Source organism: Rothia amarae (genome assembly GCF_042677725.1).
Taxonomy (GTDB): Bacteria; Actinomycetota; Actinomycetes; order Actinomycetales; family Micrococcaceae; genus Rothia; species Rothia amarae.
On record NZ_JBHUCN010000014.1, the window covers coordinates 1 to 57,671 of the forward strand.

51 protein-coding genes, 2 tRNA genes and 1 riboswitch (1 of these 54 running past the window's edge) are annotated in these 57,671 nt (G+C 52.1%); of the genes, 36 read left to right on the forward strand and 17 right to left on the reverse strand.

The window, feature by feature from the left end; all coding sequences use genetic code 11:
* Positions 1-118: 118 nt before the first annotated feature.
* Complete coding sequence (locus tag ACFR81_RS08975; protein ID WP_145177667.1) at positions 119-1,114, reverse strand: putative sulfate exporter family transporter; 996 nt, start codon at positions 1,112-1,114, stop codon at positions 119-121.
* Between the two features lie 138 nt (positions 1,115-1,252).
* Between ACFR81_RS08975 and ACFR81_RS08980 the strand changes: the two genes are divergently transcribed.
* Positions 1,253-2,029: a transposase family protein gene (locus ACFR81_RS08980; RefSeq protein ID WP_343875760.1), complete on the forward strand. Its 777-nt coding sequence runs from the start codon at positions 1,253-1,255 to the stop codon at positions 2,027-2,029.
* Between the two features lie 468 nt (positions 2,030-2,497).
* A complete protein-coding gene (locus ACFR81_RS08985; RefSeq protein WP_068171563.1) occupies positions 2,498-3,901 on the forward strand; it encodes a dicarboxylate/amino acid:cation symporter in 1,404 nt (467 codons plus the stop codon).
* A gap of 97 nt (positions 3,902-3,998) precedes the next feature.
* Here ACFR81_RS08985 and ACFR81_RS08990 read toward each other — a convergent pair whose 3' ends face one another.
* From ACFR81_RS08990 to ACFR81_RS09010, 5 genes are all read right to left on the reverse strand, one after another.
* Entirely contained in the window at positions 3,999-5,036 is a 1,038-nt protein-coding gene (locus tag ACFR81_RS08990; protein WP_190616920.1) for a Gfo/Idh/MocA family protein, read from the reverse strand.
* 75 nt (positions 5,037-5,111) lie between these two features.
* On the reverse strand, positions 5,112-6,842 hold the full coding sequence (locus tag ACFR81_RS08995; protein ID WP_145174712.1) for a DUF885 family protein: 1,731 nt from the start codon (positions 6,840-6,842) through the stop codon (positions 5,112-5,114).
* A gap of 50 nt (positions 6,843-6,892) precedes the next feature.
* Positions 6,893-7,300, reverse strand: a complete 408-nt coding sequence (locus tag ACFR81_RS09000) for an acyl-CoA carboxylase subunit epsilon (protein ID WP_318275044.1) — start codon at positions 7,298-7,300, stop codon at positions 6,893-6,895.
* 48 nt (positions 7,301-7,348) lie between these two features.
* On the reverse strand, positions 7,349-8,962 hold the full coding sequence (locus ACFR81_RS09005; protein WP_343875772.1) for an acyl-CoA carboxylase subunit beta: 1,614 nt from the start codon (positions 8,960-8,962) through the stop codon (positions 7,349-7,351).
* A 207-nt stretch (positions 8,963-9,169) separates the two neighbouring features.
* On the reverse strand, positions 9,170-9,460 hold the full coding sequence (locus ACFR81_RS09010; protein WP_343875754.1) for a YciI family protein: 291 nt from the start codon (positions 9,458-9,460) through the stop codon (positions 9,170-9,172).
* 135 nt (positions 9,461-9,595) lie between these two features.
* Here ACFR81_RS09010 and ACFR81_RS09015 point away from each other — a divergent pair, with 135 nt between their 5' ends.
* From ACFR81_RS09015 to gatB, 9 genes are all read left to right on the forward strand, one after another.
* Positions 9,596-10,462, forward strand: coding sequence for a biotin--[acetyl-CoA-carboxylase] ligase (locus ACFR81_RS09015; RefSeq protein WP_343875752.1), 867 nt, complete (start codon positions 9,596-9,598; stop codon positions 10,460-10,462).
* Positions 10,463-10,494: 32 nt separating this feature from the next.
* Positions 10,495-10,989, forward strand: a complete 495-nt coding sequence (locus ACFR81_RS09020) for a PH domain-containing protein (protein WP_343875750.1) — start codon at positions 10,495-10,497, stop codon at positions 10,987-10,989.
* Positions 10,990-11,020: 31 nt separating this feature from the next.
* The gene (locus ACFR81_RS09025) at positions 11,021-12,235 is read left to right on the forward strand and encodes an adenylate/guanylate cyclase domain-containing protein (RefSeq protein WP_318275047.1); all 1,215 of its coding nucleotides are present in this window, start codon (positions 11,021-11,023) and stop codon (positions 12,233-12,235) included.
* Positions 12,232-13,314 carry a PP2C family protein-serine/threonine phosphatase gene (locus tag ACFR81_RS09030; RefSeq protein WP_343875747.1) on the forward strand — a complete coding sequence of 361 codons (1,083 nt, stop codon included), beginning with the start codon at positions 12,232-12,234 and terminating at the stop codon, positions 13,312-13,314. The genes ACFR81_RS09025 and ACFR81_RS09030 overlap by 4 nt, the downstream gene beginning before the upstream one ends.
* Positions 13,315-13,404: 90 nt before the next feature.
* On the forward strand, positions 13,405-15,597 hold the full coding sequence (ligA, locus tag ACFR81_RS09035) for an NAD-dependent DNA ligase LigA (protein WP_377148794.1): 2,193 nt from the start codon (positions 13,405-13,407) through the stop codon (positions 15,595-15,597).
* Between the two features lie 648 nt (positions 15,598-16,245).
* Positions 16,246-16,986 carry a transglycosylase family protein gene (locus ACFR81_RS09040; RefSeq protein ID WP_343875743.1) on the forward strand — a complete coding sequence of 247 codons (741 nt, stop codon included), beginning with the start codon at positions 16,246-16,248 and terminating at the stop codon, positions 16,984-16,986.
* A gap of 187 nt (positions 16,987-17,173) precedes the next feature.
* A complete protein-coding gene (gatC, locus tag ACFR81_RS09045; protein ID WP_190616911.1) occupies positions 17,174-17,470 on the forward strand; it encodes an Asp-tRNA(Asn)/Glu-tRNA(Gln) amidotransferase subunit GatC in 297 nt (98 codons plus the stop codon).
* 11 nt (positions 17,471-17,481) lie between these two features.
* Positions 17,482-19,071, forward strand: coding sequence for an Asp-tRNA(Asn)/Glu-tRNA(Gln) amidotransferase subunit GatA (gene gatA, locus ACFR81_RS09050; protein ID WP_145174728.1), 1,590 nt, complete (start codon positions 17,482-17,484; stop codon positions 19,069-19,071).
* A complete protein-coding gene (gene gatB, locus ACFR81_RS09055; RefSeq protein WP_145174731.1) occupies positions 19,071-20,576 on the forward strand; it encodes an Asp-tRNA(Asn)/Glu-tRNA(Gln) amidotransferase subunit GatB in 1,506 nt (501 codons plus the stop codon). The genes gatA and gatB overlap by 1 nt, the downstream gene beginning before the upstream one ends.
* Positions 20,577-20,962: 386 nt before the next feature.
* Here gatB and ACFR81_RS09060 read toward each other — a convergent pair whose 3' ends face one another.
* The 3 genes from ACFR81_RS09060 to ACFR81_RS09070 are packed head-to-tail and all read right to left on the reverse strand — an operon-like array spanning position 20,963 to position 25,127.
* Entirely contained in the window at positions 20,963-21,907 is a 945-nt protein-coding gene (locus ACFR81_RS09060) for a hypothetical protein (protein WP_190616907.1), read from the reverse strand.
* Between the two features lie 3 nt (positions 21,908-21,910).
* Entirely contained in the window at positions 21,911-22,945 is a 1,035-nt protein-coding gene (locus ACFR81_RS09065; RefSeq protein WP_190616905.1) for a hypothetical protein, read from the reverse strand.
* Positions 22,932-25,127: a S9 family peptidase gene (locus tag ACFR81_RS09070; protein ID WP_343875737.1), complete on the reverse strand. Its 2,196-nt coding sequence runs from the start codon at positions 25,125-25,127 to the stop codon at positions 22,932-22,934. The genes ACFR81_RS09065 and ACFR81_RS09070 overlap by 14 nt, the downstream gene beginning before the upstream one ends.
* Positions 25,128-25,374: 247 nt before the next feature.
* Positions 25,375-25,490: riboswitch (SAM riboswitch) on the forward strand.
* A gap of 115 nt (positions 25,491-25,605) precedes the next feature.
* Between ACFR81_RS09070 and ACFR81_RS09075 the strand changes: the two genes are divergently transcribed.
* From ACFR81_RS09075 to ACFR81_RS09085, 3 genes are read left to right on the forward strand one after another with little or no spacing between them, the layout of a single operon-like run.
* Entirely contained in the window at positions 25,606-26,955 is a 1,350-nt protein-coding gene (locus ACFR81_RS09075; protein WP_343875735.1) for an O-acetylhomoserine aminocarboxypropyltransferase/cysteine synthase family protein, read from the forward strand.
* Positions 26,956-27,015: 60 nt separating this feature from the next.
* Positions 27,016-28,179, forward strand: coding sequence for a homoserine O-acetyltransferase MetX (gene metX, locus ACFR81_RS09080; RefSeq protein ID WP_343875733.1), 1,164 nt, complete (start codon positions 27,016-27,018; stop codon positions 28,177-28,179).
* Between the two features lie 15 nt (positions 28,180-28,194).
* On the forward strand, positions 28,195-28,866 hold the full coding sequence (locus tag ACFR81_RS09085) for an alpha/beta hydrolase (RefSeq protein WP_343875731.1): 672 nt from the start codon (positions 28,195-28,197) through the stop codon (positions 28,864-28,866).
* 53 nt (positions 28,867-28,919) lie between these two features.
* On the opposite strand, the gene ACFR81_RS09090 is transcribed toward ACFR81_RS09085, so the two are convergent.
* Entirely contained in the window at positions 28,920-29,144 is a 225-nt protein-coding gene (locus tag ACFR81_RS09090) for an RNA-binding S4 domain-containing protein (RefSeq protein WP_186303172.1), read from the reverse strand.
* A 117-nt stretch (positions 29,145-29,261) separates the two neighbouring features.
* Between ACFR81_RS09090 and ACFR81_RS09095 the strand changes: the two genes are divergently transcribed.
* A complete protein-coding gene (locus ACFR81_RS09095; RefSeq protein ID WP_068171508.1) occupies positions 29,262-30,644 on the forward strand; it encodes a glycine--tRNA ligase in 1,383 nt (460 codons plus the stop codon).
* Between the two features lie 85 nt (positions 30,645-30,729).
* Here the strand turns inward: ACFR81_RS09095 and ACFR81_RS09100 are convergent, their stop codons facing one another.
* Positions 30,730-31,356: a GNAT family N-acetyltransferase gene (locus ACFR81_RS09100; RefSeq protein ID WP_343875728.1), complete on the reverse strand. Its 627-nt coding sequence runs from the start codon at positions 31,354-31,356 to the stop codon at positions 30,730-30,732.
* A gap of 188 nt (positions 31,357-31,544) precedes the next feature.
* Between ACFR81_RS09100 and ACFR81_RS09105 the strand changes: the two genes are divergently transcribed.
* The 3 genes from ACFR81_RS09105 (at position 31,545) to ACFR81_RS09115 (ending at position 34,647) form a co-directional block, all read left to right on the forward strand.
* The gene (locus ACFR81_RS09105; RefSeq protein ID WP_343875726.1) at positions 31,545-32,510 is read left to right on the forward strand and encodes a GNAT family N-acetyltransferase; all 966 of its coding nucleotides are present in this window, start codon (positions 31,545-31,547) and stop codon (positions 32,508-32,510) included.
* A gap of 256 nt (positions 32,511-32,766) precedes the next feature.
* Positions 32,767-33,636, forward strand: coding sequence for a DUF2382 domain-containing protein (locus ACFR81_RS09110; protein ID WP_068171499.1), 870 nt, complete (start codon positions 32,767-32,769; stop codon positions 33,634-33,636).
* A gap of 126 nt (positions 33,637-33,762) precedes the next feature.
* Positions 33,763-34,647: an SDR family oxidoreductase gene (locus tag ACFR81_RS09115; protein WP_145174756.1), complete on the forward strand. Its 885-nt coding sequence runs from the start codon at positions 33,763-33,765 to the stop codon at positions 34,645-34,647.
* 6 nt (positions 34,648-34,653) lie between these two features.
* Here the strand turns inward: ACFR81_RS09115 and ACFR81_RS09120 are convergent, their stop codons facing one another.
* Both ACFR81_RS09120 and ACFR81_RS09125 read right to left on the reverse strand, forming a co-directional pair.
* Positions 34,654-34,986, reverse strand: coding sequence for an MGMT family protein (locus ACFR81_RS09120; protein WP_068167877.1), 333 nt, complete (start codon positions 34,984-34,986; stop codon positions 34,654-34,656).
* A 349-nt stretch (positions 34,987-35,335) separates the two neighbouring features.
* Positions 35,336-35,881 (reverse strand): hypothetical protein, encoded by a 546-nt coding sequence (locus tag ACFR81_RS09125; protein ID WP_343875720.1) that lies wholly within the window; start codon positions 35,879-35,881, stop codon positions 35,336-35,338.
* 84 nt (positions 35,882-35,965) lie between these two features.
* On the opposite strand from ACFR81_RS09125, the gene dusB reads away from it, so the two are divergent.
* The 8 genes from dusB to ACFR81_RS09165 all read left to right on the forward strand — a co-directional run bounded on the left by dusB (position 35,966) and on the right by ACFR81_RS09165 (position 43,683).
* Complete coding sequence (gene dusB / locus ACFR81_RS09130) at positions 35,966-37,234, forward strand: tRNA dihydrouridine synthase DusB (RefSeq protein WP_145174766.1); 1,269 nt, start codon at positions 35,966-35,968, stop codon at positions 37,232-37,234.
* Positions 37,235-37,331: 97 nt separating this feature from the next.
* Entirely contained in the window at positions 37,332-38,657 is a 1,326-nt protein-coding gene (locus ACFR81_RS09135) for a deoxyguanosinetriphosphate triphosphohydrolase (protein ID WP_377148848.1), read from the forward strand.
* Positions 38,658-38,668: 11 nt separating this feature from the next.
* Positions 38,669-38,875 (forward strand): hypothetical protein, encoded by a 207-nt coding sequence (locus ACFR81_RS09140; protein ID WP_145174772.1) that lies wholly within the window; start codon positions 38,669-38,671, stop codon positions 38,873-38,875.
* Positions 38,876-38,944: 69 nt separating this feature from the next.
* Positions 38,945-40,843, forward strand: coding sequence for a DNA primase (dnaG, locus tag ACFR81_RS09145; protein ID WP_343875717.1), 1,899 nt, complete (start codon positions 38,945-38,947; stop codon positions 40,841-40,843).
* Between the two features lie 103 nt (positions 40,844-40,946).
* Positions 40,947-41,019 (forward strand) — tRNA-Asn (locus tag ACFR81_RS09150).
* A 158-nt stretch (positions 41,020-41,177) separates the two neighbouring features.
* Positions 41,178-42,110 (forward strand): phage holin family protein, encoded by a 933-nt coding sequence (locus ACFR81_RS09155; RefSeq protein ID WP_083147076.1) that lies wholly within the window; start codon positions 41,178-41,180, stop codon positions 42,108-42,110.
* Positions 42,111-42,312: 202 nt separating this feature from the next.
* Positions 42,313-43,524 (forward strand): glycosyltransferase, encoded by a 1,212-nt coding sequence (locus ACFR81_RS09160; protein ID WP_145174778.1) that lies wholly within the window; start codon positions 42,313-42,315, stop codon positions 43,522-43,524.
* Between the two features lie 85 nt (positions 43,525-43,609).
* Positions 43,610-43,683, forward strand: a tRNA-Ile gene (locus tag ACFR81_RS09165).
* Between the two features lie 186 nt (positions 43,684-43,869).
* Here the strand turns inward: ACFR81_RS09165 and ACFR81_RS09170 are convergent.
* Positions 43,870-44,427 (reverse strand): M23 family metallopeptidase, encoded by a 558-nt coding sequence (locus ACFR81_RS09170; protein WP_145174781.1) that lies wholly within the window; start codon positions 44,425-44,427, stop codon positions 43,870-43,872.
* Positions 44,428-45,010: 583 nt separating this feature from the next.
* On the opposite strand from ACFR81_RS09170, the gene rpsB reads away from it, so the two are divergent.
* The 10 genes from rpsB to dxr all read left to right on the forward strand — a co-directional run bounded on the left by rpsB (position 45,011) and on the right by dxr (position 54,489).
* Entirely contained in the window at positions 45,011-45,841 is an 831-nt protein-coding gene (gene rpsB, locus ACFR81_RS09175; RefSeq protein WP_068167890.1) for a 30S ribosomal protein S2, read from the forward strand.
* Between the two features lie 120 nt (positions 45,842-45,961).
* Positions 45,962-46,792: a translation elongation factor Ts gene (gene tsf / locus ACFR81_RS09180; RefSeq protein ID WP_068167893.1), complete on the forward strand. Its 831-nt coding sequence runs from the start codon at positions 45,962-45,964 to the stop codon at positions 46,790-46,792.
* Between the two features lie 192 nt (positions 46,793-46,984).
* Positions 46,985-47,728, forward strand: coding sequence for a UMP kinase (pyrH, locus tag ACFR81_RS09185; RefSeq protein WP_145174784.1), 744 nt, complete (start codon positions 46,985-46,987; stop codon positions 47,726-47,728).
* A 90-nt stretch (positions 47,729-47,818) separates the two neighbouring features.
* Positions 47,819-48,436 carry a maltokinase N-terminal cap-like domain-containing protein gene (locus ACFR81_RS09190; protein WP_068167898.1) on the forward strand — a complete coding sequence of 206 codons (618 nt, stop codon included), beginning with the start codon at positions 47,819-47,821 and terminating at the stop codon, positions 48,434-48,436.
* A gap of 114 nt (positions 48,437-48,550) precedes the next feature.
* Positions 48,551-49,108 carry a ribosome recycling factor gene (frr, locus tag ACFR81_RS09195; protein WP_145174787.1) on the forward strand — a complete coding sequence of 186 codons (558 nt, stop codon included), beginning with the start codon at positions 48,551-48,553 and terminating at the stop codon, positions 49,106-49,108.
* Positions 49,109-49,111: 3 nt separating this feature from the next.
* On the forward strand, positions 49,112-49,960 hold the full coding sequence (locus ACFR81_RS09200) for a phosphatidate cytidylyltransferase (protein WP_068167900.1): 849 nt from the start codon (positions 49,112-49,114) through the stop codon (positions 49,958-49,960).
* 90 nt (positions 49,961-50,050) lie between these two features.
* Positions 50,051-50,641 (forward strand): DivIVA domain-containing protein, encoded by a 591-nt coding sequence (locus ACFR81_RS09205; RefSeq protein WP_343875710.1) that lies wholly within the window; start codon positions 50,051-50,053, stop codon positions 50,639-50,641.
* Between the two features lie 250 nt (positions 50,642-50,891).
* Positions 50,892-51,155, forward strand: a complete 264-nt coding sequence (locus ACFR81_RS09210) for a GlsB/YeaQ/YmgE family stress response membrane protein (RefSeq protein WP_145174794.1) — start codon at positions 50,892-50,894, stop codon at positions 51,153-51,155.
* A gap of 127 nt (positions 51,156-51,282) precedes the next feature.
* Positions 51,283-53,100: an ABC transporter ATP-binding protein gene (locus tag ACFR81_RS09215; RefSeq protein ID WP_068167903.1), complete on the forward strand. Its 1,818-nt coding sequence runs from the start codon at positions 51,283-51,285 to the stop codon at positions 53,098-53,100.
* A gap of 84 nt (positions 53,101-53,184) precedes the next feature.
* Positions 53,185-54,489, forward strand: a complete 1,305-nt coding sequence (dxr, locus tag ACFR81_RS09220) for a 1-deoxy-D-xylulose-5-phosphate reductoisomerase (protein ID WP_343875707.1) — start codon at positions 53,185-53,187, stop codon at positions 54,487-54,489.
* A 120-nt stretch (positions 54,490-54,609) separates the two neighbouring features.
* Here dxr and pflA read toward each other — a convergent pair whose 3' ends face one another.
* The 3 genes from pflA to ACFR81_RS09235 form a co-directional block, all read right to left on the reverse strand.
* Positions 54,610-55,494, reverse strand: coding sequence for a pyruvate formate-lyase-activating protein (pflA, locus tag ACFR81_RS09225; RefSeq protein ID WP_145174803.1), 885 nt, complete (start codon positions 55,492-55,494; stop codon positions 54,610-54,612).
* Positions 55,495-55,522: 28 nt separating this feature from the next.
* Positions 55,523-55,777 (reverse strand): autonomous glycyl radical cofactor GrcA2, encoded by a 255-nt coding sequence (gene grcA2, locus ACFR81_RS09230; protein WP_068167909.1) that lies wholly within the window; start codon positions 55,775-55,777, stop codon positions 55,523-55,525.
* 74 nt (positions 55,778-55,851) lie between these two features.
* Positions 55,852-57,671, reverse strand: partial view of a pyruvate formate lyase family protein gene (locus tag ACFR81_RS09235; RefSeq protein ID WP_068167911.1) — the 3' portion only. The gene runs 301 nt beyond the window's last position; the window shows 1,820 of its 2,121 coding nt (coding positions 302-2,121); its start codon lies off the right edge, out of view — the gene reads right to left on this strand; its stop codon occupies positions 55,852-55,854.

Consider the following 57,671-nt stretch of genomic DNA (forward strand, 5'->3'; position numbering starts at 1 on the left):
CGGCCGCTCGGTGTTTATTTGCGGGTGTTTTCTTCTGGTGCGGGCGCTGATTTTCTTTGCGGCTTCGGACACCTTATGAATAAGCCTCTCTATATCAATTTTTTATTATACTTATATTCTAACCATAAAAGGACTTAGCAACAATAAATGTCACAGTTGATAAACAAATAGATACAATAATGACAACTATTAATGGTTTGAAAGCACGATCTTTTAAGTCTTTAAATGAAACATTTAACCCTAATGCAACCATTGCCATTAATAAGCATATAGTAGTGATGTTATCTATAATTTGCATAACCATGTGTGGCAAGGATACATAAGTATGGAATAGTGCCATTATGACAAAACCAAGTAAAAAGTAAGGTACATCAATACGTTTTTTTTCAGTCTCACTATGCGATTTTTTTCTCATAATTAAGATTAAAATAATACTCAGAGGTATTAATAAAAACACACGTCCCAGTTTTCCTAACAGTCCCATACTCAAAGCCTCTTGACCTGAGAAGCCCGAAGCAAGAATTACATGTGCAATTTCATGTAAACTTGTACCTGACCAGACCCCAAATACTTCAGGAGATATTGTAAAAACAGAATATATTACAGTATATGCGAGCGAAAATATAGTGCCAATAAGTGCGACAATACCAATACTAATCGCAGAATCTTTTTCTCTAGATTTTAATATTGGAGATACTGCTGCAATAGCTGCCGCGCCACACACCCCAGTGCCAATACCTAATAATAGGATGAGGTTTTTATCTCCTTTAATATATTTATTTAGTAATAACATTAATCCGATACTAAAAAGGATGACTCCAATATCGATTAATAATAAATCGCTACCTTTTCCAATTACATCATAAATATTTAGCTTTAATCCATATAATATAATAGCTAATTTCAGTAAACGTTTAGACGAAAATGCGATTCCTGAACGATATGCTTCAGGGTAACCCTTAAAATGTCTATATAGAATCGCAATCAGTATAGCAATTGTTAAAGCACCTATCTTATCTAAAAATGGTAACTTTGAGCCTAATAAACTTATAACTGCGATGATAAATGTGAATAATAAACCATAAATAAAGGCTTTGCTTTTTAAGGGCTTCACTTTTTAACTCCTCCTTTGAGGATTATTCATAAGGGGGTACACACCCCAACCCCCACCAACTAGACAACGGCCCCACCATAGCGGCAACCTTGAGGATAAATAACCACAAATATTCTCAAACCGCACCAGGAAGAACCGTTGCACCACCAGCGTACAACCGGCCTTACCGCCACGCAATTTGCCGCTCTACTGACAGCCCTGACCAACCAACTCATCTGGGGTAAACCAGGAGGAAGACCACCAGCCCTCACTCCAGCTCAGGCACTCAAAACCACTCTGCTCTACCACCGACACAATCTCACCGAAGAGCTACTTGCTGAAATCTTCACCGTCTCGCAACCTACTATCTCACGGACCATCAACACTATCGAAAAGGCGCTTGCAAAGGTCTTCAAACCTCTAGAACAGCCTTTGAAAATGAGCCTGGATGTACCAGGTTCTTTGGTTGTCGATGGAACTCTTGTACCCACCTGGAACTGGCGTTCACTAGGAAAAACAAATTTTTCGGGCAAACATAAACGAACCGGTTTCAACCACCAAGTCATCTGCACCCTCGATGGCAGGCTCCTAGTCATCACTGACCCGCTACCCGGGGCAAGGCATGATGCTCATGCTTTCAGAGCTCACGGGCTAGATCAGCTACTGGAATCCTCGACTCTGGCCGATAAGGGCTATATAGGCCTGGGGCTAGCAACCCCGACCAGGCGTAAGCCTGGTGTGAAAGTGCCTCAGGGTGTCAAGGATAATAATCGCATTATCAATAGATTACGGGCTGTGGTGGAGCGGGTTATCGCTCAAGTGAAGACCTGGCGGGTTCTTTATTCGGGGTTTAGGCGGCCGTTGAGTTTGTATCGGCAGGTGTTTTCGGTGGTGCGGGGTCTGGTGTTTTATGCGGCTGGGAGGACTTTTGAATAAGCCTCAATGATGCTCGCTTTTATTTTTCTAAGCGGTTTATTTGAGTGTAAAAAGACCTGTCTGACACGGCTGTTTCCTAATGGATGATGGGTTGTTGGGTTTCACCCTTATATATAAGCCTGATAGAGCGAGTAATCCTGGCATCGTTCATCGCTATAACCTACTGAATACAACGCGATAAGAGCAGTTCAATATTAACTGTGTTAGATTTCAATAACCAGAATAATTTATGCTTCATAATGTAGGTTATCTACTAATAACTGGGTAGGGGGGCGCTGGTTTTTGAATGGGTAACAGGTTTCGTTGTTACTGCTCATGGCCGCAGAGGGTTAGACATCTTCAAGCTCGATGCAAAAAACATTACCGCACCCCACCCCTCTGTTTGTGCCCCAAAATACTTTCACTCGTAAAGTAATATTTTGTCATGAAAGCTACCGTGCCGCAGTCATCAAGGCGTACCTTGTAGACATGTCTACTCCCCGAACTCACACTCCACGTTTTCCTGCTTGGATGACCTCCTTCGGCAATCAAATCATTGCCGCGCTCGTCGTCGGCGTCGTCCTCGGTCTCATTGCCACCTGGATGGGCGGCGACGCCCAAGAGAACCCCAACTGGCTCATGACCACCCTGGACACCATCGGTTCCAGCTACGTCACCCTCCTCAAAGCAGCCATCGTTCCGCTCATCTTCACCGCGGTGGTCAGCTCCATTGCCAACCTCTCCAAAGTCACCAACGCCGCCCGGCTCGCAACCCAAACCCTGCTTTGGTTTGCGATCACCGCATTTATCGCCGTACTTATCGGCATTGCGCTCGGAATCATTGTGCAACCCGGCGCAAACACCGGACTAGCCACTCCGCCTAGCTACGAAGGCAAGCAGGGGAGTTGGCTCGCCTTCCTTACCGGCCTTATTCCCGTGAATTTCCTCGGATTGGGCGTAAACATTAGCGAATCAGACTCCGGTGCGCTCACCGGCTCGGCAACCTTCAACGTTCTGCAAATGCTGGTCATCTCCGGTGTCGTGGGTGTTGCCGCGCTCAAGGTTGGCCCCGCCGCCCAGCCCTTCCTCACCGTGGTGAATTCTGTGCTGGAAATTGTCCAGAAAATTCTTTGGTGGATTATCCGCTTGGCGCCCCTGGGCACCGTCGGCTTGATTGGACGCGCGGTCTACGCCTACGGCTGGACGTCCATGGGCGCACTCGCCAAATTCGTGGTGGCGCTCTACGTGGGGCTACTGCTGGTCATGTTCGTGGTCTACCCGATTCTCATCAAGGTGAATGGTCTATCGGTCAAGCAGTACCTCACCGGCGCTTGGCCCGCCATCCAAATGGGCTTTGTGTCACGCTCGTCTATGGGTACGATGCCGCTGACCCAGTCCATCACCGAACGGAACCTCGGTGTGCCCCGCTCCTATGCCTCGTTCGTCATCCCGCTGGGAGCTACCTCAAAAATGGACGGTTGCGCTTCGGTCTACCCGGCGCTGGCGGCTATTTTCGTGGCGCAGTTCTACGGGGTTGACCTTAACTTCACGCACTACCTGCTCATTATGATGGTGTCCGTTCTCGGCTCTGCGGCTACCGCTGGAACTACCGGTGCAACCGTCATGCTCACCCTGACCCTCTCCACCTTGGGCTTGCCACTGGACGGCGTCGGTCTGCTCCTAGCGATTGACCCGATTATCGACATGGGTCGCACCGCGCTCAACGTAGCTGGGCAGGCTCTGGTTGCTGCTATCGTTGCTAAGCGAGAGGGCATCATGGACGAATCCATCTACAACGCGCCCCGCACCAATGACGGGTTTACCGAAACTGGCGATTCATTCGGTGATGAGACAGCAAACTCAACCAAGCTCATCGGAAGCAAAGTTGCGTAGCTGATTGAGCTGAATCCCTCATAAGGTAAAAAGGCATCAGGCACCTTAAAACAGTAAAGGACACTCAAATGAGTGTCCTTTACTGCTTCGTGGAACATTAACCAGAAATCTCCAACGTCTCGTTCTCAAAGAAAATACCCGCGGTATAGCGTGCATTCGTGCAGACCTCATTCACAGAGCGGGAAAGCAACGTGAGCGAGCGGTAGCGGTTTACTCGAGCCTCATCGAAGTTTCCCTCAAGATGTGCCTGAATCATGTCGCAGAAAAACTCTGCCTCAAAACGCATCAGCTCCGAGAGCGGGCGGGAACCTGGGGTAGCCTTCGAATCAAAAAGGACCTGCTCATCTCCGGCAGTATATTCGGTCACCAGGTCGATTCCCTGGACGGAAGAAAGTCGCAGAGTTTCCCGACCCAGCAGAATTTCCGACGGCGCATCTGAATGAGCATTCTTAGCGATAGTAATAATGACGTTGAAGTCCTTGTAGACCAACACCAAAGTTCCCGCGCCGTCTACCCCTGTAGGTGCTAGAGCTGGAAAGTAGCGGACGCCGTCGGGTTCACCAAACCAGTAGATAGCGTCGTAGATAGGGTAAACACCCAGGTCAACGAGTGCGCCACCGCCCGTTTTCAGCGAGAAAATGTTGGGCTCTTCACCGGCTTCAACGGCATCCCAACGGGAAGAATACTGCGAAAAATTCAGGCGAACCGTTTTAGGTTTCTTGCCTACCAGGTAGTCGCGAACAATTTTCTGGGCAGGTTCATAGATATGGCGAGCCGCCTCAAAAACTAGAACCTTATGCTTTTCGGCTGCTCCCCAGACCTGATCCCACTGAGCCGGATTCCACACCGCAGGCTTCTCAATCACAACGTGCTTGCCCGCCTGGATAGCTACCAGCGCATGCGAGAGATGCAATGAGTTGGGGGATGCAATATAGACGGCGTCGACGTCGTTGCTTGCGCAGAGCGCTTCCACCGAATCGAACGCGGTTGCCTGCAACTGCTGCTGGTCAATAAAAGCCTGGGCGGACTCAGCGTTCCTACTAAAAACGGCGGAAATATCAGCCCCATCAGTGAACTTGATAGCTTGAGAAAACTCCGCACTGATGGGGCCTGTTGAAATAATTCCGAAATGCATACTCCTATCTAAACCCGGGCGGGGACAAGGAGGCAACTATCTCGGTATCGATTCTTTCGATGGCACAGCAAATTCTTAGTTTGCGCCTGGCGCATCCATGGAGAGTGCCCTGCGGAGCGAATCCAATCCCATCGAACCCAATTTCAGCGCGCGAGTATGAAAATCACGGTCGTCTTCCCCCGCGGTGCCGGCAGCTCTAGCCTCATCGCGCAGTTGCTCCCATATCCGCTGACCGATCTTGTACGACGGCGCTTGACCGGGCCAGCCGAGGTAGCGCAGGAACTCAAAACGTAGCTGCCCCGGCGAAAGATCAAGGTTTGCCTTCAAGAAAGCAAAGCCCGAATCGGCGTCCCAAATCCCCGGTTCAAGCCCCAGCTCTTCAACCCAGCGGGAGGGAATTTCTTTGCCGCAGTGCAGCCCAATATCAAAGACGACTCGTGCCGCACGCATGCGCTGAGCATCTAGCATGCCCATGCGGTCGCCGGCATCGGAGAGGAACCCGAGTTCTTCCATCAGACGTTCGGCATACAGCGCCCATCCTTCACCATGACCGGATACCCACACTGCGTTCGCACGCCACTGGTTCATGGTCTCAGCCATAGCGGCTGCGACTGCCGATTGCAGATGATGCCCGGGCACGCCTTCGTGATACACGGTGGAGGTTTCCCGCCAGGTACCAAAGGTATCTTCACCCTCAGGAACAGACCACCACATACGCCCGGGACGTTCAAAATCAGGGGAGGGTGCGGTGTAGTAGATGCCGCCTTCTTGGGTAGGGGCAATCATGCACTCCAGCTCGCGCATGGCTCCTTCAATCACAAAGTACTTTCTGCCCAGGGCTTCAACGGCGCTATCGGAGAGAGTCTGCATCCACTGGCGCAGAGCGTCGGTACCGTGCAATGTACGTTCGGGGTCAGCGTCGAGAATTTTCTTCGCCTCTTCGATAGTTGCACCCGGCTTGATTTCCTCTGCCGTCGCCTTCTGCTCGGCAATGATTCGGTCGAGCTCTTCAACGCCCCAGCGGTATGTTTCATCGAGGTCAACCACCGAACCTAGGAACTGGCGAGAATAGAGCGAATAACGTTTTTCACCCACGGCGTCTTGCTCACCAGCTTGCGGGTACAACGTATCTTTCAAGTAGGTGCTGAGTTCTTCATAGCCAGCTTTGGCACGGGTGGCGCCTTCTGTGGCAAAATCCGCGTGTTCGGGAGCGGCTGCTGCAACTTCAGCGGCTACCTCATCAAAGAACCCGCCCTCAGTGGTGTAAGCAGAAATCTGTTCGAGCACAATATCAATCTGCCGGCGAGGGGAAATATTTCCCTTCTCTCGTGCAGCATCAAGGGACTGAATAAAACCGGCTGTTGCACCATCGACGTTGTGCAAGCGCGCTGCGATATTCTTCCAATCCTCGGGAGTCTCCCGCTTCATCTGATCAAATATCGCGCGAATATTTTGGACGGGCGACTCGATATTATTGAGTTCCCAATCGCCCAGACCCGCCTCAAAGAGTTCTACCTCAAGCCCCAGGCGTTCGTTCATGGCATCGAGAGTCACTCGATCGACGTCGTCTACCGGCGCTGCATGGCGCAATTTTTCCAGCGTCTGGCGAATCAAAGTGATGCGCTGTAGGCGACCCGCCGGTGAATAATCACCGTATTCGGATTCCCTACCGGTTCGTCCGGCAAGGGTTGCCCACTCAGGGTCAAGTTCTAATTGCTTTTCATAGAATTCGTTGGCGATAGCATCAATAGCCGTTGAGGTTCGTTCTTCACGGTAGATGGCAGGCAGAGTTGAAAATTTTGTCATAGCTATTATTCTATGACTCGCACCACACCTCATTCAAAAGGGGCTTGCCCCTACATCGGACGAGCGCGCCGCCAGGAGCCAGGGCCAGGACGCAACAGATCGCCCAGACGTTGACCGCGGTTGAGCTGGCGTTGCCACAGGGCTAATGCTGAATATTCATCGTGAGTATTCTGCGCAGCCATTGCAGAAACAACGGCGGTGAGCGCCGCTATTTCTTCATCGGTCGGATTCCCCTGGAGCACGGTAATAAAAGGCTGCTGGTTGTCCTGAGCAGTGTTAGAAGGGCGGCTTTCATCAATGCCCGAAAAAGCCACTTCACTAGTATCAACACTAGTCTTCCTGTCTGAAATGCCCTGCTGGGGCTCACCCTTGTGCCGCGGCGCCCCACTGAGTTTTTCAGCTTTCGTGCGCTCGCGATTGCCAAACGGCAGGTAGGGGAAAGACCTTGAATTAGCCACAGATAAACTCCAACAGAAGATTCAAAAAAGAAAGGGACGAGGCGTCGCTTAAAGGGGGATGTTGCCGTGCTTCTTGGCGGGGCTGGCAGCGCGCTTATCCCGCAGCGCTCTGAGCGACTGAATAATGCGAAGACGGGTCTCACTGGGGGCGATAACCTCATCAATGTAGCCCAGCTCTGCAGCCTGGTAGGGGTTTAAGAGCTCCTCTTCGTATTTCTGTACCAGTTCGGCGCGCTTAGCTTCGACGTCCTCGCCAGCTTCTTCTGCCGTAGCGAGGTCACGGCGGTAGAGAATGTTGACGGCACCCTGGGCACCCATCACGCCAATTTGAGCGGTAGGCCATGCCAGGTTGATATCTGCACCCAGCTTCTTGGAACCCATCACAATGTACGCCCCGCCGTATGCCTTGCGGGTAATCACGGTGACCAGCGGAACAGTTGCCTCAGCATAAGCGTAGAGCAACTTAGCACCTCGGCGGATAATGCCGTTAAACTCCTGATCGGTGCCGGGCAAAAAGCCGGGAACATCTACAAAAGTCAGAACGGGGATATTGAACGCATCGCAGTTGCGCACAAAGCGTGCTGCTTTTTCCGATGCATTAATATCGAGCGTTCCTGCGAACTGCATGGGCTGGTTCGCTACAATGCCAACCGTGCGTCCTTCAACGCGGGCGTAACCTACCATCACGTTGGGAGCGTAGAGCGCCTGCATTTCAAGGAAGTGCCCTTCATCCACAACGGATTCGATGACCGTGCGCATGTCGTAGGGCTGATTAGCAGAATCAGGAATGAGCTGATCTAACTCTAGGTCATCCACGTTGATGTCGCCCTCTTGGTCATGCTCCAGCGGGAACGACTCACTGAGATTATTCGAAGGCAAAAACTCGATGAGTTCGCGCACGAAATCGAACGCGTCTTCTTCATCTTCTGCCAGGTAGGCGGAAGTGCCGGTCACCGCATTATGCTGATGGGCTCCACCGAGGGTTTCCATATCGACTTCTTCACCGGTTACGGTCTTAATGACGTCTGGGCCGGTAATAAACATGTGCGAGGTCTTATCGACCATGATGATGTAGTCGGTTAGAGCCGGTGAATATGCTGCACCGCCAGCGCAAGGGCCCATAATGACCGAAATCTGCGGAACGACGCCGGACGCGCGCACGTTCATGCGGAAGATATCGGCAAACATCGCCAAAGACGCCACGCCTTCTTGGATACGAGCACCACCGCCGTCGTTAATACCGATGACGGGGCAGCCGTTCTGTAGGGCGAACTTTTGCACTTTGACAATCTTTTCGCCGTTGACCTGCGAAAGTGAACCGCCGTAGACGGTGAAATCTTGGGAATATACTGCAACCAGGCGTCCGTCGATGGTGCCATATCCAGACACCAGACCGTCGCCTACCGGGCGTTTCTTGTCCATACCGAAAGCGCTGGTGCGGTGTTTGGCAAGCGCATCGAATTCTACAAAGGAATCTTCATCGAGAAGCATCTCGATACGCTCTCGGGCAGTGTGTTTGCCGCGTGCGTGCTGACGGTCAATGGGTGCCTGACCGGTAGGAGCTAAAGTAGCCTCCCTGCGCGCATAAAAGTCTGCAATTTTGCCCGCTGTGGTGCTGACATCGAATTCTTCAGAGGCTGTGGCAGATGAACTGTTGTTGATTTCGGACACTTCAATTCCTTGCAGATTGGCTCGGGAGGCGCTGTAATCGAGCGTGTATAACTCCACAACTATAGTGCGTTCGGGGCGCCGGCGGTCAAAGAGAACACCGAAATCAGAGGGGTTTTTCACGTTTATCGGCTATTAGCACCAGCTATTTGGAGTGACCGGTCAGTAACACCACCTGTGATTTCGGATGGCCGGCTGAACTTAGTTCTGAGGTCCTACGCTACCCATCACGGGGTTCCACTCACGTACGGTATAAGACAGTACGGCGCCGCCCTGGTGCATAGGGTCTTGGGCAATTAATTCTTCAACTTCTTCGGTGCTTTGACCTATGAACAACAGCAAAGCCCCCGGATCGTCCTCACTTACAAAGGGGCCCGAAGCTGCTAGCTTGCCAGCCTCCACTAGCTCGCCTAAATAAGCGCGATGCGCGGGGCGGAATTTTGCCTGCTCTTCCGCCGGGCCGTAAACATAGGTGCATGCAAAGTAACTCAAAGGAAACTCCTTTATCTGATGATTCAGAATCCCATGAGATCCGAATCACGGTATTCAATCTATGCTCTAATGTATCTCAGGTAAGACCTAAGATCGAAGCCCATACCTGTTTCCGTGCGGACGAGGAGATATTTCATGCTGGAGCCTGCCCCTACGATTGATGCCTCTCAACTCGTTCTGCCGTCCTTTTCCCGCACCATTATCTTGGATGCGGTGGGTTCGACCAACGCCTACGCCTCTCAGCAACTAGCTCTAGCGGATGCAGTGACCGCTCGGGGCTGGGGGGAGCTCTCGCTGGTAGCAACGGCAGACCAGCAATCAGGGCGGGGGCGTTTAGACAGAGTATGGACTGCCCCAGCAGGCAGCGCCTTGGCGGTTTCTTTTGTGGTTCGTCCGCATGCTAACCCTGCATATCGGGTACCACCTCACCAGTTACACTGGCTCACTCAACTTCTTGCCCTGGCTGCAACAGATAGTTTGCGCCGTTATTCGGTTCAGCCCAGCATCAAATGGCCCAACGACATCCTAATCGGAGAAAAAAAGTGTTGCGGTATTCTCTCTCAACTCGTGAGTGAACCGGGTGGGCACTATTCAGTAATTTTGGGAATTGGACTCAACCTTAATATGACAGCAGAACTGCTTCCCGTAAAAACTGCCACCTCCCTCCGGGTAGAAACAGGGCACACTGTCAACCTAGAAGAAGTGCTTTCTCATGTGGCAGAAACTTTCGCCCAGTTTGCCCGCGCATTTTTCACTGCAGAGGCAGATCCCACTCGCCCACTTCTCGGCGGTCTTTCCCTTCGAGAACGCCTATACCAGAGCATGAGTACTCTCGGCAAAGAAGTCACTGTTCACCTCCCCGGCGATCAACAGGTTCACGGCACCGCAGTAGATTTGGGGGAGGACGGTGAAATCATGGTTCGACTTTCCAGCGGGGAAACAGCTTCTTATTCGGTGGGCGATGTTGTGCATCTCCGCCCACGAACCGATTGGCGCTCCTGAGATTTTTTCAGGAATCTCTCGTACTCTGGTGGATGATGAAACTTAGAGGAACATTAGCCCCGGGTGAAGAAGTTTTGATTGCTACGCGCTCGCAAGCCAGCGCGTTACTTCCGGCGCTCTGGGAAGGACTGGGGGCAGTCCTGGCTTTTAGCTTTGCCTCTACTATTTCTGCTGACTCCTCTGTGCTGGCATGGGCCGGATATTTCCTGGCGACTTTCTTTTCGTGGAAGTGTTTGCGGCGAGTGGTGCGCTGGGGGAGTACGGGTTTCTTCTTAACGAATTCCCGTGTTGTCATCCAACGCGGGTTTGGGACCTCCTCGCAGGTGTCTTTACCGTTGGCAGTTATTGAGGGCGTCGACGTCCGCCCTGCTGCTCTGCGCGGTGCGGACGGCGCTCATCTTCACCTGCATGTTCAAGGGGAAGTCCACGTACTGCGGTCAGTTCCTCGAGGGCATGATTTTTCTCATGAAATTCGAGGAGCACAGAATCGGCTGATGCAGCGTTTGAGCTGGTCAGCCATGTATTGATTCAAATTTTCTTGAGAAATCACGGTTTTTCGTGTCTACCTCCGAACGTTTTGTGGAGTATCGTAAATCACAGAGAATTTTGCCTGCTCATCAAGCAGCGACCAATGGAAGGACAGCTCACGTGGAATCAACGGCACCCGGTTCAGACGAGAACCTACCAGCGGAGCCGACCTCAGAGCACTTTCAATATCTGAAAAACCGCGCACAGAGCAACCTGTATCGCACCCCTGAAGACCGCGCAGCCATGCGAGCACTGGAGAAAGTTCTCCTGGGAGACAACAGGCATCTGAACCGTCGAGACGTGTCCGCTCAAAGCGGCGTTTCTCTGCTGACCTCCCGAAAAATCTGGCGTGCTTTGGGCTTTCCCAATCTCACCGATAAAGATTTGTTTTTCACTGAGTCCGATGCCGACGCCTTGGGCACGATTACCGGGCTCAGCCGCGAGCACGGGCTCACTGAAGAGGGCGTCATCTCCATTACGCGTTCGATTGGTCAACTCACCGACCGTATGGTGGCGTGGCAGATTGAAGCGTTGGTTGAAGACATGATGACCAACAAAGGCTATACGGACTCCAAAGCCCGCCAAGAACTGCTGAAGTTCCTCCCCGAGTTACTCGAAGACCTTGAAGAAATCCTGATTTATGGATACCGCCGCCAGCTTTCTGCAGCAGTGCTGCGTTTAGCGTTGCGTTCTGAACAGAACGATATTGATGACCCCACCCTGCTCCCTTTAGTACGGGGCGTAGGATTTGCCGATCTGGTTTCGTACACCACGCTCTCTCGCCGCATGAACGAACAAACCCTGGCAGATTTAGTGCAGACTTTCGAACAGAGATGCGCCGAGGTAGTCGCCGTCGGTGGTGGTCGAATTATCAAGACCATCGGCGATGAAGTAATGTTTTTAACAGAAACACCTGAAGCCGCAGCGCGAATTTCGCTGGCTTTATCCAAACTTATTAAAGAAGATCCGCACCTGCCAGAAGCTCGCGTAGCTTTTGTCTGGGGGCGAATCCTCCCCAAGCTGGGCGATATCTACGGTCCCACCGTCAACCTCGCCTCCCGGCTCGTTGCAGTAGCAAACCCGGGAGACGTCGTGACCGATGATAGCACCGCACATACGCTCGCAGACGATCAGCGATTTGTCCTCACTCCCCGAGATATTCAGGATATTCGCGGTTTTGGAGAGATCCGGCCGGTGGGGTTGACCCCCGGTATAGGAAACGAATTGGAGATAGATTTCGAATGAGCACATCACACCTGACTACTCTGGCTGGTAGCGCAACAGACGTTGGCGCCCACCGCGATAATAACGAGGATTCGTTTGCTATCGCCGGAACCCTCCATGTTGTTGCAGACGGCATGGGCGGTCATGAAGCGGGCGAGGTTGCCTCTCGCCTGTGCGCTCGCACGATCTCTTACGCTCCTCTCTTTACCCGCCCCGGTGGAATGAGTGACGAAGAACTTGCAGCCTATGCTCTTGAGCTAGAGGCTGAAGGGGAAGCCGCAGATGAAGCAGAGGCGCGCGGTTTGTTGCGGCGACGTCGTCAAGGAACGACTGCCCTGAACCGTCAGATTATGCGTACGCTGGAGAAGCTACGTGAGATTATTGGTGAGGCAGACGAGAAGATTAAGGATGTTCTCAATCAGCGCGCCGGTACTACGGTGACGGGCGCGTGGCTGACCAATATTGGGGATCAGGATATGTGGTTCATCTTCAACGTGGGTGATTCCCGAACCTACCGCCTGGTGCGTAACGATGAGTACGAGCCAGAAGATGCGAATCTTTCACTCTCGGGCGCTTCAGTAGAGGGGCTTCACCTGGAGCAGGTTACGGTAGACCACTCAGAAGTTCAGTACCTCGTTGATACGGGGCAGATTACCGCTTTGGAGGCGCTCACCCATCCGCGCCGCAACGTTATTACTCGTGCCCTGGGTACCGGTAACTATTGGGAACCTGATTTTTGGGTCATTCCCGCTCGTGAGGGCGATCGATTGATGATGTGCTCAGACGGTCTTTCTGGCGAGCTTTCCCACCAGTACATGGCGCGCGTTCTTGCTACGGTTCAGCACCCGCAAGATGCCGCCGATGTGCTTCAGATGGCGGCACTGCGAGCAGGTGGTCGCGACAACATCACCGTGGTGGTTGCCGATGCCATCACAGAAGAAACAGCTCAGAAAAATGCCGAACTGCTCAAGGAACTGACCCAGACCCAGCAGAATCGGCTGGTGGATCGCTCAGAAGACTTTGAAGCTAAACACACCGCCACCGTGGAGCAGGAGTCCTTCAATGACGAACGCCGCCTCATGCGCGAGTACGGCGAATAAGTAACCCTTTCTCAACCCGGCGCAGCATCGAAAAGATAGCTGTGCCGGGTCGAGTGTTTAAAGCCCCTCTTATGGTCTTGAGTAACTGCAATGAGGCAAAATGAGAGGGTGACTGATGAGCAAAATATCCCAGAAGCAGCTCCCCAAGGTATCTCCGAGGAGCTGAAAGAACACTACGCCCAACTGATTGAGCAGGTTCGAGCAAGCCGCCAGCAGTACTATGTGGACGACGCCCCCACCATTTCCGACGCTGCATACGACGCCATGTATCGGGAGTTGGAGGAGCTTGAGGCTCTGCACCCAGAGATTGTTGCAAACGATTCTCCCACCCAAGAAGTTGGCGGTGAAGTTTCCACTGCATTCGCACCGGTGGTTCACCTGAGCCGCATGTATTCCCTGGAAGATGTTTTCTCCATTGAAGAGCTCAAAGCGTGGTTTGAAAAAACTGAAGCGAATGCAACCCGTATTGCGGGGGAGAAACCCCAGTGGCTGACCGAACTAAAAATTGACGGTTTGGCTATTAACCTGCTTTACCGCAAGGGCAAACTGGTGCGCGCGGCAACCCGTGGAGACGGCACCACCGGTGAGGATGTTACCCACAATGTTCTCACCATCAAATCCATCCCAACCCAGCTGGCAGGCAAAGATTGGCCCGAAGAAGTTGAAGTCCGCGGTGAAATTTTTATTTCCTCAGCCGATTTCAAGAAGCTCAACGAGGGCATTGTAGAAGAAGGACGCGCACCCTTTGCTAACCCCCGCAACGCTGCAGCGGGATCCCTGCGCCAAAAAGATGCGGCGGTGACCGCGCGTCGTCCGCTGTCCATGTTTGTGCACGGTATTGGTGCTCAGACCGGGTTAGATATTCAGACCCAGGCTCAGACCTATGATCAGTTGAAAGAGTGGGGGCTGCCGGTGAGCCCCTACAGCAAAGTGCTGACCACTCTGGATGAAATCTTAGAATTTATCGAGAAGTATGGCGAACAGCGCCATTCACTGGTGCATGAGATTGACGGCATCGTTATAAAGGTCAACCATTTTCGTACGCAGAACCAGCTGGGCTATACCTCGCGTGTTCCTCGCTGGGCTGTTGCCTATAAGTACCCGCCGGAAGAAGTCAATACCAAGCTGTTGGATATCCAGGTAAATGTCGGTCGTACCGGGCGCGTGACACCCTTTGGAGTGATGGAGCCGGTAGTTGTAGCGGGCTCAACGGTAGAAATGGCTACCTTACACAACCAGGATGTGGTGAAGGCTAAGGGTGTGCTCATCGGCGATACTGTGGTTTTGCGAAAGGCGGGGGATATCATCCCTGAAATCGTGGGGCCTGTAGTTGCGTTGCGCGACGGCAGTGAGCGAGAGTTTGTGATGCCCACCGAATGCCCCAGCTGCGGGGCGCCCCTGGCGCCGGGGAAAGAGGGTGACGTCGATATCCGGTGCACCAATCCTAGAACCTGCCCTTCGCAGCTCCGTGAGCGTATTTTTTACGCCGCTGGACGGGGAGCTTTTGATATTGAGGCTTTGGGGTATGAGGCAGCTAAGGCTCTAACCGCTCCTGCTGAGCCCCAAACACCACCGCTTACGTCGGAGGCAGAGCTCTTCAATCTCACCGCAGAGGATCTTGCAGAGGTCAAGATTGAGCGGGAGAAAAAGGTGAAGGGTCAAGGCACCGGGGTAATGGAGAACGTTCCCTATTTTTGGACCAAGCCCACTGCTAAGACCCCCTCTAAACCGACCAAGAATACTGAAAATTTGTTGGTTCAGTTAGAGAAAGCGAAGAGTCAGCCGCTGTGGCGGGTTCTTGTGGCTTTCTCTATGCGTCATGTGGGCCCCACTGCTGCGAGAGCGTTAGCAACCGAATTTGGCTCTATGGGCGCGATTCGATCCGCTAGCGAGGAGCGTCTGGCTAACGTCGACGGCGTCGGGGCGATTATTGCGCGCTCTGTCATCGAATGGTTTAGCGTAGATTGGCATCGCGAAATTGTGGATGCTTGGGCGGCATCGGGCGTCCGAATGGAGGACGAACGGGACGAAAGTATCGAGAGAAATCTTGAGGGACTGACGATTGTAGTCACGGGAACTTTGGAGGATTTCACCCGCGATTCGGCAAAAGAAGCGATTTTAGTACGCGGAGGTAAGGCATCGGGCTCCGTCTCGAAAAAAACCAGCTATCTCGTAGCTGGTGTCTCTGCCGGTTCCAAGCTGGACAAGGCTCAACAACTGGGAGTTAAGGTTCTGGATGAGGCAGGTTTTAAGGAGCTTCTAGAGAATGGTCCCGAGCAATAGTTATGAGTCTGGGCTATAGCAGATAAAAAGCAGTTCCAGCCGTCCTTTGAAAACGACAGAGGGCGGCTGGACTGTTGTACGTAGCAAAATTTTTAGGAGCTCAGAAGGAGTAGAAAGGATGCGTCTCCGTATGAGAGGCGGGTCGTATTTTTGGGCGATATCCCTTAAAAAGCCTCTCTTCCAGGGTGGTCTATACAAGTTTTTTTAAAATTTTTTTATGGCGCTGAGGATGCAAATATTGCGTTTTGGTAACAAAAAAACCGGTAAAGTACGAAGTTTGCTTATGAATTTTTGCCTTGGAATGGCGCGGATTTTGCGTGGGGTTAAGGCTGCGACATAAAAAATTCAGGGAAAACACCCGGAAAACGCTAAACCTGCTGAATTCTTTACCATTTCGTGATTTATCCTAAAAAGTGGTTGGCAGAATCGAAATCGTTACAGTATCGTTATCAACGAACGAAATCCCCGAGCGATCGGGGCACATGATTCAGAGCAAACTTCGCTCTGATGAACATGCCGGGTTTTGCCGCACACCTGAGTCCGTCTACAGGGCAAAACCTCAACAGATACCCAATAGCATCTAGGGTAGACGGCAACGCATTGAAGCCAGGGGACTGGACGAGCGTTAGGTGGCCCTCTCGGAGCATCGTGAAAAAGACTTCAATTCGCCGTAACGTAACCCGCTCAGCAGCAGCTCTCGTAGTTGGTGGCGCAGCAGTAGCATCTTTCGCTGCTCCCGCAAATGCTGCATCAGAGTCAACCTGGGACGCACTGGCAGAGTGCGAGTCCGGTGGTAACTGGGGCATCAGCACCGGCAACGGCTTCTCCGGTGGTCTGCAGTTCACTCCTTCAACCTGGGCTGCATTTGGTGGCTCCGGTTCACCTACCACTGCTTCCAAAGCTGAGCAGATTCGTGTAGCTGAAAACGTACTTGCCGGTCAGGGCTGGGGCGCATGGCCTGCTTGCTCCGCTTCCTTGGGCTTGACTGCAGCTGATGCAGCTGGCACCCCCGCAGTAGCGGCTGCACCTGCTGCAGCTCCTGTTCAGGAAACCACTGTGGCACCTCAGGCTGAGGCTGTAGCTCCCGTTGCGCCCGTTGCAACTGAGGCTCCTGTTGCTGTTGAAGCACCTGCTGCACCCGTCGTAACTGAGGCTCCTGTTGCTGTTGAAGCACCTGTTGCACCCGTCGTAACTGAGGCTCCTGTAGCGCCCGCCGCTCAGGCACCTGTTGCCGCAACTCCTGCAGCTAACACCTACACCGTTCAGGCTGGCGATACCCTTTCGGAAATCGCTTTGGCTCACGGTTACACCTCCTACTGGGACTTGGCAGCTGCTAACGGCATCACCAACCCCGACCTCATCGAAGTTGGACAGGTTATCTACCTCTAATTCTTCAAGGAATAAAAGCTCATCATCCTTGTGATGGTTTCGAAGAACCCCGCTATGGCTCAGCTATTGCGGGGTTCTTCTCTGTTAAAACCTCATGCTGTTCTTCGGCTTCTTGCTCTAATGCGCCAAATTTGGCTCTGAGAGCTAGACTAGATGAGGAAAACTTTTCGCCACTAACGGAGTATTCATGTCTGACATTACCCGTGAGACGGTAGCCCACCTTGCGGAGCTGGCTCATATTGAAATGACGGACGCCGAACTTGAGGCGCTTGCCTCAGAACTAGGCGTGATCGTTGAATCTGTAGCATCGGTATCAAATGCGGTTTCGGATGATATCCCCGCAACCTCCCACCCGATTCCTTTGAAGAACGTTTTCCGGGAAGACGTAGTAGGAGAAACTCTCACCGCTGAAGAAGCTCTCTCGGGTGCTCCCGATGAAGCTGACGGCAAATTTAAGGTTCCTGCCATTTTGGAAGAAAGCTAAGGGGGAGAGCGATGAACGAATTGATTAAACTATCAGCCGCTGAGCTGGTAGAGAAGCTTAAATCCTCGGAGATTTCTTCCGTTGAGATTACCCAGGCCCACCTGGATCGTATTGAAGCTACCGATGGTCAAACGCTGGATAGTGCTGACCGCTCTGCAGGTAAAGACGGATTGAACGCCTTCTTGCACACCAGCGCTCAGCAGGCTCTGCAGGTCGCAGAAGAGGTAGACCGCGCCCGTGCCGCTGGTGAAGAACTCCCTGAACTTGCCGGCGTCCCGATTGCTATTAAAGACTTGATTGTGACCAAGGGACAGCCCACCACTGCGGCTTCACGCATGTTGGAAGGCTGGATGAGCCCCTATGACGGCACCGTTACCCAGAAGGTTCGTGCCGCTCGTATGCCGATTTTGGGTAAGACCAACCTCGACGAATTCGCTATGGGTTCTTCCACAGAGCACTCTGCGTTCGGTGTTACCCGTAATCCCTGGGCACTAGACCGCATCCCAGGGGGTTCCGGTGGCGGTTCTGCCGTCGCAGTATCTGCTTTCCAGGCTCCTTTGGCATTGGGAACCGATACCGGTGGCTCAATTCGCCAGCCTGCAGCTGTGACCGGTTCGGTCGGCGTCAAGCCCACCTACGGTTCTATCTCTCGCTACGGTGTTATCGCGATGGCGTCCTCGCTTGACCAGGTGGGTCCTTGTACCCGCACTGTTCTTGACGCTGCACTTTTGCATGAAGTTGTAGGCGGCTATGACCCGAAGGATTCCACCTCGCTCAATGAACCGGTGGGGCCCTATGCAGCTCAGGCACGTGAAGGCGCTACTGAAGGCGGTCTCAAGGGTCTGCGCGTCGGTATCATCAAGGAACTGAACGGCGATGGCTTCCAGGCAGGCGTGAATGCTCGCTTCAATGAGTCCATTGATCTGCTGAAATCAGCCGGCGCTGAAATCGTTGAGGTCTCCTTGCCTTCCGTCAAGGAAGCACTGGGAGCTTACTACCTGATTATGTCTTCTGAGGTTTCTTCTAACCTCGCCAAGTACGATGGCGTTCGTTTCGGTCTGCGTAAGCTCCCCGAAGAAGGTCCCGTAACCATTGAGCGCGTGATGAGCGCTACTCGTGCCGCCGGTTTTGGGGATGAAGCAAAGCGTCGCATCATTTTGGGTACCTATGCACTATCTGCTGGTTACTACGATGCTTACTACGGTTCTGCGCAGAAGGTCCGCACCCTGATTCAGCGCGATTATGCTGCTGCCTTTGAAAAATGCGATGTTTTGGTCTCGCCTACCGCTCCCACCACCGCTTACAAGCTGGGAGAGAAGACCGAGGGTGATCCGATGGCTATGTACCTAGGTGATATCGCGACCGTACCCACCAACCTGGCAGGTGTGCCATCAATTTCAATCCCTGCCGGTCTTGCAGATGAAGACGGTTTGCCCGTCGGTATCCAGTTCACCGCTCCTGCCCATGAAGATGCACGTCTTTACCGCGTGGGAGCAGGCTTGGAGGCGTTGCTGAATAACAAGTGGGGTGCTCCGCTGTGGGCACAGATGCCCGACACCGAATCCTTGATTCGCGACTTCGATTTTGGGGGAGCTAAGTAATGTCAGAAGAAATTTTGAGCTTTGAAGAAGCGATGGAGAAGTACGACCCCGTACTTGGCTTCGAGGTGCACGTTGAGTTGAACACCAAAACGAAGATGTTCGACGACGCTCCCAACGAATTCGGCGATACCCCAAACACCAACATCACCCCTGTCTCGCTCGGTCTTCCGGGCGTACTGCCGGTAGTGAACGGTAAGGCTGTCGAATCTGCTATCAAACTGGGTTTGGCGCTGGGCTGCGACATCGCAGAAGTTTCCCACTTCGCTCGTAAGAACTACTTCTACCCCGATACCCCCAAAAACTTCCAGACTTCTCAGTTCGATGAGCCCATCGCTGAGAATGGTTCGATTGATATTGAGCTTGAAGACGGCACCGTTTTCACCATTGATATTGAGCGAGCACACATGGAAGAGGATGCGGGAAAGCTCAACCACATGGGTGGTTCAACCGGTCGTATTCAAGGTGCAGAGTTCTCTTTGGTGGACTACAACCGCGCAGGTGTACCCCTGATTGAAATTGTGACTCGCCCCATCGTGGGTGCGGGCGAGCGAGCTCCTGAACTAGCACGAGCTTATGTTGCTGCGATCCGTGAAATCGTTAAGAACCTGGGCATCTCTGATGCGAAGATGGAGCGCGGTAACGTTCGTTGCGACGCCAATGTTTCCCTCATGCCTAAGGGAACTACTGAATTCGGTACCCGAACAGAAACTAAAAATGTTAACTCGTTGCGCTCGGTAGAGCGTGCCGTGCGCTATGAGATTCAGCGCCATGCAGCTGTTTTGGATTCTGGTCAGAAGATTGTCCAGGAAACCCGTATGTGGCATGAGGACACTCGCGAGACTACTGCGGGCCGTCCTAAATCTGATGCCGATGATTATCGTTACTTCCCAGAGCCTGACCTAGTTCCCGTTGTGACGGACTCTGAGTGGATTGAGCGTCTTCGCGCGGAACTTCCCGAGCCGCCCGCCGAGCGTCGTCGCCGCTTGAAAGCTGACTGGGGTTACTCGGACGAGGAATTCCGTGACGTCGTCAATGCTGGTGCTATGGATGCCATCGAGGAAACCGTGGCTGCAGGTGCTAGCCCGGCGGTCGCCCGTAAATGGTGGATGGGCGAAATCGCTCGTATCGCCAAGGTGCGCGAAGTCGATTTGGCTGAAACCGGTGCTACCGCCCAGACAGTGGTTGAACTCAACCAGTTGATTGAGCAGAAGAAAATCAACGACAAGATTGCCCGCCAGGTGCTGGAATTCGTCATTGCTGGTGAGGGAAGCCCCGCTGAGATTGTCGAAAAGCGCAACCTCGCTGTGGTTTCTGACGATGGCGCACTTACTGCCGCCATCGATGATGCTCTGGCTGCAATGCCCGACGTCGCAGATAAGATTCGCGGCGGTAAGGTGCAGGCAGCCGGCGCTATCGTTGGTCAGGTGATGAAGGCAACCCGTGGACAGGCAGACGCTGGTCGCGTTCGCGAGCTCATCTTAGAGAAGCTAGGCGTAGAAGGCTAGCTCCTATAAGGCTTTCATAAGTTTCTAGGATACGCACCGTAAGAAAGCGCCGGGTAGATATTTCTACCCGGCGCTTTTTAGATAAGCACGAAAAATGTGCTTTAAAGTGGGGAAGAGCCGGCAGCGGAGTAATCTCACGCTATGCCGGCTCCTCAGGCGTTTGGTAGGGGAATCCCAAACGCTCGTTGATACTTGGCCACCAGAAAAGCACAAGTATCTGGGGTGTTGCTGAAGATAATGAAACCGACAATCAATGCTTCATTATGTTCTAGATTCTGCTAGCCACTCAAAATCTATCAGCAACGATATAAGTGTAGGAGAGCAGATGTCGCTCTTATGGCGCAGGCGGATACTAAGCGCGGTTTAAGGATGCGGTTCTTTTCTTTTTAATAGAATAAAATCAGGTCATTTCGAACTCGGTCAAAATACGCTGAAGCGCGTCCTTGATGCACGGGGATCTCGGAGAGGATCTCGGGAAGAGTAGAATTCTTCTCTGTTGGTTTTCTCGAAACCATCAGCTTTTCCGGAGCTCCTGCGGGATAATCGAAAAAGAATCTAAAAAATACGCTGGAACGTGGTTTACCGAATTGCATTGCCAAAATAGCGTCCTCCTCTTCCTGAGGAGCATCCTCAAAAGTGATGGTGTACAGTAACTCCCCACATTCTGAGGCATTGAGGGGAGTATCTAACTCAAATGAAAACATCTTGAATTTTTCATGCCATTTGAGAGAGCCACCGTGATGAATTTCTATATTCTCAACATCGGTGCCAACAGGAGCCCAGATATAATCACAAGAATCTTCTAATGCCCGAAAGACGAGATTGCACCGTATCTTATAGCTGCGAAATTTTTTATCAACGTAAACATCGTAGAGCGTGGTAGTGAAATCAAACCGAGGAATACGTTTTTCATCAGGAGGTGTTTCTTGAGTTGCATTAAGCGCAATGAGATCAGATATTTTCTGCGCAACATGTGAATCGATAGGAAACGTTTCGGTAAAAAGACGGAGGGTATCAAGAGTGAGTCGTTCACCAAGAATTGCCCGCCGTACGCGATCTTTGTACCGGTTCGGTGGAGACTCGATTCCATACCGGGACCATTCAGAGGCTGAAATAGCACGAGAAATAGCTCGATAACTCAACACATTTTTATCTGTGGCTATGTTATCCGAAATATAGCGGGACCATATTTTGTGAGTGGAAGGTTCTAAGAGGGCATCCCGTAGCAACAGACTTGCCTGATTGGTATGGGCAGGAGAAGAGGTTTGCGGCTGAAGCTGAGAGAGAAAAGAATTTACTCGTTGATCAATTTTTTCGCGCTTTTTTGTCATGCTTTACTCTTTGGTCGATCCTGGGACAAGAACATTACCTCGCATGTTTATATCCCCGAATTTCCCGTCGGGGCGTCGTATCGGCCATATGAATCCGCAGTAAGCTTTATGAATCACTGGATAATGCATTGAATAATGGGTATGACCGGGGGAAAGAATTTCCTCCACGACGGGATTTTCATAGGCATTGTCATCCCAAAAACAATGACGAATTACTGCGGGTCCCTCGTCGAAAATAAGCAAAGTGGTGACATTGAACTTTGGTCTTTCTGAAGCACCAATTCCAAAGTGATTGACGAAGTCTGGGTTGTCTTCGACCTGTTCTTGTACGTATGCCCGTACATGTAGACGGTGAATCTCCCCTTTAGCGAGAGGGTAAGGGGCTTCAATGACGAGATTATAAATATCATTTTCTTCGTTTTCTGCCCCCGCCTCATACTCGGTAGTAATCTTTTTGAGTTTTCCGCCTTCGACAATTTCAATATCTAAACCAGCGCCTTCAAAGAGCGGATTGAAATATTGCAATTTATCGTGCTCGACCATTACCACCTCAACAAAATCAAATTGCCGAATGAGACCATCTTTATTGATAGTAAGAGTGAGAGTTTCCGAGAGGGTGACGTATTCGCGCTTAGGATCTTGCCGTCGGGCATGGTTGGCATGACGGGAAACAATCGATTTATCGAGGTAGCGGTGATGCACGATAGCGCGCCAGAGTTCATCGGCTTCGGATGCTGTAAAACCAAATGCGGAGATAAATCGCATTGCTGTGCGGTCAGTGAGCATTTCACCTTTGAGCGCACGGCGGATTGAATCCTTGTACTGCTCAGGTGCTATCTCGTGACCGGCGGCATCGGAGAGTTCGTATGCCATGAAGGTTGCCACAGCACGAATGTTGACGCCTTTTCCCCGACGGCGTTGTACGAACTGCCCCCACATATCTCGGTAGGGAGCTTGCATCAGAAGACTTTCGAGAACTTCATGGGGGAAACGGGGAGCAACGGAGTGAGACGCGGGGGCGTATTCAGTTGGACTCATTCCAACCATCCTGGTCGAGCAAGTATGTCAGTGCAAAAGCGTAAATCCAGGCGGTTTCTTTCCACTGCGTGTACCGCCCTGAGCCGCCGCCGTGACCGCCGTCCATCTCAATTTTGAGTAATGGTGTAGGGGAATCGGGTGAAATTGTTTCTCGCAGTTTTGCCACCCATTTGGCTGGCTCAACGTAGAACACACGAGTGTCATTAAGACTGGTCACCGCAACGATAGGCGGGTAAGTTGCCTGGCGGATATTCTCGTAAGGAGTGTACGACTTCATGTAGGCGTAGACTTCAGGGTCTTCGATGGGGTTACCCCATTCTTCCCATTCCAGCGCAGAGAGAGGCAGATTGGGATCAAGAATGGTGGTCAAGGCATCGACGAAAGGAACATCGGCAATAGCCGCACAGTATTTTTCCGGAGCGAGGTTAAGGGTCGCACCTATCAAAAGACCCCCTGCGGATCCACCGTGGATGGCAATACGCTGGGCGTCTACCCAGTCCAGGTGTCCTAAGAATTCGGTGGCGTCGACAAAGTCAAAAAAAGTATTTTTCTTCTGAAGTTTCTTGCCGTCCTGATACCAAGACCGCCCCAGCTCACCGCCACCGCGAATATGGGCGACAACAAAGATGACACCGCGGTCGAGCAGGGATAGGCGGGGAATCGAAAAATAGGGGTCGACCGAGACTTCGTAGGAGCCATAGCCGTACTGCAACACCGGATTTTCTCGGGACTTATCGAGATCAGCCCGATGCACCACCGACAGCGGAATCATCTTTCCATCGCGCGCAGGAGCCCACATCCGATAGGCAAGGTAATCCTCGGAGTCAAAGCCCCCAAGAACCGGCGTCTCTCTGCGTAGAATTAGTGATTCTTGTTCTGGAAAATAATCAAAGATACGGGTAGGAGTTACCCATGAGGTGTAATTAATGCGGACGACGGGCGAATCGACCGAAGTGCTCAGTACCCCGGTAGTGTAAATTTCTTCGGTAAAACCAGCGGGCTCAGTGAAAGTAAGACCGGCGGGGGAATCCGTTACCTTCAGCTGCGCAAGAGCATCTAAAGAAGCCAGGAAAACTTTGACCGTGGTATCTTGGCGAGCAGTTACTACTAGATGGCGCGACGAAAAGGAGACTCCCTCCACACGCACGTCGTCACGATGGGGCATTACCTTAATCCACTGCTGCCGTAAGTCTGAGAATCCTAGCCCGGTGGGCATCGGAGAGAGCACTATCTCTGAGTTAATCGCCTCGAAATCGTGCACCATGATGAGATATTGTTGCCCCGCTATGATGATGGGTTCAACGCTGTATTGCACACGCTCTGTCCGCGGAATCACGACCATCGGTGTGGTACGAAGATTGTCTGTGGGCACCAAGCGAACCTCAGTGAATTCGGAAGAGAACGACGTGAGCACCACATGAGTTCGGTCTTCTGAAAGATTAGCTTCGAGCCACATCCCTTGATCGGGTTCCTTGAAGAGCACGATATCTTCATCCGAGCTGTTGATTTTGTGTGCGCGAATTTCATAGGGGCGCCACGAGTCGTCGACCAAGGAATAGATGAGATAGGTGGCGTCGGCAGTGAGAAAAGCACCAGCAAAAATATCTTCGAGACGATCCGAGCTGATTTCTCCGGTGTTCAGATTCTTGAAGTACTGCGTGTAGCGCTCGTCGCCGGCGTCATCGACGCCGAAGGTCAGGAGCTCACCATCGAGCGAGGGCTCAAAGGAACCAAGCGAGAAAAAAGGTAAATCAGCTGCGAAAGCATTGCAATCGAGCAGAGTTTCTTCTCCCTCTAACTGCTGATTCGATTCAACCAGCGGAGGGGTGAAACGTTCCTCTACGCTTCCTTCTCGAACCGCTGGGACGCGGCACATCAGGGGGTACTGTTGCCCCTCGACCGTGCGTGAAAAATACCACCAGTTGCCCTTACGGGTGGGCACCGATAAATCGGTCTCTAGTGTGCGACCTTTGATTTCATCAAAAATGGTTTGGCGCAATGGTTGTTGCTGGGCGGTAACCTTTTCGCAGTATTCGTTTTCCGCTGTGAGGTAATCGATAACCTCTGACTTCTCTTTCTCTCGCAACCATTCAAAAGAATCGTAAAAAGTATCGTCATGAAAGACTCTGGTAGTCATCTGCTGACGCGCACGAGGCGCAGGCAACGGAGAAAAAGTAGTCATAAGAAGTCCCCTCTAGTTGTGATGCAACCCCATGTTGGGTGTTCATGGCTATATCCCCATTTTAGACGCTATTCAAATAGTTCGGTTCTAGAGCATCGGCGTGCTTTGAGCAAATACATATTTTTGGCACCGCGAATGTTAACTCTATGACAAAATATGACGCCGAAATTCTGAGGGTCAGAAATGTTCGACATAAAACTCTGCCCTCCTTGACCCTCCCTAGCCTCCTTTGGCTAGCATGAAAGCAGGTCAAGAGAACCAGTGTTAAGCCCCAGCTTACTGGTCGGCAACCCTCCTCTCGCGGTGGGGTGCCCTGGGTGATGACCGGGTACACCTCACCGGCGGGGTGTGCAAGCGCGGGACCGATGCCCCATCTTCTTTGGGGACATACCTACCATCAATAATCTTTGTTGCGATCACTAGACACCCTAAAGATTTGGCATGCGGTTCCAACGTCTACAACCTATTTGGAGCAAGCATGACTAACGAACAGAACGCCATACCCACTCCTTCGCAGCCTGAAGGATGGAAATTCGAAACGAAACAAATTCACGCAGGACAAGAACCTGATTCGGCAACCGGCGCCCGTGCCCTACCGATTTACCAATCCACCTCGTTCGTCTTCAAGGATTCAGAGCAGGCGGCTAATCGCTTTGCCCTGGCAGAACTGGGGCCCATCTATACCCGCATTAACAACCCCACTCAAGAGGCAGTCGAAAACCGAATCGCCGCTTTGGAAGGTGGCGTAGGAGCACTTTTACTTTCTTCGGGGCAAGCGGCAACGACGAACGCTATCTTGAACGTGGCAGGAGCAGGCGACCATATCGTCGCGTCCCCTTCTCTTTACGGCGGATCCTTTAACCTGCTCAAATACACCCTGGCTAATTTAGGTATCGAAACTACGTTCGTCGCTGATCCTCTCAATATCGAGGACTGGAAGAACGCGGTGCGCCCCAACACCAAGGCGTTCTTTGGCGAAACGCTGCCTAACCCTCGGGGCGATGTCTTTGATATCGAGCCGATTGCAGAGGTCGCCCACGAGGCAGGCGTACCTCTTATTGTCGATAACACCATCCCTACCCCTTTCCTCTTAAACCCTTTCAAATTTGGCGCAGACATCGTGGTACATTCCGCCACCAAATACCTTGGCGGACACGGAACATCGGTGGGAGGAGCCATCGTAGATTCGGGTAATTTCGACTTTGGGAAAGACCCCGAGAAATTCCCCCTCTTCAACACACCAGATGAGGGTTACCACGGGCTGGTCTACGCCCGCGATTTAGGTAAGAACGGCGCATTCGGCGTCAATCTCTCTTACATTCTCAAAGCGCGCGTAGGGTTGCTCCGCGATTTGGGGCAGTCTATATCTCCTTTTAACGCGTTCAACATAGCAATTGGGCTTGAAACTCTTTCGTTACGCGTCGAACGCCATATAGAAAACGCCACTAAGGTAGCGCAATTCCTCGAAAATCACGACGCCGTGGAATCGGTGCAGTGGGCGGGGCTAGAATCATCGCCCTACTACGAGCTCAAGCAGAAGTACATTCCCCGTGGCCCCGGCGCCGTCCTCGGGTTCACTCTCAAGAATGCTGATTCAGCAAAAGCGCAGAAGTTCGTAGATGCGCTCCAACTCCACTCGCTGTTGGTGAATATTGGCGACGTGCGTTCGCTGGCGGTTCACCCGGCATCGACCACTCATTCCCAGTCCAGCGTAGAAGAACTCGAAGCATTGGGAATCAATCCCGCTTTCGTGCGCCTCTCTGTAGGTATCGAAAATATTGACGATATCTTGGCGGACCTGGAATTGGGATTCTCCGCCGTAGCCTAAAAGTATGTGTGCGCTGACCGGCGTTATCGCGCGCCGTGAGTTTTCGAAGGAGAGAACGTCTTGACGATTGCCCCCACCCAACCGCAGCAGGTGAAAACACCGCAGAACGGGCTAGTTCAAACGTGTGAAATTGGCAGCCTCACCCTAGAATCCTTAGAGATCATTCCCCAGGTCACTCTGGCGTTTGAAACCTGGGGGGAGCTCAATGAACACCGCGATAATGCTGTTCTCATTTTGCACGCGCTCACCGGCGATACACATGTTTCCCGGGCGAACATAACCGAGGATTCCCATACCACCAGCCCCGCCCAAGCGGCGGGCTGGTGGGAGGGGATCGTGGGCCCCGGTTGCGTGATTGATACTGAAAAATACTTTGTTCTAGCTCCCAATATTCTGGGCGGTTGCTACGGCTCTACGGGGCCGTCATCACCTACCCCTGAATCTATTGATTCATCGCGAAAGCCGTGGGGGTCGAGGTTTCCTCTGGTAACAATTCGAGATACTGTCCATGCTGAAGCGCATCTGGCGGATGCCCTGGGGATAGAAACTTTCTACGCCGTAGTGGGCGGTTCGTTAGGCGGCGCTCGCGCTATGGAGTGGGCACTCACTTACCCGCACAGGGTAGAGCACTGTGTCGTCATTGCGTCAGGTCCCTCTGCTACAGCCGATCAGATTGCTTGGGCACAGTCACAAAACCTCGCGATTTCCCTGGACCCGAATTTTGCCGGCGGAGACTATTACGATGGATTACCCCCTGAAGGTGGCTTAGGTCTTGCTCGGCGCATCGCGCACACCACCTATCGTTCAGCCCCTGAACTCCATTTTAGATTTGGCCGAGTGGCCCAACATGGGGAGCGACCACTGCAAAAATGTCAGGCAGGGGAGCGGGGACGCTACGCCGTTGAATCCTATTTGGATTATCATGCGAAAAAACTTGCGGACCGCTTCGATGCCAATAGCTATTTGGCGATTAATAATGCGCTAATCAGCCACGACATCACACGCGGACGGGGCTCCCTGACCACTGCTTTGGCAGCGTCAACTTGTGAATGGAATATCGCCTACGTTGATTCGGATCGTCTCTTTTATCCCTCGGAATCTATCGTCATGGCTGCTTCGCTACCTCAGCCGGGGGAAGCTACGGCGATTCTTTCGCCGTCGGGGCATGACGGGTTTTTGATTGAAACCGATCAGATCGAACGGGTCTTACGCCGTACCTTCTAAGGTAAGCTGGCGAGCATGAATTTCGTTATTGAATACTCCAACCGTCCTGAAGAGCGCGAAGGTACTCACCTGATTCTCATGCTTCACGGGTATGGTTCCAACGAGCGTGACCTCCTGCAGATTGGTGAAATGCTCGGCGGGTCAGTGACCTACGCCGGTCTGCGTGCGCCTCAACCTGTGGGTACTCCGCTGTCCGAGGTAGGGGACACCGCAATCATCCCCGGCGCTGCTTTTGGCTACCAGTGGTATCCCTTGACGAACGCCTTGGAATCGAATCAACGTGCGGTGGAACTTGCGACCGACTACGTGATTGATTTTCTAGAACAGGAAACCACACGTTATGAGGCAGTGACCCTGATGGGGTTCTCACAGGGCATGGCAATGGCGACGTCGGTGGCGCGCCGTCGTCCAGACCTCGTCCATGCAGTCATTGGTTGCAGTGGGTTTGTGATTCCTGACGGTGAAGACTATTTCAAGGATACTGAGTTTAAGGCGAAGAACATGCCAGTTTTCTACGGTCGTGGTGATGCCGATACCGTTATTTCTCCCGAACGTGTGGACTTTGCAACGAACTGGCTCAAAGAGAACGCACAGGTGGAACTGCACGTCTACCAGGGATTACCCCACTCTATTAACCCTGAAGAAGTACGAGATATCGCCCGCTTTATGCAGAAACATATTCTCTAATATTTTAGAAGTCCGCCAAGAGGAGTGCTTGGCGGACTTTGGGGTAGAACATCTTAGTTTTCTACGGTCACCCGTGCAGCGAATCCGTTGAGTTCGACGACGTCGCCGTCGTGTAGCTGCTTTCCGCGTGCTTCTTCAATGTCGCCGTTAACTTTCACGAGACCATTTTGAATGACTTCGCGTGCCTGTGCGCCGTCTTCGACTAGATTTGCCAGTTTGATGAACTGGCCTAAGCGAATCATGTCGTCCCGAATCAATACTTCTTCAATTTCATTCATGCCGCTCATTCTATCGGGTGTGAGCTAACTGTTAGGCTGGAAGTAGCGCAAGAGCGCGCAAGACATTTATCCAACCCCTGCACGTCGTATCCAGCGGCGGAGTACTAGGAGTAAAGCATGGCAGCTAAATCCACCCTTGATAACGTCATCACCCTGGCTAAGCGCCGCGGGTTTGTTTTCCAGGCAGGTGAGATTTACGGTGGTACCCGCTCAGCATGGGACTACGGCCCCCTCGGCGTGGAACTGAAAGAGAACATTCGTAACGAATGGTGGAAGACTTTCGTGCGCGGGCGTGAGGACATGGTGGGTCTTGACTCATCGGTTATTCTTCCCCGCGCAGTGTGGGAGGCATCCGGCCACGTAGCGACTTTCACCGATCCGTTGGTGGAGTGCCTCTCCTGCCACACCCGTCTTCGCCAGGATCACTTGCTGGAGGCTTTTGAAGATAAGCACGGCAAGGCTCCTGAAAATGGTATGGCAGATATTAACTGCCCCAAGTGCGGTAATAAGGGTCAGTGGACTGAGCCTCAGAACTTCTCCGGTTTGATGAAAACCTACCTGGGTCCTGTTGATAATGAAGAGGGGCTGCACTACCTGCGTCCTGAAACCGCTCAGGGTATTTTCGTGAACTTCAACAACGTCGTCACTGCTGCTCGCAAGCGCCCTCCTTTTGGTATTGGGCAGATTGGTAAGGCGTTCCGTAACGAAATCACTCCCGGTAACTTCATTTTCCGCACCCGCGAATTTGAGCAGATGGAGATCGAGTACTTCGTTCACCCCGACGACGCTCAGCAGCACTTCGATACCTGGGTTGAGGATTGCTGGAACTGGTTTGTTGACCTGGGCATTAACCCCGACAACATGCGTAAGTTTGATGTACCTGAGGACGACCGCGCGCATTACTCCGATGGCACTATCGACCTCGAATACAACTTCGGTTTCCAAGGCAACGCCTGGGGCGAGTTGATGGGTGTTGCTAACCGCACCAATTACGACCTCGGCGTCCACAACGAGCATTCCAACGCTAAGCTGGAATATTTCGACCAGGGAACCGGTGAACGCTACGTTCCTTACGTGATTGAACCGTCCTTCGGGCTGACCCGCGCGATGATGGCGTTCTTGGTTGATTCCTATGTTGAGGACGAAGCCCCCAACACTAAGGGCGGCGTTGATAAGCGCACCGTACTCAAGCTTGATCCCCGCTTGGCACCGGTCAAGGCCGCAGTTCTTCCTCTGTCTAAGAAAGAAGAGCTGACACCGACCGCAGAGAAGCTGGCGGCTGAACTGCGTAAGAACTGGAATATTGACTACGATACGTCGGGAGCTATCGGACGCCGCTACCGCCGTCAGGACGAAATCGGTACTCCATTCTGCATCACCGTTGACTTCGATACTCTCGAAGACCAGGCAGTGACGATTCGTGAACGCGACACCATGAACCAGGAGCGCGTTGCACTAGATCAGGTCAAGAGCTATCTCGCATCTAAACTTGTAGGCTAGTAGCCGTCTTTATAGAAATGCCCCCGTGCTGAGAACTAACTCGGCATGGGGGCATTTTTACAATGAAGCAGGGGGACAGAAAAAATCAGATCGAGACGGTGGCGAGGGTAGGTGCACTGATCATGTCTGGATTTTTCAAGCTCTCCCAATCTTTGCGAAGAATTGATTTGATAATCGAATCATGAAAGGTGCCGTTGTAATAGAGTGTTTCGCGCAGTCGCCCCTCGGTCACAAAACCACAGGAGGAGTAGACGTATCGCGCACGCTTATTGAAATCGTAGACTTCCAAAGAAATACGGTTGAGACCGAGTTTCTCGAAACCGTAGTCCACCATGAGACGGGTGGCTTCGGTTCCCAAACCGCGACCGCGGCCACCCTCGCCAATTGCAATACGGTAATTGACGGATTTGTTGCGAGGGTCGTATTCGTTAAAAACTAATTCACCCACATACTGCTGGGTGTCTTTGCAAAAAATCGCTAAATCGAGACGGTTCTTCTGCTGGTTTCGTGTTTCATACCAGTGTTGAGCTTCTGAGAAGCTGTGCTCTTCTTCTGCTTGCTCCATGGTGTGTACTGATCCCGTCTTAACCAGTACCTCAGGATCTTTCAAGATCTCGACCATCGCGGAAGTTGCTTCATCGTTAAAGGGGCGAAGCTCTACTAGAGAACCAGTGAGCGTGGGCTTGGATAAGAACATATCTGCAATAGTCATATTCTTACCCTACGGAACTCTCAGATACCTTGGCAAAAGATTGCTTTAAACTGCACCGACGTGCATATGAACACTTGGTGAACCACCTCTTCTCAGCCAGCAGATGGAGCCTTTCCACTTTAGTTTTGCCTGCGCTAAAGTTGAGTGAAATTGGAATTTGACCCATCTAAGAAATGATTTCCCTCCCGATGAAAAATGATTTGACTTTTCGCCCCTGGCAAGAGGGCGACGACCTCGAGCTACTCCAAATTTGGCCCGACGCCGAAAGCACTTCAGCGGCGACTTTCCGTGCGTCTTTCGCTCCGGATTCTGACGAATCGCCCTGGCGTCGCACCATTGTCGCTGAGCATAAAGGGATAGCGATTGCCGCTGCAACTGTCTATGAAACGTCCCTGCATGCTGAGCATCTATGGGCATATGTTGAGGTGGCGCCCGACCATCGCCGGGGCGGGATTGGCACCGAACTGTTAGAACGCCTGCGTAGGCTGGCGCAAGACTCTCCTTCGGGAGTAGTCTCGCTTCGCTCAAAAGTTGATGTGGAATCCGATGCCGTTGAATTTGCGTTAGCCCAAGGTTTCAAGAAGATTCAGCGCACGCGCGTCGTTCGAATAGAGGCTGGGGCTGTTCCCGGTGTACCCCTCCACCAGAACGAGGAGGGTGAAATGACTCAAGCAATTGAAGATATAGCTACCGGCTCTGTAGAACTCACTCAAAAGGTCTGGGATTTCTATCAGCGTTCGCATCAGTGGGACCCTCCGGCGCAGACGTCGCTGGGCCGCGTGAACAGGCTTTTCCTCTCCGATGAGGCAGAGGCATTCGGCGCATTGGTTCTACGAGATGATGTTCTCTCGGCGCGAGCAAACGGGAAAAAAGGTGACATCAAAGTGTTCGCCGTCAGCTACCGTCCGCTAGAGCACGACATGCCGGGATTTGAGGTAGAGGACGATGCGGCTACCGAGGTTCTGCTGGGATACGACTTTGACTATCCCCAGGCCCGAGAGGCAATCCTGCAGATGCTTTCACCCCTGGCTGCCCAGTATCCCGTCACTGTGGAGGTCACCGAGTCGATGGAAGACCTATCCATCTTGATTGATCAGCTCATAAAGATGGGGGCTGCATCGGTGGTGGAGAACTCCTTCGTGGTCGTAGATTAAATTTTTCGAATTATTCGTTGAGCGGATTCAACCTCGATTTATCCGGTGTTTCAACTTGTAAAACTAGGGTTTTGGGTGGCTGAGAGCCCTGTAATAAATCGTAAAATCAGGAAACTTACTATCAGTACGCTTAGTTTGAGTTGCAAAACGATGATGAGCATGCTTATGATATTTCTGGTCGATGCGTCAGACCGAAGTTCGGTAAACGAATGAACTTCGGAAATCCGTATCAAAGCAAAGTTAGAAAGAGGAAACAATGACTAACGCAAACACTATTGAAAACCTGAAGCGTTCCACCGTCTTTTCACAGGACGGCGAGAAAATCGGTAAGGTCGGCGTTGTATACGTAGACGCTGATACTTCAGAGCCTACTTTCGTAACCGTAAACACCGGTCTGTTCGGCACCAACGAATCCTTCATTCCTGTCAACCAGGCACAGTACAACGGTGACGACATCACCGTTCCTTTCAGCAAGGAATTCGTCAAGGACGCTCCGAACATTGCTGAAGACGGCGAACTTTCACCTGAAGAAGAACAGCGCATCTACGACTACTACAATGGTCACTCAGGCATCACCAACGAGCGTCGTGAAAACCACGCTGGTGTAGCAGGCGCAGGCACCGCAGCAGGTGTTGCTGGTGACCGTCACGCAGACCACACCGACCGTCACGCAGCTGCTGGTGTAGACCAGGATCGCCGCGAAGCTCATGCTGGCCGCGACGGCGACGTTGTAGCTCACGAAGAGCGCCTAAACGTTTCCAACACCGCAACTGCTCGCGAAACCGGTCGTGTTCGTCTGCGCAAGGTTGTTACCACCGACACCGAGACCGTTGAGGTTCCCGTACGTCGCGAAGAAATCCATGTAGAGCGCGAGAAGATTGATCCTAACTCAGCAGAGGCACGCACCAACGCTGGCTACGACTTCAAGGAAGGCGCAGAGGACGTAACCGTAACCGCTTACGAAGAGCGACCCAACGTTACCGTAGACACCGTTGCTACCGAGCGCGTCAACGTTTCAAAGGACGTTCACACCGACACCGAGCGTGTACAGGGTGAAGTTCGCAAGGAAGAAATCCGCGTTGAAGGCGACGATGTAGATGCTCGTGACCGCAAGGATCGCATCTAATTTTGATTGCCTCAGGCAAACTTATTAGCTAAGCATTAAAAGAGTCTCCCATTCATTCGAGTGGGAGACTCTTTGTATAAGAAATACTTTTCAAATATAAACTTTTAAAGTTCGGAGGATAATCCCATGTCAGAGCTCATTGATCCCCGCAAGAAATTTCCCGTTATTTCTCCCCCCGAGCAGAGCCAGCCTAATCCCGGTCTAGATATCGAGATGACTCCTCTGGCAGATATCGGCGAAGAAAGCTACAAAGGCAACGGTCGGTTGAAGGGTCGTAAGGCGCTTATTACCGGTGGCGATTCTGGTCTCGGCGCGGCGGTTGCTATCGCTTATGCACGTGAAGGCGCAGATGTGGCGATATCCTACCTGCCTGAGGAGCAGCCTGACGCCGATCGCGTCATCAAAGCTATTGAGGACGCTGGTCAGAAAGCTCTCGCTCTTCCCGGCGATCTCATGGATTTGGAACAGTGCAAGAAAATCGTTGAAGAAACTGTTAAAGCCTTTGGTGGCTTGGACATTTTGGTCAACAACGCTAGCCGTCAGATTTGGCATGACGGGCTTGAAGAAATCTCAGACGAGGACTTCGACAAGACCATGAAGTCTAATATCTACTCTTCATTCCGCGTGACCAAAGCTGCAGTAACACATATGAAACCTGGCTCTTCAATCATTTTCACTTCTTCGATTCAGGCATATGAGCCTTCGGAGACTTTGCTGGACTACGCGCTCACTAAGGCTGCAATGAACAACTTCTCTAAGGGGCTAGCTCAGGACTTGACGCCTAAAGGCATACGTGTGAACGCTGTTGCACCCGGACCATTCTGGACTCCATTGCAGCCTAGCCACGGTCAGCCGACGGAGAAGCTCACTCAGTTCGGTCAGGACACTCCCGTGGGTCGCGCAGGTCAGCCTGTTGAGATTGCGGGCGCTTACGTGTTCCTGGCGTCGGATGAAGCTTCGTATGTATCCGGTGAGACCCTTGGTCTAACCGGCGGTCGTCCCACCCCGTAAGCGGTTTTACTCTAAGTTTTGAGTAGCTGTTTCCCAGTGGCGCACCAGCTCAGCATAGTCTGCGCGGTGCGCCGCTAGTTTAATCCCGGTGTGTTTATCATTGCGGGTTATATTTTCTTCTTGCCAGTGGGGGAGAGCCTGGTTGAAATGCCCGGCGATTTCGCCTTGGGCATTGCAGACGCGCCACCAGGGTACGTTGGTTCCCCACTTTGCCATGAGGTTTCCGACGACGCGCGGTGATTCGCCAGTAATTTTGCCAAGATCCCCATAGGTAGCCATTTTGCCGGCAGGTATACATTCTGCTGCGCGTAGAACCTTTTCAATGCGAAGATCGTCCATCGGTTAAATCACGTCCTTTGCTTTGCGGTTCTTCTGGCTGTCGCTTTCAGAATAAAGGGCTCGAAGCATGATTAAAAAGACTATTGACCAGATAATGCACTGCGAACCACTATCAAATAAAAGAGTTCCCATACTAATTCCCAAGGAACCTGCGTAGGTAACTAGCCATGGTTTCCACTGGATTCGTTGAGAATCTGAGCGAAAATCATAAAGTACGAAAAAACTGGCCACTGCGAAGCAGAGGGCACCTATTACTCCAATGAGCCAGTGTTCTGAAAGGAGCGAGAGCACCAGTCCGTATACAACCCATACGGCGATGGTCCAGTATTTCTCGGAGGATTTGTTGGTATTACCAGGGGAGTTCTGCTGAGTCGTCAAGGAAAATCACCCATCCTGTAATTTGTTGGCGTATGTTGAAAAGTATCTGGCCTACTGGTTCGCCCCATTGGTGGCGAAGCCGATAGGTATAAACAAAAGTTGTCCCGTTGTGCTCAATCCGCGAATTGCTGATTTCTATAAAATCTCCGCATGCCTCCTTTGTTTGATGCCAGATGCTGAGAATCTTTCGTTGGGAAAGTTGCCGGGCTGTCATATAAGTCATCAAAGAATGCAGTGTTGAAATATCCTCACGGTCTAACGCGGTAAAAAATGAGTCGGTAATTTGCTCGATTTCTTTTGTGATTGAATCCAGCGATTTGTCCGTAAGTTTGAGAGAAGCCTGCTGAAACCTTTGAGAGGCAGCTTGCTTGGAAACCCCCATCGCATCGCCGATTTGTTGCCAGGTGACACCCGATTGGCGAGCTCGCCTCACCGCCTCCTCTAATTGAGCAGATGCATCTAACACTTGTTGGTGGGCGTTTGTAATACTGTCTAGTTCTGAAGGGTATTTCTTCATTGGTTCTCATCAAGGGCTATTTATTTGTGACGTGTCAAGAGTTCTTGATATTTCACATCTTTTCATGGCATATGTGATTTGTCAATGAATCTTTACTTTTGGCGTAATTGTTGCTGTGACCCACCCCTACCTGCCGGACAGTGCGGATTATGCAAGAATTGCAGGGTGACTCAAACAAGTGAAACCCCTCAAACTAAGACGAAGAAACTTCAGTTACCCCCGTTGCGACTGGGCAAGCATACGGTAGAAACGCCTGTTATTCTTGCGCCCATGGCTGGCGTAACCAATAAGGCTTTTCGCCGTCTCTGCCGCGAATACGGCGGCGGACTGTATGTTACAGAGATGGTGACCGCGCGTTCGCTGGTGGAGCGCCGTCCTGAGTCACTGCGCATCATTGAGCACGACGATGACGAGAAGATTCGCTCCATTCAGATTTACGGTGTAGACGCCGTCAACGTGGGCAAAGCCGTGCGCATGGTGGTAGAAGAAGACCGCGCCGACCATATCGACCTCAACTTTGGTTGCCCTGTTCCTAAAGTCACCAAGTTAGGTGGCGGATCGGCTCTTCCCTGGAAGACCGATTTGTTCACCGCCATCGTGGAGAATGCGGTGAAAGAGGCAGCACGCAATGATATTCCGGTCACCGTCAAAATGCGTAAAGGCATCGACGATAACCATCTAACGTTCTTGGATTCAGCAAAGATTGCCCGCGATGCAGGTGTAGCTGCCATCGCTTTGCACGGTCGAACCATGGAACAGCACTACTCGGGTCAGGCTGATTGGGACGCTATCGCCGATTTGCGCGAAGCTATTCCCGATGTGCCCGTGCTGGGTAACGGTGATATTTTTAGTGCCGAAGACGCGATTGCCATGGTCGAGCAGACTGGCATCGACGGAGTAGTCGTCGGACGAGGCTGTCAAGGTCGCCCCTGGCTCTTTGGTGATTTGCAGAATGCATTTGAAGGCTCGGAAGCTCGCTTCAAGCCCGGTGTGAGTGAAGTAGCCGACATGATTTACCGCCATGCTGAACTGTTGGTGGAAACCTTTGGCGATGAGCTCAAGGGGTTACGCGAGATCCGCAAGCATGTTGCGTGGTACTTCCACGGCTACCCGGTGGGTGGCCAGCTGCGCCAGAAAATGGCAACTGTGCCCGATTTGGCAACTTTTCGTGAGTATCTCTCCGAGCTCGATCACTCAATCGGCTACCCCGGGGAAGCGGTTGAAGGCCCGCGAGGACGTGCAGGTAATCCCAAGAAACCCCATCTGCCCAACGGATGGCTCGATTCGCGAATTCTGGGTGATGCCGAGCGGCTCGGTCTGGTGGATGCGGAACTAGACGTATCGGGCGGCTAAAACTTCTCTTTCAAGGGCGCCTGCTGACTAAGCAGGCGCCCATTGTCATGCCCCGTAGAATAAAAGCATGAGCAAAATCATTGATCCTCAAGACGGCATGGTGCTGGGCGAAGAAGTAGCCAATACTCCCGGCTATTCGGATCAGGATGCCGCGAGATGGGTTCCCGAACACCATCGCAATATTTATCGCTCGGCTTTTGAACGCGACCGTGCGCGGGTTCTTCATTCCAGTGCATTACGCCGCTTGGGTGCGAAGACGCAGGTGATGGACCCTGATACGGATGATTTTGTGCGCACCCGACTGACTCACTCGCTTGAGGTTGCTCAAATCGGCCGCGAGGTAGGGCGCATGCTGGGGTGCGACCCCGACGTCGTCGATACTGCCTGCCTGTCCCACGATTTGGGTCACCCGCCTTTTGGGCATAATGGAGAAACCGCACTGAATAATCTCGCGCGAGAGGCCGGGGGATTTGAAGGTAATGCACAGACCTTGCGCCTGTTGGCTCGACTCGAACCTAAAGTTATTCGCCACGATGGCGGTTCGGCAGGGCTCAATCTCACCCGTGCCACACTCGATGCCACCTGCAAATATCCGTGGCGTATTGAAGACGCTCCCGAGAGAGCTGACGGCAGGCCCAACCGTAAATTCGGGGTCTATGCCGATGATATGCCCGTTTTCGACTGGTTCAGACGCGGTGCTCGCGAAGCCGGTGTGGCACCGCAGCAAAAATGCATGGAAGCTATGGTCATGGATTTGGCGGATGATATTTCCTATTCGGTCCACGATGTTGAAGATGCTGTTTTTGGCGGTCACGTTCAGCTAGAAGTTCTCAAAGATACTGCTAACCGGCAGAGACTGTTTGAGAAAACCAGGCAGTGGTATCTACCCGCGGTGGAGGATGAAAGATTAGATGCCGCCCTGATGCGTCTGGAGTCTTTGGAACGGTGGGTTCCCTATATGAGCGGTACCCGGGCGTCGATGGCAGCGTTCAAAGCGCTCACCTCAAAACTGATTGGTCGTTTCGCTGCGACGTCGATGGAAGCCACCCGGCAACAGTACGGAGTCGATAGACCTCTCACCCGCTACTCCGCGCAACTCATTGTGCCTGAAGAAACCGAACACGAAATTGCTCTGATGAAGGGCATCGCCACCACCTTCGTTATGACGGTACGCGACGCTCAACCTCACTATGAAAATCAGCAAGAAATCCTGGGGGTACTGGTAGAAGCTCTGCTGGAAAACCCCGACTATATGGATTCGGTCTTTCGCGCGGATATGCGCGAATTGGGTCAAAATGATGACACAGCTAAACTGCGTTTAGTAGTCGATCAGGTGGCATCCCTCACCGATCGCTCTGCCGTGGCGCTATACCGCCGTATTACCGGTAACCACTGGGTTCTGGGCGATAAACCACTGTGGTAGAAAGGAACCCCATGCGATCAAAAAATTCGGTCAAACAAATCATTATTGTCTCCATCGCAAGTCTCTGCGTGGGGCTGATGATTGGTTCACTCATTGGGTCATGGGTGTGGGGGCTGGCGGCTTTCGCTATTGTGCTCTGCATAGGGTTATCCCCGGCTGATTTTGGGCTAGGGCGAAAGAATCCCAAACCTCCGCTTGAGGACGACGACGAACTGTAGGTCACATCAGCCCCACGCCCTCAGCTGACTCTCTTCACGCGCAGAAGCAATGCTGGCTATCATGTGTAGGTGGCTGGTTTGATTCGACGTGAAGATATAGATGAGGTTCGTTCCCGTACCGATATCCGCGAAATAGTTGAGGGTTATGTAACCCTCAAATCTGCAGGTATTGGTTCGTTCAAAGGGTTATGCCCTTTTCATGATGAGCGGAGCCCCTCCTTTCACGTACGCCCGCAGATGGGTACCTATCACTGCTTTGGCTGTGGTGAATCTGGTGACGTCATCTCTTTCGTTATGCAAATGGATCATACTTCCTTTACGGAGACAGTAGAGAAGCTGGCCGCCCGCATTAGCTACGAACTCCACTACGAGCAGGGCAGCGGCATCAGTAAGGAAGAAGTGGGGCGCCGCCAGCGCCTGTTAGACGCTCATAAAGTAGCAGCCGAATTCTTCCAAAAAAATCTTTACACCCCCGCCGCTCAAGAAGCCCAAAAATTTCTGGGTGGGAGAGGATTTGATCCGCGTTCAACTCAGCAGTTTGGCGTGGGCTATGCCCCGCGCGGCTGGGATAACCTCCTGAAATACATGCGCGCTAAAGGTTTCACCGAGGAAGAGCTCGAGGCCACCGGCATGTTCTCCCGGGGCAATCGAGGGCTTTATGATCGTTTCCGCGGTCGCCTCATGTGGCCCATTCGCGGTATCGCAGGGGAGACCATCGGCTTTGGCGCTCGCAAACTTTTTGAGGACGACCAAGGCCCAAAATATCTCAACACCCCAGAGACTCAGCTCTATAAGAAATCTCAGGTGCTGTACGGCCTCGATCTCGCAAAACGAAATATTGCTAAGAAACGCCAAATCGTGGTGGTCGAGGGGTATACCGACGTTATGGCTGCGCACCTTGCAGGTGTTGATACAGCTGTAGCAACTTGTGGAACCGCTTTTGGCAGCGGACATATCAAGGTAGTCCGCAGACTCATTAGCGACGACGGCACCGGCGGCGAAATTATCTTTACCTTTGACGGCGACGCCGCAGGGCAGAAAGCTGCCCTTTCGGCTTTTCAGGACGACCAGAAATTCGTTGCTCAAACCTTTGTGGCCGTTGCAAAAGACGGCATGGATCCCTGCGATTTACGCCTGAACCGTGGCGACGGCGCCGTGCGTTCGCTGATTGCCTCTCGCCGTCCGCTCTTTGAGTTCGCCCTTAAAGCTACCCTCAAAAACTACGACATGAACACGCTCGAAGGGCGGATTCGCGGTATGAGAGCGGTGGCTCCTATCCTTGCTGGGATTAAGGATCGTACGCTTCGCCCTGCCTATATCCGCGAGGTGTCGGGCTGGCTGGGCATCGAAACCGATGAAGTTCTACGCGCCGTTAACTATGCCCAGGAAAACCCTCAGCAGAGCCACCGGGATAAAGCTAAGGCAGAGCAGGAAGCGAAAGATGCCGTCGAGCAGGCTCGTGCAGAGCAAGAAGCTAACCCGTTTGAGATACCTGACATGCGCGATCCCGTAGCGCGGATGGAACGGGAAGCTCTCGAAGTGGTTGTCCAGGTGCCGCACTATCTTTCCAATGCCCAGTGGCAAGAACTTGCTAAGGTTCAATACCGCTACCGCATGCACTCGGGAATTGCTGAGGGCATTATTGGTGCAGCTGCAGAGGTTGTTCCTGCCCCCGGCACCCACTGGGTTAACAGCGTACGTTCGCAGGCCCCCGAACCGGTTCATGCTCTACTTGCCGAACTCACAGTCTCACCGATTCCTGCGCGAACCGAAGAACAGCTGGCGCGCTATGTGCACGACATCTTAAATAGGCTCTTTGAACAGCAAATCAATCGCCAAAAATCCAACCTGTTGATGAATCTCCAAAGATTAGACCCGACAGCCGACGCCGAAGAATTCCAAGATATCCAGCGCTCCCTCCTGGAATTAGAACTTCGACGGCGTAGCATCATGGAGGGGCAGGACTAATCTGGTGCAAGTGAGGGAGGTCACCCTCGCTCAATTTGCACGGTTCTATAAACCTGTGTAGAGTTATTACTCGTTGCGGCGAACAAAAGCCCTAACAAAATATTCCTCCGTAGCTCAATTGGCAGAGCATTCGACTGTTAATCGAAGGGTTACTGGTTCGAGTCCAGTCGGGGGAGCATTTATAAAAACCCACCAGTTCTTGCTGGTGGGTTTTTGATTTTAAACAATAAACTTGCCGAAACGAACTATTTTCAGGTAATGACCAGGCGCTACACCGTATAAACTAAAGGGCTGATACACTAAAACCAAAGTAAACTTAGTTTAGAGGTAGGGTATGACCGAGAAAATCGTAACAGTCAACCCCGACAGCGCACGCGCAGAAAGCGTCCGCGTTGAAGGTGTTCGCACTGATGCAGCAAAAGGCCCCCGTGTACGCACAGCCTTTGCAAATCTCAAGGAAAGCGCAAGCCGTTCTATCGATGCCACTAAGGTTATCGGTCGTCTAGCGCCCAAACAGATTAAAGACGAGATTCAGATTGCAAAATTTGAACTCAAAGATAAAGGCATTGGCGTAGGTAAGGGCGCAGCGGTTGCCGCTGTTGGTCTTTTCTTCGCTCTCTGCATGCTCATTGCATTGGTGAGCGCAGCTATTCTAGGCCTGGCAGAGATTATGCCCGGCTGGCTCGCAGCACTCATTCTCGCAGCAGTGTTCTTGATTCTCACCGCAATTTTTGTTCTCATCGGCATCGGCATGATCAAGAAGCAACTTCCGTTCAAGCCCGAATCCGCAATCTTCGGTGTTCTCTACGACTTGGGTGTTCTCAAAGATGGCTCCGCCATGAATTCCTCACGTTTGAAGCGTGAACAGGAAGAAAAGGCGAAGGCAAAGCAGGAAGAGAAGGAAGCCAAGAAGGCTGCTGAAAAGGAAGAAGCTGAGAAGGAAGGCGGGCAGGCTCCTGCCGCTAACGAAGACCAGCTCAAGCAGCGAACCAACCAGCGCCGTGAACACCTCAAGACTCTTCGCGATGACCTAGACCTACAGGTTAACAGCGTGAAGTCCGAAGGTACCAACCTGGTTGCTGGCTCCAAGGCTAATGTTCAGAACGCTCCCGGCGAGGCAAAAGTAAAGTTCGCATCTCACGGTCGTCAGTTCACCCAGAATGCAACTGACCCTGAAGCCCTCAAAGCCCGCTGGGGTTCATTCGCAGCTCTTGCAGCATCTGTCAGCGCGTTCTTTGTATTCCTCGGAAAACTTATCAAGCGCTAAAGACTCTAAGAGCACATAAAAGATGAACGTCTCGTACCGAAAGGTACGGGGCGTTTTTCTGTAACCGCACAGGTGTGCGCCGTCGTCCGGACGCCTATATTTTCCCCCTTAATACAGCATCCTCGTGGCAAGCTTCAATCTGAACATGGCACAATTGAAAAAGAGCTTTCAATCCTCAAGACGTGAATAGGTGCAAACACAGATGACCACTGGCCTCCTGACCATCATGATTGGCGCCGATACTTACCCACCAGATATTAACGGTGCTGCTCAATTCGGACATCGGTTGGCGGTAGCTATGAAGGATCGAGGGCATCAAGTTCATGTGGTAGCTGCTAACCCCGATGAGGCGAAGAGCGAGAAACGACTGGTAGACGGCATCACAGAGCATCGTCTAGTATCTCACCACGCACCTACCCACCCCTACATCCGTATTTGTACGCCCTGGGGTATATGGCGTGAAGTAGGTCAGATTCTCGACGACGTAAAGCCCGACGTCGTGCACGTTCAGTGCCACTATATTGTGGGGCGTGTTCTGGTGCTACAGGCTAAACGGCGAGGTATTCGCATTATTGCAACCAACCACTTTATGCCGGAGAACCTTGACCCATTTCTACCTTTTCCCCAGTGGTTCAATGATGCTTTTGCACGTTTCAGCTGGGGGGATATGCGCCGTATTTTGGAGCGTGCCCAGATCGTAACGACCCCGACTCCCATCGCGGCTAAAGCGATGAAAGAATCGGGACATTTCAAGAAACCAGTTATTCCAATTTCCAATGGGATTGAATTGGCTGATTACGAGCCAAATCCTGATGAAGTCATTTCTAAAAATCCAGAAGAAATGCGGATATTCTTCGCTGGACGCCTGGCGATTGAGAAAAACATCGATGTACTGATTGAAGCGTTTTCGCAGTTACCATCGCGTCTCAACCACGTGATGTTAGAAATCGCGGGCACTGGAGAAATCTTAGAAACTCTGCAGAAGAAGGCGCAGGAATGCGGAGTCGAAGACCGTGTTCGATTCTTGGGATACGTCAGCGATGAAGAGCTACGCGAAGGCTATCTGAGAGCAAATGTATTCTGTCAGCCAGGTACTGCTGAATTGCAATCTTTAGTGACGCTGGAGGCTATGAGTGCTTCGCGCCCGTTGGTGCTCGCTAATGCGCTCGCGCTACCTCACTTGGTAGAAGAGGGAAAAAACGGTTTTCTGTTTGAACCAGGTAATTCTTCCGATCTTGCTGAGAAACTAGGCTTTATTCTGGAACTCCCTCAAGCTGAACGGAAAGCGATGGGCGCTTATAGCCACGAAATGGTGAAAAAGCACGCGGCGAAGAAGACATGGGACATGTTCGAATCTCTTTATACGTCCAGCCAGAAGTACTATGAATTCGTAGCGAGCCAGCACAAAAACTAAAGGTAGTTCCACGAAGGCACGCAAACAATTTTAGAATTTTTGATTATCTCAGGTAATCTATAAGAGTTGTTTATAGAAACAGCGGGGGGCTTTAGCTCAGCTGGTTAGAGCAGGGGACTCATAATCCCTTGGTCGCGGGTTCAAGTCCCGCAGGCCCTACAGAGGTTAGCTCGTGGGAAGCTACCATGTGATAAGTCGTTCCGGTCGGTATGAATCCGACTGGGACGACTTTTTTCTTGCCCTAGTCATCTCCGCGGTGATAAGTGACTGACCGTCTACGCTCGTTTTGACCAGGTATATCTGGTCAAAACGAGCTACGCCGGTCACATCGCCCCTCTCAGCTTGCTACGCCGCAAAGTCTTCACCAATCGGTAGCAGGACGCTTGGATCTTCTACCCCTAAAAAGAGCAAAGGGTTGAGGTATTCGGCGGATTTGCCGGTGCCTTCTCGAACGCCCCAATGGATACATAGCTGGGAGCAGTGAGAAATCGCCGGATCTATCTCGGCGATTTTCTCTCCCGCCTTTACAGCTGTGCCCACTTTTAACGGTTGAGCGACGGGTTCGAAGCTTGAACGACGTCCGTCCTCATGTTCAATCGTTATCACTGTGCGGTCTACTACTTTGCCGGCAAACACGACTTTTCCCGCAGCGGGGGAGCGAACCGTTGCGTCGTCTGCCGCTAAATCCACCCCGCGATGCCCGGAGTTCCATTTTTGAGCAGGCTTGTCAAAGTTGCGCAGAACTTGCGCACCCTGATGGGTAGGCCATTGCCAGCGTGGATATTCGCTAGAAATCGCAGGAGATAGAGCAAGCGCATGTGTAAATAGCAGCACGACGAACCAGCAGATGAGTACCGTGCGTAGATGAAGAACTGCTCTGAAAGAGTTACATAACCGGGGCATTTGAAGTCCTTGAGAAATATGTTCGGTCGTCTCTTAGCTCATCAGAAAATCTCACCCCAAAATACGTTTTACAAAAATTGTGGATATCTTTGCCCTAAATACACCGATTTTTTGATTATCCACAAGCTTCAGTACGCAAAGTTAAGAACGAAGCGGTGATCTAACGCCGTGTAACCTACTTTTCGAGCCCGGTTTAAGCGGACGCAGTGACCTCCACAATCGGGACAAATACTGTATAGTTGAACATTGCAGTTTGCTCTGTGCGGGTTATCCGTGCTCGAAATCATTTCTGTGATCAGAGAAGAGTAAAAAATACCGATTACATACGGTATTTATCAGAGGGGAAACCATCTGATCTGACAACGCGAAATACAAAGCTAATCGAACTCGCTTGTGAGTGAAGAGAGAAGCGAAGGGACTTTCGGTCCGGCATCAGCCGGTGAAGGCCTGAGAGGATCTGCTGATAAGCAGAGAATCTGAGTATTTCCAGGACGAGCTAAAGCTCAACATGTAACCGATAACTACTATGCGCGTGTACGGCTAGCCTTGAATAAGGGGTCGGCACGGCTACAAAGGAGACGACATGCCCGTCGTAACTATGCGTCAGCTTCTTGATTCCGGTGTTCACTTTGGTCACCAGACCCGCCGCTGGAACCCCAAGATGAAGCGTTTCATTTTCACCGAGCGCAATGGTATCTACATCATTGACTTGCAGCAGTCATTGGCTTTCATTGACCAGGCATACGAAGCTGTAAAGTCAACCGTTGCTCACGGTGGCACCGTACTTTTCGTTGGTACCAAGAAGCAGGCTCAGGAAGCTATTGCTGAACAGGCTACCCGCGTTAACATGCCTTACGTTAACCACCGCTGGCTCGGTGGTATGCTCACTAACTTCGAGACCGTTTCCAAGCGAATCGATCGTATGAAGGAACTTGAGCAGATTGACTTTGACGACGTAGCAGGCTCACAGTTCACCAAGAAGGAACTGCTGCTTCTTCGCCGCGAGCACGAAAAGCTGGAGAAGACCCTCGGCGGTATCCGCGATCTGAAGAAGGCACCTTCATTGGTGTGGATCGTTGACACCAAGAAGGAACACCTTGCAGTTGACGAAGCTCAGAAGCTCAACATCCCCGTTGTCGCTATCCTCGACACCAACTGTGACCCCGATGAGGTTTCATTCCCCATCCCCGGTAACGACGACGCTATCCGCTCGGTCAACCTGCTGACCCGCGTTATCGCAGATGCTGTTGCAGAAGGTCTCTTGGAGCGCAACAACAAGAAGTCCGGTAAGGGCTCCGCTGAAGAGCCTATGGCTGAATGGGAGCGCGAGCTCCTCGAACAGCACGAATCAGCTAAGACTGAGAAATCAGCTCAGACCGAAGAAGCTGCTTCAACCGAAGCTTCAGCAGAATAATTATGCTGTGTAGGACGGTGCCCGCCCACTTAGGTGGGCGCCGTCTTCTTTTCACATTGTCCCGGGCGTAAAATACTGGGCAGATAAGAACTTTGAACTAAAACAATCAAGGAGTTCACTATGGCGAACTACACCGCAGCAGACATCAAGGCTCTGCGCGAAAAGACCGGTGCTGGCATGCTCGACGTTAAGAAGGCTCTTGACGAGGCTAACGGCGACCAGCAGAAGGCACAGGAAATCATTCGCGTGAAGGGCCTCAAGGGCATCACCAAGCGTGAAGGCCGTGCAGCAGCTGAGGGTCTTGTAGCAGCACGCGTTGAAAACGGCGTTGGCTACATGGTTGAGGTTAACTCAGAAACTGACTTCGTTGCTAAGTCTGACCCCTTCATCGAATTCGGTAACAACGTTCTTGAAGCAGCTATTGCGTCAGGCGCTTCCACCGTTGAAGAACTCAATGCAGCTTCTATCAACGGCAAGACCGTTGAAGAACTGACCACCGACGCTGGCGCACTGCTGGGCGAAAAGGTTGTTGTTCGTCGCGTTGCACGCGTTGAGGGCGAGACCGTAGCTGTTTACCTGCACAAGACCTCCAAGGATCTTCCTGCGCAGGTTGGCGTTTTGCTCGCTGTTGACGGCGAAGGCAAGGACGACGTTGCTCACGACGTAGCAGTTCACATTGCTGCAATGTCACCCAAGTACCTGAACTCTGAGGCTATTCCCGCAGCAGATGTCGATGCTGAAAAGCGTGTTGCTGAGGAAACCGCAGCAGCTGAGGGCAAGCCTGAGCAGATCATTCCTAAGATCGTTGAAGGCAAGCTGAAGGCTTTCTACAAGGAGAACACCCTTCTTGATCAGGACTTCGCTAAGGACTCCTCAAAGTCTGTAGCTAAGGTTCTGGAAGAGAGCGGTGCTACCGCAACCGCTTTCGAGCGTTTCCGCGTGGGTGCATAAGTTCTTTTTGAATCCTTAGGTGAGTCCTCAGGTTAGTTCGAACTAGCCTGAAAGTGCAGTGTGATTTGTGCACAGATTCGCCGATTACAAAGGAGAGTGCCGGTTCCGGTGCTCTCCTTTGTCGTATGCTGTTCTAGAGGGTGCCCTGGAGGCACAAAATAATACGAATATACCGATATGAGAGGTTCCTCGATGACTGATGCACCTACCCCCGCTATCCATCGCGATGATACAGGACGACGTCGCGTCCTCCTGAAGCTTTCGGGCGAGGTTTTTGGCGGTGGCCAAGTCGGTATTTCAACTGAGGTCATCCGCGGAGTAGCGGAACAGATTGCTGCAACCGTGGGCCAGGTTGAGACTTCTATTGTGATTGGTGGAGGTAACTTCTTCCGCGGTGCTGAGCTGTCCCAAGCTGGTATGGACCGTTCACGTGCTGACTACATGGGAATGCTGGGTACCGTGATGAACTCGTTGGCTCTGCAGGATTTCTTGGAGCAGGCGGGGATTGACACGCGTGTGCAGTCGGCAATTACTATGCCGCAGGTTGCTGAGACCTACATCCCCCGTCGCGCTATTCGCCATATGCAGAAAGACCGCGTGGTTATTTTCGGTGCAGGCGCAGGGCTACCCTATTTCTCCACTGATACTGTGGCAGCGCAGCGTGCGTTGGAAATTCAGGCAGATGAAGTTCTGGTAGCGAAGAATGGCGTAGACGGCATTTACACTGCGGATCCCAATAAGGATCCTGATGCGGAACGTCTTTACCACCTGACCTACGATGAGGCGTTGCAGCGCAATATCCGTGTTATGGATCAGACTGCGTTCTCCCTGTGCAAAGACAACAACGTGGCAATGCGTGTGTTTGGTATGCAGGGCGATGGTAACGTTACCCGCGCCATTTTGGGTGAAGAGATGGGCACGCTCGTCACCGCCTAAGTTGTGGCTCTCAATCTGGGTTCCTCGCTGCTGCAAAAAATATTTGTAGCGGAGGGACCCTTTTTGTTTTTGAGGAAAGGAAAAAATACTATGCGAAAAATTGCAAAGATTTATAAGACACAGTTGAACCCGACCAAAACGCACATAGTGAATCGGTTGATAGGTACCGGCGATCTCTACGCAAGTTGGAGGCTTCTTGATCGTGAGGGAGAAGTGGGGATTGAGAGCTTAGTATGCCTTGCTGCGGCGGGGGAGCTGTATCAGATTCCCTTGACCTACCGTGCTCGTAAAATTTCAGATGATACAACTCTTTTGACTCTGGAGCATGGCGTGCTAGGGTGCCGGTGGGTGAGCCCTATGACCAAAGACCGGGTTGCAATAGGAGAACTGCTCGATACTGTTCTGGGGCAAGAACAGGGTGCCCTGCCATCGCAACGGGAGGTTCACGTCCTTGATGTACGAGGCGAAGGCAATCATCGATTTGGGCAGTGGAATCTCAATACGGTTCAAATAAATGCATCCACCCTGTACACGTGTACCGGCAGCATAGAGATTGATGGCATCAGAAGAAACTTTGTAGTGGACTTTCCCGAAAAGTTGCAGGACGCCGCAACCTATGTGCCCGCCCCCGGAGAATTACTACTGGTGGGTGAGTGGGAAGAGAACCCTGCTCAAGAATATGTAGTAGCCACCGTACGGTTCCCATAATTTCTAGGAGTAACTGGATTTTTCCAATTCAGCACACATTCACTAAATCCACTAGACTGGAAAGAGCTATACGTTTAGCGTCTTGAGCGCTACATCTACTAAAGGAGATCACAGGTGATTGAAGAAACTCTCGCTGATGCAGGCACCAAGATGGACAAAGCCATTGTTGCGCTGCAGAACGAATACGCTAATGTACGCACGGGGCGAGCTAACCCCTCACTCTTTGCATCCATCACTGTAGAGTACTACGGCACTCCTACTCCTATGCAGCAGCTGGCTTCTTTCCAGACTCCCGAGGCTCGCACTATCTTGATTACTCCTTATGACAAGTCTGCGTTGAAGGATATTGAAGACGCACTGCGCAACTCTGACTTGGGCGCTAACCCTGCCAATGACGGTAACGTTATCCGCGTTGTCATGCCAGAGATGACCGAAGAGCGCCGTCGTGATTACATCAAGCTCGTCGGAAATAAGACTGAAGAAGCACGTGTATCCGTTCGTAACATCCGTCGTACTGCAAAGACCGCCATCGAAAAGGCTGTCAAGGACGGCGAAATTGGCGAAGACGAAGGTTCACGCGGTGAAAAGGAACTCGATGCGTTGACGAAGAAGCACGTTGATTCCATCGACGAGCTCTACAAGCGCAAGGAAGCTGAGCTTCTCGAGGTTTAATCGATGAGCCAGCTCACTGAAACGAAACCCGAACCTAAGAAGTCGCGGGCAGGGCGTAACCTGCCCGCTGCTATTGGGGTCGGTGTTGTGCTTGGCTCGCTGTTAATTATTGGCCTATTCTTTATTCCCTGGCTCTTGGTCAGCTTGGCTGCTGCGGCAGCAGGCGTGGGTACCTGGGAAATCGTGAACGGCATTAATCAGAAGCGCGGCATGGGGATTCCTCTAGTACCGGCTGTTGTGATTGCTCTGGTGCTACCTTTCATTGCTTATGTGGGGGGCGGTCAGTGGCTGATTTTCGCCGTCGTTGCCTCGATTCTTTGCCTGATTGCTTTCCGTCTTTTTGGTTCAAAAGACGGCATGATTATGTCGGTCATGGGGTCAATCTTTGCGATTGCATGGGTTCCTTTCATGCTGGCACTGGCTATGCTTCTTTTCCGAGAAGAAGGTGGCTCGGGCAAGATTTTTATGATTCTGATTATGGCAATCGGTAATGACACCTGGGGCTATATCGCAGGGGTTCTGTGGGGCAAGCATCCTATGGCTCCTAAGATTTCACCCAAGAAAACCTGGGAGGGATTCGCCGGTTCCATGGTGGGTTCCATCATCGTGGGCATCATTGCTTCGATGTTCATTGATGAGCCCTGGTGGTTCGGCGTAGTGCTAGCAGTATTTCTGGTGATTACGGCAACCACAGGAGACCTTGCTGAATCTATGGTGAAACGCGAAATCGGAATTAAAGATATGTCCAATATTTTGCCCGGTCATGGTGGGGTAATGGATCGCTTGGATTCCATTGTTTTTTGCCTCGCCATTGGCTATGTGTTGTTCGCTCTTTTTGCCCTGATTGCCTAATCGCTTCATTGAATTGTTCGGTCTTCGTGGCATGATGGGTGCGGTAGTTCTCTACCGCACCCATTTATTTTTAATACATTTGGAGGGCTAGTGAAGCACCGACAGACTTCAAGTATCGGCGAATTTATTGTGGTGGATGAACACCAGCAGGGGTATTCGCGCACTGAAGTTGATGCGTACTTCGCGGGGTTAGCGGATGACTTTGAGCTACTACGGAAGGGCATTCCAGATAGCCGTGTTCAAAGCTCCGCTGATATTCGCCAGCAGACCTTTGACTCTGAGCAGGGCGGGTATTCACCTTCCGACGTCGATCATGCGCTCGATCGAGTGGAAGATCGATTTGCCGAATTTGAGCGTCGTCTGTTTATCGAAAAACACGGACGAATCGCATGGGAGCATGCCGTTGAAGAAACGGCAGAGTTGGTGATGGGGCGCCTCAATCGAACAGAAGGGCATCGTTTCCGCCGTCCATCTCATAAGCTCACCAAAGGGTATTTTGTGAAGGACGTCGACGCATTGTGCAATCGGCTGCGTGACCATTTTCGTTCGGCAGAAGAACTCTCACCGGCTGTTATTCGCAATGCTGTGTTTTCTAGTGCAACGGGGGATATGTGCTATGAAGAAACTCAGGTGGACGCTTTCTTAGATAGGTGCATTTCTCTCATGCTCGATTTGCGCTAGTCGTTGTTTGATGATGCCCCTTTTCGCGGTTGTGTGAAAAGGGGCATCTTCATCAGATGTCAGTTATCCCAGAATGTTAAAACGATGCGTGACGACGTTGAAAATGAAGACTTTCCCTGTAACTCAGATTACTTACTAATTTGTCTGCATAACGCATGTTTTCCTGAAAAGTATGTGTATGCTAATACAGTTACATTAATAAGTAGGCGAACTAATAACGATGTTTGTCTCTGCAGAAAGGAAGAACATCTTGGGTATTCTTAGCTGGATTATTCTCGGTCTGATTGCTGGCGCGCTAGCAAAACTCATCATGCCCGGTAAGCAGGGTGGCGGTATTCTCGCGACTATGGTTCTCGGTATCATTGGTGCATTCCTTGGCGGTTTGATTGGTAACTTCATCCCCGGTCTGTCCAACGGCATCAACCACATCGGCATTGGAACTATCATCACCTCCATCATCGGTGCTTTAATCGTTCTCTTCATCTGGGGCAAGTTGGTTGCTAACAAGCGCTAAGCTTCCTCTCAGCTGAGAGATTCCCCTCACCTCTAAGGTGGGGGGAATTTTTTGTCTCTGCATTTACTTATCCAACTACACTCAAATCAAACGATTCACACTACTTTCACTGACGAGGGCACATCACTTGAGCAGTATTCTCCGCATTCTTCGAGCCACTAAAGAACTCACCCCCTTCTATGTCGGCATTATGCTGTGCGCCATCCTTACCTCAGCGAGCGCGCTGATTGCCCCCTTCGTAATCAAAGGGGCTACCGATACGGTGGTTGCTTATCACAATGGAGACCAGTCACGCGGTCTGAGCGTTATCGTATGGTTTGCCGTGGCTTATCTTGCCTCTCAGTTGCTCAACACTATTTTTAACAACGTGGGCGGCTATTTGGGTGATGTGATGAGCCAACGCATGCGTACCAGCTTGTCGGTGCGTTACTTCGACAAGTTGCTCTCGCTTCCTCTCTCATATTTCGATGAAGAACTTACCGGCACCATCATTTCGCGTTTGAACCGTACTATTACTGAGATTGCTCGGTTCATCCAAATGTTCTCCAATACGATGTCTTCCATGCTGATTACCACCGTGGCTGTGCTTGCCATCAGCGGCTGGTATTACTGGCCGCTTGCCGTCCTGCTGATTATTATCTTCCCCGTGTACCTATGGCTGACCAGCCGCACCAGTGTGAAGTGGCAGGTGTGGGAAACGGAAAAGAACCAGGATATTGACGCGGCGTCGGGCAGGTTCAACGAGGTCATTGGACAGATTCGCGTGGTGAAGTCATTTGGTCAGGAACGCCGCGAGCTTGGCCTGTTTAGCAAGCTGTTTCACCGCACCATTGGTACAACCCAGAAGCAGTCCCGCTACTGGCACCTGATGGATATTTATCGCCTGGCGTTCTTGAATATCATGTTCTTTGTGCTGTACCTGATTATTTTTGTTCGCACTATTCAGGGGTTTTTCTCCATTGGCGACATGGTTTTGCTGATTCAGCTGATGACCATGGCTGTGGCTCCTGTGACTTCTCTGAGTTGGATTGTGGATGCTACGCAGCGCGCCATCGCTGGTTCGCAGGATTACTTCAAGGTGATGGAACATCCGGCAGATCCGCGGTCCCTGGCTATTACTGCGGAAGGTAAACACTCTCAGGAGCCAGAGCCGGTCAAGGCGGCTCCTGGCGAAGAAATCATCCGTTTCCATAACGTCACCTTTGGTTATGAGGGAGAGGAAGATGTTCTGCATGATATCGATTTATCCATCAAGCGCGGAGAAAAGATTGCGTTTGTGAGCGAATCAGGCGGCGGCAAATCAACCCTGATGGCCTTGCTAGAAGGTCTATATGATCCTCGTACCGGTTCAGTAACCGTAGACGGAATGGACATCGTTGGCGGCGACCTTGAAAAGCTACGTTCGCAAATCGGCATGGTGTTCCAGGACGCTTCCTTATTCTCTGGCACTATCGCAGAGAACATTGCCTACGCACGTCCGGGCGCTACCGAAGATGAAATAGAACAAGCAGCCATCAAAGCTAACGCAGATAAATTTATTCGCGGGTTTAAAGATGGCTACCAGTCCGTAATTGGTGAGCGCGGTTTGAAACTCTCCGGAGGACAGAAGCAACGCATCGCCGTAGCGCGAGCTATTCTCAAGGACGCCCCCATCCTGATTCTGGACGAAGCTACCTCAGCACTGGATACCAAGGCAGAACGCGCCGTCCAAAAGGGTCTCGACGAGCTCATGGTAGGGCGAACCTCCCTCATCATTGCTCACCGCCTCTCCACTATCTCGGCAGTTGACCGAATCGTCACCTTGCGCAACGGCAAGATCGAAGAGATCGGCTCACCAACAGAACTAGCACAATCAGGCGGTATCTATTCCGAGCTGCTGAGCCTACAAAACTCATCGACAAAGCAGGACAAGAAACGCCTGCAAAGTTTCGACATCGTGGGCTAACTAGTTGTAGTTTCAACCTGACGAACAGCGTCACCGCTTTCCCGAAAGAGCGGTGGCGCTGTTCTTCTATGAGAAACTAAACGTATGAGATTTGGATCAACACAGCGCCTGAATTCATCCCGCCAAGAACTAACCGAACAGCTCAAAGAGTTTCTCTCCGGTTCGCGCACGGTAACCCTGCTGGGATCTACTGGCTCCATCGGTACACAAGGCCTTGAAGTAATAGAGCACCTCAACTCACTAGCTGGGGTTCCTTCCTTCGATGACGGCGCCCCATTGAGAGTCAAGGCTCTGGCTGCGGGAACATCCTCCTTAGACCTGCTAGCTCAGCAGGCTGTAGCGTTCCGCCCCGAGCTCATAGCAACGTCGGGAACTGCAGAACACGCAGCTCAGCTCAGAGAAGCAATCCAATCTCAAGCAGATTCCTCCTACCGCCCAGAAATCATCTGGGGACAAGACGCTGCAACACGCGCCGCACAAGCAGGCGCCGACGTCGTCCTCAACGGCATCACCGGTTCAATCGGACTGCAGCCCACCCTCGCTGCGCTCGAAGCGCACTCGCAGGTGGCGTTGGCAAATAAGGAATCCCTCATTGCAGGCGGGGCATTGGTCAAAGCAGCGGTAGACGCATCGCCGCTAGAGCAGCCGATGATTCCTGTCGACTCCGAGCACTCAGCTCTTGCCCAGGCGCTCGCTAGCGGGCACGATGCTGAAGTGGACCGGCTCATTTTGACTGCTTCTGGCGGCCCTTTCCGCGGTATGGGATACGAGCAACTTCGCGAGGTAACCCCCGAACAAGCTCTAGCTCACCCCACCTGGGACATGGGTCTAGTCGTCACCACCAATTCGGCGTCTATGGTCAATAAGGCTTTGGAAGTTCTTGAAGCCCACCATCTCTTTGGCGTTGACCTAGACCGGATTGATGTAACCGTTCACCGTCAGTCCGTAGTGCATTCGATGGTGCAATTTGTAGACGGCTCGACCATCGCCCAGGCAAGCCCGCCCACCATGCTGTTGCCCATCGCGCTGGGTCTTACCTGGCCGCACCGTATATCCGGGGTCGCGCAGCCGTGTGACTGGAGTAAAGCTTCCGAATGGACTTTTGAGCCCCTCGATCACGAGGCCTTTCCTGCGGTGAACATGATTAAAGACGCCGGACGTCGAGGCGGCACCTTCCCCGCCGTCTTTAACGCGGCGAATGAAGAAGCTGTAGCAGCATTTCATGCTGGGAAGATACGTTTTACCGACATCATTGAATCTGTGGGCAAAGTATTGGACGAACACGACCAATCTGAGGCCAAAACCGAAGAAAAAGATTTGACTTTGGACTCAGTTTTGCATGCAGAGCGCTGGGCTCGTATACGTGCGAACGAAATCCTGGCACAATAGAGGAGTATCAAAAACGTGTTGACCGTGGCCGCAGGAATTTTCCTGCGGCCACGGTCTTTTAAGTTGCTGACCCCTGTCAGGATCACTGCTGAGAAGAACAGCGAAACCACTGGATGAAGTTTAGAAAACGGTCAGACCACGCGCACGGAATTGCTCACGCACTCGTTCGGTCTCCTCTTTGGTAGGAGGGGAGACATCTTCGAGTTTGTAATCCAACCCCAAAGACTTCCACTTGTCGGTACCCATCTGGTGGAAGGGCAGAACCTCTACGCGTGAAACAGCGGTGCGCCATCTGCTGACGATATCGGCGACCTTCTCCACGTTCTCTACCGAGTCGGTGTATCCGGGGACCACAACGAACCGAATCCAGATTTCTTTGCCGAGCGCGGTGAGACGATCACCAAAATCGATGGTAGGTTGCAACGCTCTGCCGGTGAGGGCACGGTAGATTTTTTCATCTCCCGATTTGACGTCGAGCAACACCAAATCAACAGACTCTAAAAAGTCATCTGTTGCCGCAGCCCCCAAAAAACCGGAGGTATCGATACAGGTATGAATGCCCATCGACTTAGCACTCATGAGCAAGTTCCACGCAAAAGCGCGTTGCATGAGTACTTCACCACCGGAGATAGTCAGACCGCCGCCGGTAGAGCGGAAAACCTTTTTATACCTCTTGAGCTTCTTGATGAGTTCGGAAGCTTCAATGGGTTGCCCGTCTTTCATATTGAAAGTATCGGGGTTGTGGCAGTAGAGGCAGCGTAAGGGGCATCCGTTCATGAACACCGTCATACGTGTTCCGGGGCCATCTACCGCCGTCACCAGTTCCCAGGAGTGCACAGAACCCAGCTTGCCCGCGCGCATCAGAGCGAGTTGCTGGCTACGTTCAAATTCTGTTTGCTCTCCCAGACCCCAGGTTCCTGCCCCTGCATGGCGAGACGCCGGGGGAGCAAAATCTTGCTCTCCCAGCGTCGACCCGGTTTCTAATGTAACCGTTGTTGAAGACATAAAGTCCTATCCCAAAGATGTGAAAGTTCTATGCGCCTGCGTGGAAAGTACGGGAGAGAACGTCCATCTGCTGCTCGCGGGTCAGGCGCACAAAGTTTACTGCGTAGCCTGAAACGCGAACGGTGAGGTTGGGGTAGTTCTCGGGGTTTTCCATTGCATCTTCTAGAGTTTCACGATTCAAAACATTGATGTTCGCGTGGTACAGGCCCTTCTGGCCTGCAGGCTTTGCCTCGCGGTTAGCCTTCATTGATGCAAGACGCTCTTCAAAAGTTTTTACTGCCATGATGTTCTCCTTGATGAATTGTGTTGAAAGGGTGGTGGTAGGACGCGCGCGGTTCGGCGTCCTACCGGGGTTGATTAGTCTTCTTCGGGCAAGAATCCAGCGTCGAGAATACCGACGAGGTTCTTGACCTGATCGTCTTTGGTGCGACCCAGCGCGGTAGGCGTGATGGTGTTGGTTAGCGAGATGCCATCGAGGGCGTCCTGGTAATCCAGTTTGCCGACGGAAAGCATTGAGGCAACCATCCCGTGGGTGTCCATGCCGTTCTCGGGGTTTGCACCGGGGGAGAAGGGCGTGCCTGCGCGGTGACCGGAGGGGAAGTTACCCGTTGCCTTGCCATAAACCACGTTGGAAGTAATGGTAAGTACGGACTGGGTCGGGATTGCATCGCGGTACATGGGGATCGCTTTGATCTTGCTCATGACCGTGTGAACGATGGTCGCAGCAATATCGTCTGCGCGATCGTCGTCGTTACCGTAGGCGGGGAAGTCACCTTCAGTTTTGTAATCCACAATCAGACCGGTCTCATCGCGAATCGGGGTGACCTTGGCGTACTTGATAGCTGCCAGGGAGTCCGCAACGATGGAGAGACCTGCAATGCCGCAGCCCATGGCGCGAATAATATCTGAATCGTGCAGAGCCATTTCAATAGCTTCGTAGGCGTACTTGTCGTGGCTGTAGTGAATGATGTTCAAAGCCTCAACGTAGGTACCGATTACCCAGTCGAGCATCTCTTCATATTTCTGCCAGACCTCATCGAAATCGAGGGGGCCGTCACCGGAAATAGGATCATGACCTTCAACGATTTGCTTGCCGCTCACTTCGTCGCGGCCACCGTTGATGGCGTACAGCAAAGCCTTCGCAGCGTTGACGCGCGCACCGAAGAACTGCATCTGCTTGCCGACCTTCATCGGAGAAACGCAGCAGGCAATAGCGGCATCGTCGCCCCACTGGTCACGAATCTGCGGATCAGATTCATACTGAATGGATGAGGTCTCAATAGAAATTGATGAGCAGAATTCTTTGTAACCTTCGGGCAACCGCTCGTCCCAGAAAATGGTGATGTTGGGCTCTGGAGCAGGGCCAAGGTTACGCAAGGTCTGCAACAGGCGGAAGGAGGTCTTGGTGACCAGAGTACGACCATCGTCGCTGAACCCACCGTCTGACCAGGTTGCCCAGTAGGGATCGCCGGAGAAGATTTGATCGTAATCAATAGTGCGCAGGAAGCGGGTGATGCGCAGCTTGATAACCAGCGCATCAATGATTTCCTGAGCCTCAGATTCAGTAATCAGACCGGCTTTGAGATCGCGCTCAAAGTAGGCGTCCAAGAAACCCGAGAGGCGACCAATAGACATAGCTGCGCCGTCCTGGGATTTCACGGAGGCGAGGTAACCGAAGTAAGTCCACTGCACAGCTTCTTTGGCGGTCTTTGCAGGACCAGAAATATCAAAGCCGTACTTGGCAGCCATCTTCTTCAAGCGTTTCAGAGCCTTAATCTGCTCTGAGTGCTCTTCACGGTAGCGCGCCCAGTGCTCGGAGAAACCCTGATCGGCTACGCGATCCTTGTCAATTTCCTTTTCAGAAATCAGGAAGTCGACACCATAGAGGGCTACACGGCGGTAGTCTCCGATAATGCGACCGCGACCGTATGCATCGGGCAAACCGGTGATGATGTGAGAGGAACGAGCCGCACGAATGCGAGGAGTGTAGATATCGAACACTGCCTCATTATGGGTCTTGCGGTACTCGGTGAAGATCTTTTTGACATCTTCGTTGGGTTCTTTACCGGCTTCACGGATTGCAGTTTCAACCATGCGCCAGCCGCCGTTAGGCATCATGGCGCGCTTGAGAGGAACATCGGTTTGCAAGCCAACGACGACGTCGTCGTCTTCGCTAA

Bases quoted from the DNA above. Each gene is read 5' to 3' on its own strand.
- ACFR81_RS08985 (WP_068171563.1), top strand. From the start codon at position 2,498: ATGTCTACTCCCCGAACTCACACTCCACGTTTTCCTGCTTGGATGACC.
- ACFR81_RS08990 (WP_190616920.1), bottom strand. From the start codon at position 5,036: ATGCATTTCGGAATTATTTCAACAGGCCCCATCAGTGCGGAGTTTTCT.
- ACFR81_RS08995 (WP_145174712.1), bottom strand. From the start codon at position 6,842: ATGACAAAATTTTCAACTCTGCCTGCCATCTACCGTGAAGAACGAACC.
- ACFR81_RS09015 (WP_343875752.1), top strand. From the start codon at position 9,596: ATGCTGGAGCCTGCCCCTACGATTGATGCCTCTCAACTCGTTCTGCCG.
- ACFR81_RS09020 (WP_343875750.1), top strand. From the start codon at position 10,495: ATGATGAAACTTAGAGGAACATTAGCCCCGGGTGAAGAAGTTTTGATT.
- ACFR81_RS09030 (WP_343875747.1), top strand. From the start codon at position 12,232: ATGAGCACATCACACCTGACTACTCTGGCTGGTAGCGCAACAGACGTT.
- ligA (WP_377148794.1), top strand. From the start codon at position 13,405: ATGAGGCAAAATGAGAGGGTGACTGATGAGCAAAATATCCCAGAAGCA.
- gatC (WP_190616911.1), top strand. From the start codon at position 17,174: ATGTCTGACATTACCCGTGAGACGGTAGCCCACCTTGCGGAGCTGGCT.
- gatA (WP_145174728.1), top strand. From the start codon at position 17,482: ATGAACGAATTGATTAAACTATCAGCCGCTGAGCTGGTAGAGAAGCTT.
- gatB (WP_145174731.1), top strand. From the start codon at position 19,071: ATGTCAGAAGAAATTTTGAGCTTTGAAGAAGCGATGGAGAAGTACGAC.
- ACFR81_RS09060 (WP_190616907.1), bottom strand. From the start codon at position 21,907: ATGACAAAAAAGCGCGAAAAAATTGATCAACGAGTAAATTCTTTTCTC.
- ACFR81_RS09065 (WP_190616905.1), bottom strand. From the start codon at position 22,945: ATGAGTCCAACTGAATACGCCCCCGCGTCTCACTCCGTTGCTCCCCGT.
- ACFR81_RS09070 (WP_343875737.1), bottom strand. From the start codon at position 25,127: ATGACTACTTTTTCTCCGTTGCCTGCGCCTCGTGCGCGTCAGCAGATG.
- ACFR81_RS09075 (WP_343875735.1), top strand. From the start codon at position 25,606: ATGACTAACGAACAGAACGCCATACCCACTCCTTCGCAGCCTGAAGGA.
- ACFR81_RS09085 (WP_343875731.1), top strand. From the start codon at position 28,195: ATGAATTTCGTTATTGAATACTCCAACCGTCCTGAAGAGCGCGAAGGT.
- ACFR81_RS09090 (WP_186303172.1), bottom strand. From the start codon at position 29,144: ATGAATGAAATTGAAGAAGTATTGATTCGGGACGACATGATTCGCTTA.
- ACFR81_RS09095 (WP_068171508.1), top strand. From the start codon at position 29,262: ATGGCAGCTAAATCCACCCTTGATAACGTCATCACCCTGGCTAAGCGC.
- ACFR81_RS09100 (WP_343875728.1), bottom strand. From the start codon at position 31,356: ATGACTATTGCAGATATGTTCTTATCCAAGCCCACGCTCACTGGTTCT.
- ACFR81_RS09105 (WP_343875726.1), top strand. From the start codon at position 31,545: ATGAAAAATGATTTGACTTTTCGCCCCTGGCAAGAGGGCGACGACCTC.
- ACFR81_RS09110 (WP_068171499.1), top strand. From the start codon at position 32,767: ATGACTAACGCAAACACTATTGAAAACCTGAAGCGTTCCACCGTCTTT.
- ACFR81_RS09115 (WP_145174756.1), top strand. From the start codon at position 33,763: ATGTCAGAGCTCATTGATCCCCGCAAGAAATTTCCCGTTATTTCTCCC.
- ACFR81_RS09120 (WP_068167877.1), bottom strand. From the start codon at position 34,986: ATGGACGATCTTCGCATTGAAAAGGTTCTACGCGCAGCAGAATGTATA.
- ACFR81_RS09125 (WP_343875720.1), bottom strand. From the start codon at position 35,881: ATGAAGAAATACCCTTCAGAACTAGACAGTATTACAAACGCCCACCAA.
- dusB (WP_145174766.1), top strand. From the start codon at position 35,966: ATGAATCTTTACTTTTGGCGTAATTGTTGCTGTGACCCACCCCTACCT.
- ACFR81_RS09135 (WP_377148848.1), top strand. From the start codon at position 37,332: ATGGTGCTGGGCGAAGAAGTAGCCAATACTCCCGGCTATTCGGATCAG.
- ACFR81_RS09140 (WP_145174772.1), top strand. From the start codon at position 38,669: ATGCGATCAAAAAATTCGGTCAAACAAATCATTATTGTCTCCATCGCA.
- ACFR81_RS09155 (WP_083147076.1), top strand. From the start codon at position 41,178: ATGACCGAGAAAATCGTAACAGTCAACCCCGACAGCGCACGCGCAGAA.
- ACFR81_RS09160 (WP_145174778.1), top strand. From the start codon at position 42,313: ATGACCACTGGCCTCCTGACCATCATGATTGGCGCCGATACTTACCCA.
- ACFR81_RS09170 (WP_145174781.1), bottom strand. From the start codon at position 44,427: ATGCCCCGGTTATGTAACTCTTTCAGAGCAGTTCTTCATCTACGCACG.
- rpsB (WP_068167890.1), top strand. From the start codon at position 45,011: ATGCCCGTCGTAACTATGCGTCAGCTTCTTGATTCCGGTGTTCACTTT.
- tsf (WP_068167893.1), top strand. From the start codon at position 45,962: ATGGCGAACTACACCGCAGCAGACATCAAGGCTCTGCGCGAAAAGACC.
- pyrH (WP_145174784.1), top strand. From the start codon at position 46,985: ATGACTGATGCACCTACCCCCGCTATCCATCGCGATGATACAGGACGA.
- ACFR81_RS09190 (WP_068167898.1), top strand. From the start codon at position 47,819: ATGCGAAAAATTGCAAAGATTTATAAGACACAGTTGAACCCGACCAAA.
- ACFR81_RS09200 (WP_068167900.1), top strand. From the start codon at position 49,112: ATGAGCCAGCTCACTGAAACGAAACCCGAACCTAAGAAGTCGCGGGCA.
- dxr (WP_343875707.1), top strand. From the start codon at position 53,185: ATGAGATTTGGATCAACACAGCGCCTGAATTCATCCCGCCAAGAACTA.
- pflA (WP_145174803.1), bottom strand. From the start codon at position 55,494: ATGTCTTCAACAACGGTTACATTAGAAACCGGGTCGACGCTGGGAGAG.
- grcA2 (WP_068167909.1), bottom strand. From the start codon at position 55,777: ATGGCAGTAAAAACTTTTGAAGAGCGTCTTGCATCAATGAAGGCTAAC.